The organism is Arthrobacter sp. NPDC057388 (assembly GCF_042668165.1).
GTDB lineage: Bacteria > Actinomycetota > Actinomycetes > Actinomycetales > Micrococcaceae > Arthrobacter.
The window spans coordinates 1-55,367 of sequence record NZ_JBHVBL010000025.1 but is presented as its reverse complement, the minus strand read 5'-3'; the positions used below and the strand labels follow the sequence as shown (position 1 = coordinate 55,367).

Annotated in this window: 55 protein-coding genes (1 of these 55 running past the window's edge); 30 read left to right on the top strand and 25 right to left on the bottom strand. The window is 66.3% G+C overall.

Annotated features, from left to right (window positions below):
* The 8 genes from ACFUTU_RS13330 to ACFUTU_RS13295 all read right to left on the bottom strand — a co-directional run.
* Positions 1-268: the start of a TetR/AcrR family transcriptional regulator gene (locus ACFUTU_RS13330; RefSeq protein ID WP_377964977.1), read on the bottom strand. It extends 278 nt beyond the left edge of the window; only the first 268 of its 546 coding nucleotides appear in the window; its start codon is at positions 266-268; its stop codon lies off the left edge, out of view.
* Positions 265-843, bottom strand: coding sequence for a sugar O-acetyltransferase (locus tag ACFUTU_RS13325; protein ID WP_377964975.1), 579 nt, complete (start codon positions 841-843; stop codon positions 265-267). The genes ACFUTU_RS13330 and ACFUTU_RS13325 overlap by 4 nt, the downstream gene beginning before the upstream one ends.
* Positions 844-939: 96 nt before the next feature.
* Positions 940-2,478, bottom strand: coding sequence for an alpha-N-arabinofuranosidase (locus tag ACFUTU_RS13320; RefSeq protein WP_377964973.1), 1,539 nt, complete (start codon positions 2,476-2,478; stop codon positions 940-942).
* Between the two features lie 55 nt (positions 2,479-2,533).
* Complete coding sequence (locus ACFUTU_RS13315) at positions 2,534-3,430, bottom strand: carbohydrate ABC transporter permease (protein WP_377964971.1); 897 nt, start codon at positions 3,428-3,430, stop codon at positions 2,534-2,536.
* 2 nt (positions 3,431-3,432) lie between these two features.
* Positions 3,433-4,419, bottom strand: coding sequence for a carbohydrate ABC transporter permease (locus tag ACFUTU_RS13310; protein WP_377964968.1), 987 nt, complete (start codon positions 4,417-4,419; stop codon positions 3,433-3,435).
* 18 nt (positions 4,420-4,437) lie between these two features.
* Positions 4,438-5,802: an ABC transporter substrate-binding protein gene (locus ACFUTU_RS13305; RefSeq protein WP_377964966.1), complete on the bottom strand. Its 1,365-nt coding sequence runs from the start codon at positions 5,800-5,802 to the stop codon at positions 4,438-4,440.
* Positions 5,803-6,001: 199 nt separating this feature from the next.
* Positions 6,002-7,006: a LacI family DNA-binding transcriptional regulator gene (locus tag ACFUTU_RS13300; protein ID WP_377964964.1), complete on the bottom strand. Its 1,005-nt coding sequence runs from the start codon at positions 7,004-7,006 to the stop codon at positions 6,002-6,004.
* A 31-nt stretch (positions 7,007-7,037) separates the two neighbouring features.
* Complete coding sequence (locus ACFUTU_RS13295; protein WP_377964963.1) at positions 7,038-8,282, bottom strand: hypothetical protein; 1,245 nt, start codon at positions 8,280-8,282, stop codon at positions 7,038-7,040.
* A gap of 121 nt (positions 8,283-8,403) precedes the next feature.
* Here ACFUTU_RS13295 and ACFUTU_RS13290 point away from each other — a divergent pair, with 121 nt between their 5' ends.
* On the top strand, positions 8,404-8,649 hold the full coding sequence (locus ACFUTU_RS13290) for a hypothetical protein (RefSeq protein WP_377964962.1): 246 nt from the start codon (positions 8,404-8,406) through the stop codon (positions 8,647-8,649).
* Positions 8,650-8,679: 30 nt separating this feature from the next.
* Here the strand turns inward: ACFUTU_RS13290 and ACFUTU_RS13285 are convergent, their stop codons facing one another.
* The 5 genes from ACFUTU_RS13285 to ACFUTU_RS13265 all read right to left on the bottom strand — a co-directional run bounded on the left by ACFUTU_RS13285 (position 8,680) and on the right by ACFUTU_RS13265 (position 12,209).
* On the bottom strand, positions 8,680-9,465 hold the full coding sequence (locus ACFUTU_RS13285; RefSeq protein ID WP_377964960.1) for an alpha/beta fold hydrolase: 786 nt from the start codon (positions 9,463-9,465) through the stop codon (positions 8,680-8,682).
* Between the two features lie 97 nt (positions 9,466-9,562).
* Positions 9,563-10,498, bottom strand: a complete 936-nt coding sequence (ppk2, locus tag ACFUTU_RS13280) for a polyphosphate kinase 2 (protein ID WP_377964958.1) — start codon at positions 10,496-10,498, stop codon at positions 9,563-9,565.
* Positions 10,499-10,517: 19 nt separating this feature from the next.
* Positions 10,518-10,922 (bottom strand): VOC family protein, encoded by a 405-nt coding sequence (locus ACFUTU_RS13275; protein WP_377964956.1) that lies wholly within the window; start codon positions 10,920-10,922, stop codon positions 10,518-10,520.
* A gap of 75 nt (positions 10,923-10,997) precedes the next feature.
* Positions 10,998-11,243 (bottom strand): hypothetical protein, encoded by a 246-nt coding sequence (locus tag ACFUTU_RS13270; protein ID WP_377964954.1) that lies wholly within the window; start codon positions 11,241-11,243, stop codon positions 10,998-11,000.
* Between the two features lie 84 nt (positions 11,244-11,327).
* On the bottom strand, positions 11,328-12,209 hold the full coding sequence (locus ACFUTU_RS13265) for an aminoglycoside phosphotransferase family protein (RefSeq protein ID WP_377964952.1): 882 nt from the start codon (positions 12,207-12,209) through the stop codon (positions 11,328-11,330).
* A 93-nt stretch (positions 12,210-12,302) separates the two neighbouring features.
* On the opposite strand from ACFUTU_RS13265, the gene ACFUTU_RS13260 reads away from it, so the two are divergent.
* From ACFUTU_RS13260 to ACFUTU_RS13250, 3 genes are all read left to right on the top strand, one after another.
* Entirely contained in the window at positions 12,303-13,025 is a 723-nt protein-coding gene (locus ACFUTU_RS13260) for a GntR family transcriptional regulator (protein ID WP_377964950.1), read from the top strand.
* 108 nt (positions 13,026-13,133) lie between these two features.
* A complete protein-coding gene (locus ACFUTU_RS13255) occupies positions 13,134-14,570 on the top strand; it encodes a cation:dicarboxylate symporter family transporter (protein ID WP_377964948.1) in 1,437 nt (478 codons plus the stop codon).
* A gap of 11 nt (positions 14,571-14,581) precedes the next feature.
* A complete protein-coding gene (locus tag ACFUTU_RS13250; RefSeq protein WP_377964946.1) occupies positions 14,582-15,934 on the top strand; it encodes an adenylosuccinate lyase family protein in 1,353 nt (450 codons plus the stop codon).
* 66 nt (positions 15,935-16,000) lie between these two features.
* Here ACFUTU_RS13250 and ACFUTU_RS13245 read toward each other — a convergent pair whose 3' ends face one another.
* Positions 16,001-16,798: an IclR family transcriptional regulator gene (locus tag ACFUTU_RS13245; protein WP_377964944.1), complete on the bottom strand. Its 798-nt coding sequence runs from the start codon at positions 16,796-16,798 to the stop codon at positions 16,001-16,003.
* A gap of 122 nt (positions 16,799-16,920) precedes the next feature.
* Here ACFUTU_RS13245 and ACFUTU_RS13240 point away from each other — a divergent pair, with 122 nt between their 5' ends.
* From ACFUTU_RS13240 to ACFUTU_RS13205, 8 genes are all read left to right on the top strand, one after another.
* On the top strand, positions 16,921-17,424 hold the full coding sequence (locus ACFUTU_RS13240; protein WP_377964942.1) for a tripartite tricarboxylate transporter TctB family protein: 504 nt from the start codon (positions 16,921-16,923) through the stop codon (positions 17,422-17,424).
* A gap of 2 nt (positions 17,425-17,426) precedes the next feature.
* The gene (locus tag ACFUTU_RS13235; protein ID WP_377964940.1) at positions 17,427-18,926 is read left to right on the top strand and encodes a tripartite tricarboxylate transporter permease; all 1,500 of its coding nucleotides are present in this window, start codon (positions 17,427-17,429) and stop codon (positions 18,924-18,926) included.
* Between the two features lie 64 nt (positions 18,927-18,990).
* Positions 18,991-19,992, top strand: a complete 1,002-nt coding sequence (locus ACFUTU_RS13230; protein ID WP_377964938.1) for a tripartite tricarboxylate transporter substrate binding protein — start codon at positions 18,991-18,993, stop codon at positions 19,990-19,992.
* Between the two features lie 56 nt (positions 19,993-20,048).
* On the top strand, positions 20,049-20,678 hold the full coding sequence (locus tag ACFUTU_RS13225; RefSeq protein WP_377964936.1) for an RraA family protein: 630 nt from the start codon (positions 20,049-20,051) through the stop codon (positions 20,676-20,678).
* 14 nt (positions 20,679-20,692) lie between these two features.
* Complete coding sequence (locus tag ACFUTU_RS13220; protein WP_377964934.1) at positions 20,693-21,478, top strand: DUF1932 domain-containing protein; 786 nt, start codon at positions 20,693-20,695, stop codon at positions 21,476-21,478.
* A gap of 79 nt (positions 21,479-21,557) precedes the next feature.
* Positions 21,558-22,904 carry a TRAP transporter large permease subunit gene (locus tag ACFUTU_RS13215; protein ID WP_377964932.1) on the top strand — a complete coding sequence of 449 codons (1,347 nt, stop codon included), beginning with the start codon at positions 21,558-21,560 and terminating at the stop codon, positions 22,902-22,904.
* Between the two features lie 11 nt (positions 22,905-22,915).
* Complete coding sequence (locus ACFUTU_RS13210) at positions 22,916-23,173, top strand: hypothetical protein (RefSeq protein ID WP_377964930.1); 258 nt, start codon at positions 22,916-22,918, stop codon at positions 23,171-23,173.
* Positions 23,170-24,159, top strand: coding sequence for a cyclase family protein (locus ACFUTU_RS13205; RefSeq protein WP_377964928.1), 990 nt, complete (start codon positions 23,170-23,172; stop codon positions 24,157-24,159). Before ACFUTU_RS13210 ends, ACFUTU_RS13205 begins: the two co-directional genes overlap by 4 nt.
* Here ACFUTU_RS13205 and ACFUTU_RS13200 read toward each other — a convergent pair whose 3' ends face one another.
* The gene (locus ACFUTU_RS13200; RefSeq protein ID WP_377964926.1) at positions 24,160-25,050 is read right to left on the bottom strand and encodes a helix-turn-helix transcriptional regulator; all 891 of its coding nucleotides are present in this window, start codon (positions 25,048-25,050) and stop codon (positions 24,160-24,162) included. It abuts the gene before it with no gap.
* Between the two features lie 62 nt (positions 25,051-25,112).
* Here ACFUTU_RS13200 and ACFUTU_RS13195 point away from each other — a divergent pair, with 62 nt between their 5' ends.
* Positions 25,113-25,457, top strand: coding sequence for a hypothetical protein (locus ACFUTU_RS13195; RefSeq protein ID WP_377964924.1), 345 nt, complete (start codon positions 25,113-25,115; stop codon positions 25,455-25,457).
* A 36-nt stretch (positions 25,458-25,493) separates the two neighbouring features.
* On the opposite strand, the gene ACFUTU_RS13190 is transcribed toward ACFUTU_RS13195, so the two are convergent.
* Positions 25,494-27,500 carry a VWA domain-containing protein gene (locus tag ACFUTU_RS13190; RefSeq protein WP_377964922.1) on the bottom strand — a complete coding sequence of 669 codons (2,007 nt, stop codon included), beginning with the start codon at positions 27,498-27,500 and terminating at the stop codon, positions 25,494-25,496.
* Positions 27,501-27,544: 44 nt separating this feature from the next.
* On the bottom strand, positions 27,545-28,933 hold the full coding sequence (locus ACFUTU_RS13185) for a sigma 54-interacting transcriptional regulator (RefSeq protein WP_377964920.1): 1,389 nt from the start codon (positions 28,931-28,933) through the stop codon (positions 27,545-27,547).
* Positions 28,934-28,996: 63 nt separating this feature from the next.
* Here ACFUTU_RS13185 and ACFUTU_RS13180 point away from each other — a divergent pair, with 63 nt between their 5' ends.
* Together ACFUTU_RS13180 and ACFUTU_RS13175 are read left to right on the top strand one after the other, a co-directional pair.
* Entirely contained in the window at positions 28,997-29,662 is a 666-nt protein-coding gene (locus tag ACFUTU_RS13180) for an MSMEG_4193 family putative phosphomutase (RefSeq protein WP_377964918.1), read from the top strand.
* Position 29,663: 1 nt separating this feature from the next.
* Positions 29,664-30,377, top strand: coding sequence for an SCO1664 family protein (locus ACFUTU_RS13175; RefSeq protein ID WP_377964916.1), 714 nt, complete (start codon positions 29,664-29,666; stop codon positions 30,375-30,377).
* Between the two features lie 9 nt (positions 30,378-30,386).
* Here the strand turns inward: ACFUTU_RS13175 and ACFUTU_RS13170 are convergent, their stop codons facing one another.
* Entirely contained in the window at positions 30,387-31,784 is a 1,398-nt protein-coding gene (locus ACFUTU_RS13170) for an amino acid permease (RefSeq protein ID WP_377964914.1), read from the bottom strand.
* A gap of 321 nt (positions 31,785-32,105) precedes the next feature.
* On the opposite strand from ACFUTU_RS13170, the gene hisC reads away from it, so the two are divergent.
* The 3 genes from hisC (at position 32,106) to ACFUTU_RS13155 (ending at position 35,528) form a co-directional block, all read left to right on the top strand.
* Positions 32,106-33,197, top strand: coding sequence for a histidinol-phosphate transaminase (hisC, locus tag ACFUTU_RS13165; RefSeq protein WP_377964912.1), 1,092 nt, complete (start codon positions 32,106-32,108; stop codon positions 33,195-33,197).
* A 37-nt stretch (positions 33,198-33,234) separates the two neighbouring features.
* The gene (locus tag ACFUTU_RS13160) at positions 33,235-34,965 is read left to right on the top strand and encodes a thiamine pyrophosphate-binding protein (protein WP_377964910.1); all 1,731 of its coding nucleotides are present in this window, start codon (positions 33,235-33,237) and stop codon (positions 34,963-34,965) included.
* A gap of 83 nt (positions 34,966-35,048) precedes the next feature.
* Complete coding sequence (locus tag ACFUTU_RS13155; protein WP_377964908.1) at positions 35,049-35,528, top strand: Lrp/AsnC family transcriptional regulator; 480 nt, start codon at positions 35,049-35,051, stop codon at positions 35,526-35,528.
* A gap of 73 nt (positions 35,529-35,601) precedes the next feature.
* Here ACFUTU_RS13155 and ACFUTU_RS13150 read toward each other — a convergent pair whose 3' ends face one another.
* The 3 genes from ACFUTU_RS13150 to ACFUTU_RS13140 form a co-directional block, all read right to left on the bottom strand.
* The gene (locus ACFUTU_RS13150; RefSeq protein WP_377964906.1) at positions 35,602-37,104 is read right to left on the bottom strand and encodes an NAD-dependent succinate-semialdehyde dehydrogenase; all 1,503 of its coding nucleotides are present in this window, start codon (positions 37,102-37,104) and stop codon (positions 35,602-35,604) included.
* A 90-nt stretch (positions 37,105-37,194) separates the two neighbouring features.
* Entirely contained in the window at positions 37,195-38,874 is a 1,680-nt protein-coding gene (locus ACFUTU_RS13145; RefSeq protein WP_377964904.1) for a BCCT family transporter, read from the bottom strand.
* Positions 38,875-38,992: 118 nt separating this feature from the next.
* Positions 38,993-39,943: a flavin reductase gene (locus ACFUTU_RS13140; RefSeq protein ID WP_377964902.1), complete on the bottom strand. Its 951-nt coding sequence runs from the start codon at positions 39,941-39,943 to the stop codon at positions 38,993-38,995.
* A gap of 118 nt (positions 39,944-40,061) precedes the next feature.
* On the opposite strand from ACFUTU_RS13140, the gene ACFUTU_RS13135 reads away from it, so the two are divergent.
* The 8 genes from ACFUTU_RS13135 to ACFUTU_RS13100 all read left to right on the top strand — a co-directional run bounded on the left by ACFUTU_RS13135 (position 40,062) and on the right by ACFUTU_RS13100 (position 47,096).
* Positions 40,062-40,757: a GntR family transcriptional regulator gene (locus tag ACFUTU_RS13135; RefSeq protein ID WP_377964900.1), complete on the top strand. Its 696-nt coding sequence runs from the start codon at positions 40,062-40,064 to the stop codon at positions 40,755-40,757.
* 53 nt (positions 40,758-40,810) lie between these two features.
* Positions 40,811-41,476 carry an amino acid synthesis family protein gene (locus tag ACFUTU_RS13130; RefSeq protein ID WP_377964898.1) on the top strand — a complete coding sequence of 222 codons (666 nt, stop codon included), beginning with the start codon at positions 40,811-40,813 and terminating at the stop codon, positions 41,474-41,476.
* Positions 41,473-42,024 (top strand): amino acid synthesis family protein, encoded by a 552-nt coding sequence (locus ACFUTU_RS13125; protein ID WP_377964896.1) that lies wholly within the window; start codon positions 41,473-41,475, stop codon positions 42,022-42,024. The genes ACFUTU_RS13130 and ACFUTU_RS13125 overlap by 4 nt, the downstream gene beginning before the upstream one ends.
* A 5-nt stretch (positions 42,025-42,029) precedes the next feature.
* Positions 42,030-42,761 (top strand): alpha/beta fold hydrolase, encoded by a 732-nt coding sequence (locus tag ACFUTU_RS13120; protein ID WP_377964894.1) that lies wholly within the window; start codon positions 42,030-42,032, stop codon positions 42,759-42,761.
* On the top strand, positions 42,758-44,239 hold the full coding sequence (locus ACFUTU_RS13115; protein WP_377964892.1) for an aldehyde dehydrogenase: 1,482 nt from the start codon (positions 42,758-42,760) through the stop codon (positions 44,237-44,239). Before ACFUTU_RS13120 ends, ACFUTU_RS13115 begins: the two co-directional genes overlap by 4 nt.
* Before the next feature lie 11 nt (positions 44,240-44,250).
* Positions 44,251-44,451: a 4-oxalocrotonate tautomerase family protein gene (locus tag ACFUTU_RS13110; RefSeq protein ID WP_377964890.1), complete on the top strand. Its 201-nt coding sequence runs from the start codon at positions 44,251-44,253 to the stop codon at positions 44,449-44,451.
* 51 nt (positions 44,452-44,502) lie between these two features.
* Complete coding sequence (locus ACFUTU_RS13105) at positions 44,503-45,570, top strand: LLM class flavin-dependent oxidoreductase (protein WP_377964888.1); 1,068 nt, start codon at positions 44,503-44,505, stop codon at positions 45,568-45,570.
* Positions 45,571-45,668: 98 nt separating this feature from the next.
* The gene (locus ACFUTU_RS13100) at positions 45,669-47,096 is read left to right on the top strand and encodes an MFS transporter (protein ID WP_377964886.1); all 1,428 of its coding nucleotides are present in this window, start codon (positions 45,669-45,671) and stop codon (positions 47,094-47,096) included.
* Between the two features lie 30 nt (positions 47,097-47,126).
* Here the strand turns inward: ACFUTU_RS13100 and ACFUTU_RS13095 are convergent, their stop codons facing one another.
* Positions 47,127-47,489 carry a hypothetical protein gene (locus ACFUTU_RS13095; RefSeq protein ID WP_377964884.1) on the bottom strand — a complete coding sequence of 121 codons (363 nt, stop codon included), beginning with the start codon at positions 47,487-47,489 and terminating at the stop codon, positions 47,127-47,129.
* Between the two features lie 86 nt (positions 47,490-47,575).
* On the bottom strand, positions 47,576-47,974 hold the full coding sequence (locus tag ACFUTU_RS13090; RefSeq protein WP_377964882.1) for a hypothetical protein: 399 nt from the start codon (positions 47,972-47,974) through the stop codon (positions 47,576-47,578).
* A 252-nt stretch (positions 47,975-48,226) separates the two neighbouring features.
* Here ACFUTU_RS13090 and ACFUTU_RS13085 point away from each other — a divergent pair, with 252 nt between their 5' ends.
* Both ACFUTU_RS13085 and ACFUTU_RS13080 read left to right on the top strand, forming a co-directional pair.
* Positions 48,227-49,153, top strand: a complete 927-nt coding sequence (locus ACFUTU_RS13085; protein ID WP_377964880.1) for a LysR family transcriptional regulator — start codon at positions 48,227-48,229, stop codon at positions 49,151-49,153.
* Between the two features lie 86 nt (positions 49,154-49,239).
* Positions 49,240-49,389: a lmo0937 family membrane protein gene (locus ACFUTU_RS13080; RefSeq protein WP_307031180.1), complete on the top strand. Its 150-nt coding sequence runs from the start codon at positions 49,240-49,242 to the stop codon at positions 49,387-49,389.
* A gap of 15 nt (positions 49,390-49,404) precedes the next feature.
* Here the strand turns inward: ACFUTU_RS13080 and ACFUTU_RS13075 are convergent, their stop codons facing one another.
* Both ACFUTU_RS13075 and ACFUTU_RS13070 read right to left on the bottom strand, forming a co-directional pair.
* Positions 49,405-49,791 carry a DUF4333 domain-containing protein gene (locus tag ACFUTU_RS13075; protein ID WP_377964878.1) on the bottom strand — a complete coding sequence of 129 codons (387 nt, stop codon included), beginning with the start codon at positions 49,789-49,791 and terminating at the stop codon, positions 49,405-49,407.
* Between the two features lie 43 nt (positions 49,792-49,834).
* A complete protein-coding gene (locus ACFUTU_RS13070; RefSeq protein WP_377964876.1) occupies positions 49,835-51,424 on the bottom strand; it encodes an amino acid permease in 1,590 nt (529 codons plus the stop codon).
* Positions 51,425-51,684: 260 nt separating this feature from the next.
* Here ACFUTU_RS13070 and ACFUTU_RS13065 point away from each other — a divergent pair, with 260 nt between their 5' ends.
* Both ACFUTU_RS13065 and ACFUTU_RS13060 read left to right on the top strand, forming a co-directional pair.
* The gene (locus tag ACFUTU_RS13065) at positions 51,685-53,088 is read left to right on the top strand and encodes a DUF6421 family protein (protein WP_377964874.1); all 1,404 of its coding nucleotides are present in this window, start codon (positions 51,685-51,687) and stop codon (positions 53,086-53,088) included.
* Positions 53,085-53,840, top strand: a complete 756-nt coding sequence (locus ACFUTU_RS13060; protein ID WP_377964872.1) for an SDR family NAD(P)-dependent oxidoreductase — start codon at positions 53,085-53,087, stop codon at positions 53,838-53,840. Before ACFUTU_RS13065 ends, ACFUTU_RS13060 begins: the two co-directional genes overlap by 4 nt.
* Positions 53,841-55,367: the final 1,527 nt, after the last annotated feature.

The following is a 55,367-nucleotide window of genomic DNA, read 5'->3' as shown; positions in this document are numbered from 1 at the left end:
CCACCGCTTCCCGCGCGGCATCCGCGTTCCCGGCACCGGCCAAGGCTGCCTCGAACCCGTCCGCGGTGTCGTCGGCGAGCTTGGTGAAGGCGGCAGCGAGCAGGTCGTCCAGGCCGGTGAAGTGGTAGGTCAGCGACCCGAGGGGCACATCCGCTGCCTGGGCTACTTTCCGGTGGGTGGTGGCCGCTACGCCGTGCTCGGCGATGACGTCGAGGGCAACCTCGATGATTCGCTGGCGGCGGTTGGGGTCGTGGCGCCGCACGCTCATAGGCTGCGGATGACGCGGGCGGGATTCCCGACGGCGACGACGTTCGCCGGCACGTTCCTGGTCACCACTGACCCGGCGCCGATCACGGAGTTCTCGCCCACGCTCACGCCGGGCAGGATCATCGCACCGCCGCCGATCCAGACGTTGTCGCCGATGGTGATGGGCTGCGCTGCCTCGAGCTTGTCCCGGCGCGGCCCGGGCTCCACTGGGTGGGTGGGGGTCAGCAACTGGACGTTGGGGCCGATCTGGACGTCGTCGCCTATGGTGATGGCGGCGACGTCCAGTGCGGTGAAGTTGAAGTTGATGAAGGTCCGGGCGCCGATCCGGATGTATTTGCCGTAGTCCACGTATAGCGGCGGCCGGATCTCGGTGTCCTCGCCGATCGACCCGAGGAGGTCGGCGAGGATCTGCTTCGCCTCCCCGCGGCCCGCAAGCCATGTCCTGCCGTAGCGGTCGGCGAGTTCCATGCCGCGGATGTTGTCGGCGGCGAGGTTGGGATCGTCGGCAATGTACAGGTCCCCGGCAAGCATCCGCTCCTGCATGGTCCTGGTGTCGCCGGCAAAGTACTGCTCCAAAGATGGTTCCTTCCAGAAAGGCGTTATGTACAAGCGTACACAACTTGCGTACGGATGTACATAACGCCCACTGGTCAGATCAGGCCTGCTCCAGGGTCAGTTCTTAGCCACCTCCACCTCGACGACGGCCCAGGACAGCGCCGGGAGGTTCAGCCGCAGCTCGGAGCCGCTGGCCTTGGCCCCTTGCAGCGGCTTGAGGCCCACGCGGTCCGGGCTGCCCTGGCTGTTGATGGTGAAGCGGTCCCCGCCCTCCGGGATTTCCAGAACCTCGGCCCGCACGACCTGCCGGGCGTCGAAGCCGCGCAGTGCCACCTCGACGTCGGCCGCCTCCTCCAGGCCGCGGTTCGCGAAGAACAGCGCCACCCGGCCGGTTTCCTCGTTCCATGTGGCACTGACGTCCACGAGGTCGGTATCGCCGAACCGCGCGTTGCTGTACTTGTCCGAGTCGACGGACAGGCGCAGGATCTGGCCCTTCGCCAGTTCGGCCATGCGCGCGAAGGGGTGGAAGATGGTCTGGCGCCAGGCCGGGCCGTTTTCCTCGCTGAAGATCGGCGCGATCACGTTGACCAGCTGCGCCTGGTTGGCGATCTTGACCCGGTCGCCGTGGCGGAGCAGCGAGTTGAGCAGGGTTCCGACGACGACGGCGTCGGTCACGTTGTACTTGTCCTCGATGACCCGGGGGTGCTCGCGCCAGCCCGCCTTGGTGACGTTGTGCGGCTGGTCCTCGGTGTCGAGGCCGCGCTGGTACCAGACGTTCCACTCGTCGAAGGACAGGTTGATGTGCTTCTTGTGCTTGCCCTTGGCGCGCACGGCGTCGGCGGTGGCAATGACGGATTCGATGAAGTAGTCGGTGTCCACGGCGCTGGCCAGGAAGCTGCCGGCGTCGCCGTCGTGTTCCTGGTAGTAGGCGTGCAGCGAGACGTAGTCCACCTCCTCATAGGCGTGGGTGAGCACCGTCTGCTCCCAGGCACCGAAGGTGGGCATGCCGGAGTTGGAGCTGCCGCAGGCCACGAGTTCAATGTCCGGGTCCACGAAGCGCATCGCCTTGGCGGCTTCCTGGGCCAGCCGGCCGTATTCCTCGGCCGTCTTGTGGCCGATCTGCCACGGCCCGTCCATCTCGTTGCCGAGGCACCACAGCTTGATGTTGAACGGGTCCTTGTGCCCGTTTTTGGCGCGCAGGTCGGACAGGTAGGTGCCGCCCGGGTGGTTGGCGTACTCAACGATCTCACGGGCGGCGTCCACTCCCCTGGTGCCCAGGTTGATGGCCTCCATGATTTCGGTGCCGGCCTGCCGGGACCAGTCGACGAACTCGTGCAGGCCGAAGGCGTTGGTCTCAAGCGTGTGCCAGGCGCCGTCGAGCCGGCGGGGGCGGTTTTCCCGCGGGCCGATGCCGTCCTCCCAGTTGTAGCCGGAAACGAAGTTGCCGCCCGGGTAGCGGATGACGGTGGCCCCGAGCTCCTTGACGAGCTTGAGTACGTCCTGCCGGAAGCCGTTCTCGTCGGACTCCTGATGGCCGGGCTCGTAGATGCCGGTGTAGACGCAGCGGCCCATGTGCTCAACGAAGGAGCCGAAGAGGCGGCGGGGTACTTCCCCGATGGTGAAGTCGCGGTCGAGGGTGATCCTTGCGCGGGACATGTGGGGTATCTCCTTGGTTGTGGTTCAAAACTGTTGGAAAAGCGGGGGTGCCGGGTCAGGTGCCGGCGAGTCCCGTCGTCGCAACGCCCTTGATGATCTGGCGCTGGAAGAACAGGAAGACGAGGATGAGCGGCAGCGCCGCGAGCAGCGCCGAGGCCATGTTCTGCGCGTACTGGATGCCATAGGCGCTCTTGATGGTCTGCAGCCCCACCGGCAGGGTCAGGATGGAGCCGTCGTTGGTGGAGATGAAGGGCCAGAGGAAGTTGTTCCAGGCGCTGATGAACACGAAGATCGCGACGGCGGCCAGGATGGGGCGTGAAAGCGGCAGGATGATCTGGGTGAAGATCCGCATCCGGCTGGCGCCGTCCATCACCGCGGCTTCCTCGAGTTCACGCGGGATCTGGTCGAAGAACTTCTTGAGCACGAACACCATGGCCGGGTGGATGACCTGCGGCAGGATGATGGCCCACGAGGTGTCGATCATGTGCAGCGCCACCATCTGGTAGAACAGCGGGATGATCAGCACCGGCGGCGGAATGATGATGGAGGCGATGATCACCGTCATCAGCACCTTCTTGCCGCGGAAGTCGATACGGGACAGGGCGTAGGCCACCAGCGCGGAGATGGCCAGCGTGATCACGGTGATGGCGGCGGAGGTGTAGAGCGAGTTCCACGTCCACAGCGGGATGTTGCCGTCCTGGAACACCTTGATGAACGCGTCGGCGGTAAAGCCCGACGGCGGGATCCAGCTGACTTTCGGCGCTGCGGCGTCCGTTTCGCTCTTGAAAGCGGTGACCGTTGCCCAGGCGAAAGGGACAAGCCAGAGGACTGCCAGGATCGCGGCCACCGCCAGGACGGCGGCCCTGCCGGCCGTCATCTTCTTCCGGGGCTGGCGGGGGTTTGCGGCGGCTTGGGTGCGAAGCGCGGGGCGGGTGAGGGTCTGCGTTGCCATGGTTATGCACTCCTGCGGCGAGTGATGAAGAACTGCATGACCGAGACGGCCACGATCAGCCCGAAGAAGATGTAGGAGATGGCTGCGGAGTAGCCCAGCCGGTAGCCGGTGAACCCGGTTTCGAAGATGTACTGCACCACGGGCCGGGTGGAGCCTGCGGGGCCGCCGGCCGTCATCTGGTAGACCTGGTCGAAGATTTTGAGCGAGGCCAGGATCTGCAGGAGCACGATCATCACGGTGGTCGGGGTCAGCTGCGGGAGGGTGATGGAGAAGAACTGGCGCCAGGCTCCGGCGCCGTCCAGGGACGCCGCCTCGTAGTGCTGGGCGGGGATGTTCTGCATGGCGGCCAGGTACAGCAGGAAGTTGAACCCCACGGTCCACCAGAGGGTGGCGATGACGATGGCCCACATGGCCACGTTCGGGTCGTTCAGCCAGGCCACCCTGGGCAGCCCGACCTTCGCGAGCGAATCGTTGATCAGACCCAGCTGCGGGTTGTACATCCAGGAGAAGAAGAGCGAGACCACCGTGGAGGCGAGCAGGTACGGGGCGAAGTAGGACAGCCGCCACAGCCACTGCGCGGGCAGCCCGACGTTAACCAGCGCTGCCATGACAAGGGCCACGAGCACCAGCGGGACCGTGCTGATCACCGTGAAGTAAAGCGTGTTGCCGAGGGAGTGCCACATGTCGGCGTCGGCCAGGGCCTCGGCGTAGTTGGCCAGGCCGATCAGGCTGTCGTTGGCTCCCGTCAGTGACTTGCCGGTGAGGCTCATGTACAGGCCGTACAGCAGGGGCCAGACAAGGAACACCAGGAAAAAGGCCAGGAACGGTGCGGCGAACCCCCAGCCGTTGAGGTTGTCCCGGGTCCGGCGGGGACTGGCCTGGGCAGGGTTGTTCAGGGCCGGGTTTCTGCGGGGCTGGTTTCGACCTGGCCGGCCGGGCAGGGATTGTGCCTCCTGCCCGGCGCCTTGGGTTGTTGCTAAGGAACTCATCGGTGACTCCTTTGTCGCTCAGACCGGGTTGGGCCGGGAAAGAAGGGTGTTGGTGCGCCGTACAAAGGCGTCCCATCCGTCGGCCGCCTTGTCGCGGCCCAGGAGTACGTTCTGCACGTTCTCCGCAAAGTACGTCTGCCAGTCCGAGCCCGAACCGCTGAACCACGCTTCGGGGTCGTAGGTGATGATGTCTGCCGCGTTGGCGTAGTGGATCTGGGGGGTGAGGTCCCGGTATGCCTGTGACTGCACTATGGGCTGGTAAGCCGGAATGTGGCCGGCCTCGGCCCAGGACAGCGATCCTTTGAGGATGTCGCTGACGAACTTGTACACGTCCCGCCGCTTCGCGTCGTCGACGTTCAGCTGCCGCGGCAGGACGAAGGAGTGCGAATCCGCGTACGATGCCGGGGTCCCGTAGAGCGTGGGGATGGTGGCGGCATCGACAGGCAACTCCGCCTTCTTGAACGTGGGGAGTTCCCAGACGCCGCTGAACAGCATCCCCGAACCGCCGCGGGCGAACTCCGCGATGCCGGTGCCGATGTCCCCGCTCTTTGCGGCAACGGTGTCGTCGAACAGCGAGGCCATGAATTCCAGGGACTCGACGGCGGCATCCCGGTCCGCCTTCATCGGCTGGCCGGGAGTCAGCTCCATGTCCGCGCCGTGCTGCTTGTAGAGGGTGTAGAACAAGCGCCACATCTGAGATCCGCTGCCGAGGTAGCCGAAGGACAGACCGTGCGCCTGCGTCACCTTCTGCATCTCGCGGGCCACGGCGAGGAAGTCCTGCGGGGAAGTCACCTCCTGCAACTGGCCGTTGGCGGCGAGTACCCCTGCTTTACCGGCAATATCGGTGTTGTAGAACATGACGAAGGGGTGGGAATCCAGGGCGATGGAGAAGACCTTGCCGTCGTGCTGGCTCTTGTCCCAGATCCTTGGGGCGAAGCTTTCCGCCGTCACGCCGTGCTCCGCCAGCAGGGACATGTCCCACGGGTCGATAAGTCCGCCCGGCGCGTAGCCGGGGACCCGGCTGGCGTGCATGATGGCCAGTTCCGGCGGGCGGCCGCCGGCGGACGCCATGGCCAGCTTCGTATAGTAGGGCGGGCCCCATGCCAGGACGGTCGGATGGACTTTGAAGGCGGGGTTGGCCGCGTTCGCCGCACTGATCATGGCCTGCATCTTGATGCCGTCACCGCCGGACAGCAGATGCCAGAACGCAATGTCCCGCACGGCCGCCGCGGAGGCCGTCCCGCCGCAGCCCGTTAGCCCGGCCGCGGCAAGCAGACTGCCGAAGGCGGCCGTTCCTGCCAGTAACTGCCGCCGGGACACCTGTTTTCCGGACAGCTGCCTGCCGGACAGCTGCCTGTCGGCGAAAAAATCAAACTGCTTCACCCGTCACTCCTTTGGATGGGTCCGCTGAAAGTAGTCCTGAGGGCGCCGTGCCAGCCGTTTCGGTTGTCTGCTTCCCCGGGTCCGTGAAGGCTGGTGTGTGACGCAGACCTCACATTACATCGTTGTAAAAGACGGCACAAGAGAAAATTGTTAGCGCCAACAATGTGATGCGGGGGTCTCGCTTAGCTGGTGGTCCCGGTTAGCTGGAAGTGCTGCTGTCCCGCTCCACAATGCTGTAATCGACCGTGACCACGCGCTGCTCGCCGCCGCGGTCGGCCATCCGTTCGGTGAGGAGGCGCAAGGCCTCCCGGGCCACGAGTCGTTTGTCAAAGGAGACGGTAGTCAGGGACGGAACGGCATATTGCCCGTCGGCGATGTCGTCAAAGCCCGCCACTGCGACGTCGTCGGGAACCCTGATCCCCCGCTTCCACAGCACGCTGAGGGCGCCGATGGCCATGGAATCGGTAAAGCAGAACAGCGCGTCCGGCAGCGGGTGCGAGTCCAGCCAGGAGGCGAGGGCGTCAGCAGCCGTCTGCGGTGTCCATTTCTCGCAGGGGATCAGCAGCGCGTGGTCCTGGTCGATACCGAGCTCATCGAGGGCGGCCAAGTAGCCGCGGGTGCGCAGAACGGCCGCGGCCGAGTGCCGGCCTTCAGCTGTGCCAAGCACCGCGATGCGTCGCCGGCCGGTTCGGGCCAGCGCCAGCGTCATGTCGCGGGCGGCGGCAACGCTGTCCACCCAAACACGGTCTGCCAGCTGTTGGGAGACCTCGCCCAGCAGGACCACCGGGGGCAGGGAGACGCCTACCTTGACGGCGCTTTCATCCAGTACCACGGGGTTGAGAATCAGCCCGTCGATAAGGTTGGAGCGCGCGCGGGACATCAGTTCGTATTCCCGGCGGGGGTCGGAACCGGTTTCCTCAATCTGGACGCTCCAGCCCTGTTCGTGCGCGACCTCCACCACGTTGTGCGCGATCTCGGCGGAGTACGGCGTCGCCAGGTCCGGCAGTGCCAGGGCAATAACGCCGGACCTGCCGTTACGCAGCCCCCGGGCGGAGAGGTTGGGGACATAGTCCAGCTCGAGGATGGCCTGTTCCACCTTGAGCCGCGTGGAACCGCTGACCGGCACCACGCCGTTCATCACGTTCGACACAGTTTTGGGTGAGACGCCGGCACGGCGCGCGACGTCCTTGACCGTTGCGCGCACTGCTCCCCTTTCAAGACGGATGTGAACGATGTTACAGTGCGCTACCCCGCTTGGCGGCGCCAGCCAGCCCGGCCCTCCGGCGCCGACCCTTCACCAGGATCCAGACCGCGAGGGCGACGACGGCGGCCGCCGCCCAGACGGGCACTGCGTACCAAAAGCTGGCGGGCAGGGCGCTGGGGGTACCGGCGCCTGGCTGTGTTCCCGGGTTACTGGCTGCAGCTGCAGAGGGAGGTGCCGCCGTCGAACCTACGGACGCGGCCGGTGTTGCCGCCGTCGAACCCAGCGACGCCGCTGCCAGGGCGGCCGCGAAGTAGCGGACCACGGCTCCGTCGCCCGGCAGTGACGTGGCGGGGCTGATCACGATGGCGGACCCGTCCGGGGCCACCGCCAGGTGGCCTGGACCGCCGTCCGTGGGGATGGAGCCCGCCACGTCTTTGGCGTGCGGACGGATGACCGACAGCTTCCGGGTCAGCAGGCTCGTCACATACAGCGTGCCGTCCGGTGCGGTGGCGACGTCCTGCGGCCCGCCCCCGACAAAGATGCGCTCAGCCACAGTGTCCGCGCCGGGTTTGATGACGGCGATCTCACTGGGCTTGATGGTGGCGACGTACACGGTTCCGTCAGGTCCGGCCGCGATGCCGTGCGGTTCCTGGGACGTACCAGTGTCCGAGACCAGTTCGATGGTCTTCGAGACGGTGTCCGCGCCGGGCGGGATCACCGAGACAGTTCCGGCGGTCTGGCTGGTCACGAACGCAGTCCCGTCCTTCGTTACCGCTATTTCCGCGGGTCCCGCTCCGACTTTGATGGTGCGGTCCACCGCAGTCCCGTTCGGTGCAATCACTGAGACCGTGTCCCCGCCGGGGTTGGCCACGTAAACCGTTCCGTCGGGCCCGGCTGCGAGCGGGTGGAGCCCGGGAGGCACCGAGACGGTCCGTGCCGCGGCTGCGTCTCCGGCCGGGACAACCGCGACGGCGCTCTGGGTCCCGTCAGCCGTGGCCACGTAGAGCGCGCCGTCCGCTCCGAGCGCCAGCCCGGTGGTGCGGTGTCCGCCGGTGCTGATGGTGTGTGACGCCCTGGTTCCGCCAGAGGGAACCACGAAGACTCCGCCGCCCTGGCCGTAATTGCCGAGGTAGGCCGTGCCGTCTGCGGCAATGGCCACCCGGACGGGGGTGCCGTAAATGTAGATTGCTTCATCAGGCGCCGCCACAGCCGGCGCTGCTGCCAGACCCAGGATTGCGCCGACTGTGGCAGTAGCCGAGGCCCAGCGGTACTTCATGAAATTTTCCCCCAACACATTCCCCAAAGGGTGGTGCTCCAGCGTGAAGCAACCAAAAGAAGCCTACTGCTACGGGAGCAGGACCATTGACCGCTGGCCTCGGACTCCGAATAGTGGGGGCATGGCAACAGCGATTCCGACGCAGAGTTCTCATCCGCCGACGGCGTCGCGGAATTCCGGTGCCGCGGCTTCGCTTGGACTGAAGGCGGATCCGTCGTCGGTGCAGCACGTCCAGCTGGCTTTCGACGCCGAAGACCGTCCTGCAGTGATGGAGTTCTGGCGTGCGGCCCTGGGTTATGGCGCCGCCGGGGACGAGGACCTGGTTGAGCCCAACCTCATCGGTCCCCCGGCGTGGTTCCAGGATTAGGAACACGCCCCGCCTCCTGTGCCCGCAAGCTCAGGCATCCAGGAACCGCAGCAACTGCGGAAGGGTGGCGTGCATGGCCCGGAGGTCGCCGTCGCTGGCGGCCAGTTCGCCGAGGTAGTCGCCATGCCCGCCGGGCACGATCAGGAGCCGGGCCTTCGGGATGGCTCGGGACATGCGAACGGCATGCTCGGAGCTCATCACATCCTGGTCCGCGCAGAGCACCAGGGTTGGCGCGGTAATTTTGCCGAGGTCCTCCTCGGTCCAGCCCGGAAAGCCGGAGATGCGCTGCCGGTCCAGCTCGAACAGCCGCTCGAGGTGCCCGGGGTCAGGGTTGAGGCTGCGGTCAGCATCCTGGTAGGCGCCAGGCATGCTGGCCATGGTGGCAGATGTCATGCCGTCCCAGAACTCGTCCGGCACGGCGTCCCGGCTAAAGAACGTGGAGGCGGCAATGAGTCGGCGAACCCGGGCCGGGTGCTGCATGGCCAGGGCGAGCGCGGTGTGGCCGCCGGCGCTGAAGCCGAGCACGTCCACGGAGTGCAGCTGCAGCTGGTCAAGGACCGCCAGGACATCCCCGGCGGAGTTTTCGGCCGTAAGCGGCCGGTCGGTTGCGGCCGTTCGGCCGTGGCCTTCCTCGTCCACTGCGATCACCTGACGTTCGCGGGCCAGGAGCGGGATGATGCTGGCGAAGTTCGTCTGGATGGTGGATCCGCCGCCGGGGATCAGCAACAGTGGCGGCTGATCCCCGGCGGCCTCGCCGTGGATCTCGAAGTACATGCGGAGCTCGCCGTTGGATGCGTATCCGTGGGTGAAAGTCACACCGCATCGTAACGCCCTGTGATTACAGGAGGGTAGGGTCCGGCCCGATCGCTGTGATCCAGCTGGCCGCCGACCGGCCGGGGACCGGCAGGCCGGATCAGTCGCCCACGGCATCGCGGCCGCGCCGCACGATGAGCGGGTCAGGTTCGTAGACCACGGAAGTGTCCTTGCCCTCGTAGTCGAACTGGTTGAGGAAGAAGCGCAGGGCGTTGATGCGCCCGCGTTTCTTGTCGTTGGACTTGATGGTGATCCACGGCGCGTCATCCGTGTCCGTGCGCAGGAACGTCTGCTCCTTCGCCTCGGTGTAGTCATCCCACCTGTCCAGTGACGCGAGATCCATGGGCGAGAGCTTCCAGCGCCGCACCGGGTCGATCTGCCGGATCGCGAAGCGCGTGCGCTGCTCGCGGCGGGTCACCGAGAACCAGAACTTGTTCAGGTGGATTCCGGAGTCCACCAGCATCCGCTCGAACTCCGGGACCTGCCACATGAAGCTGCGGTACTCCTCGTCCGTGCAGAAGCCCATGACCTTTTCCACGTTGGCGCGGTTGTACCAGGAGCGGTCGAACATCACGATCTCGCCCGCCGTCGGAAGGTGCTGGACGTAGCGCTGGAAATACCACTGCCCCTGCTCCCGGTCGGACGGCTTCCCCAGCGCCACGGTCCTGGCCGACCGGGGATCCAGGTGCTCGGTGAAGCGCTTGATCGTCCCTCCCTTGCCGGCCGCGTCCCTGCCCTCGAACACGATGACGTTCTTGAGCCCGTTGTCCTGTCCCCAGTACTGGAATTTCAGCAGCTCGATCTGCAGGAGGTATTTCTCCATCTCGTACTCCGGCCGGGTCATCCGCTTCGCATACGGGTAGTCCTCCCGCCACGTCTCCACTGCTGATCCGCCCGGGTCAATCAGCTCCGGATCATCGCCCTGCCCGCCGCTGACTGTGTACCCCGACTCCACGAGATCGTCGATGGCCTGCCGGAGGTTTTCCCGGACCCACCAGTCTTCGCCCGGCACCATGGGGTTGGAGGACTGCGCCATCCGGATCTCCTTCTTTCGGTTACAAGGCCGGTGTGTCCAGGTGCGCGCTCTTGACCTCCGGAGGCGTGGCGCCCTGGATGACCCAGCGGTTGCCGTCGGGGTCGCTGAGGAAGGCGAACTGCACACCGCCCATGTCCTGAACCTCGCTGATGCCGGCGCCGCGGTCAAGCAGTTCGGCCCGCACAGCGTCGATGTCGGGGACAACGAGCTGGAGCCCTTCGAGGCTCCCGGGCGGCATGCTGGTCATGCCCGTGCCGATGACGATGGAGGCGGCGGAGCCGGGCGGCGTCAGCTGCACCACCCGCATTCCCGGGATGTGCTCCACGTCGTGGTCCAGGACAAAACCCAGCTTTTCCACGTAAAACGACTTCGCCGCATCCACGTCGGCGACCGGCACTTGCACAACCTCGAGGCGCATCTCCATGAGCCCCACCCTACCGCCGCGCGGCCAGCGGAGACGCGAACTTCATCGTCCGTTCCCGCAGGCGCAAGGACACGCTCAGCCCGGCGACGGGCGCGCCGGCGGTTTCGATTCGGACCGGCGCCGCGCGGCTTTGAGCCCGCGCTTCCGGGCCAGAACGGCGCGCTCCGGAACGTGGCTCCGGTGGCTCTCACGCTCCCTCATGCGCAGCGCCTTCCGCTGCTGCCTCCGGACCCGCCGCTCGTCGCGGTTGATCCTCGAAAGCAGGAGGACCGGAACAGTAAGCCAGAGCAGCGCAACCGCGAACACCAAGATGATTGACACCAGCGGTTCCATGAATCGAGTTTAGGGTCGTTCACCTGGAGCGATAAGCAAACTTATCAACTCGTTATATGGCCGGCGCTCGCCTTAGCCTGCCAGGACCTGCCCGATCCCGAACTCCCCCACCGAGAACATCCGCGGATTGTCGTCGGAGTTACTCACCATGGCGGTGGACAGGACGAGGGCCCAGCCGCGGGCGCGGACCCACATGCCCCTGTCCAGCCCGGATCCAAAGGCGCCGATGAAGCGCTGGCGGGTGCCGGCGTCGAACATCAGCCAGCCGACGGCAAGATCCACCGCCGGGTCCCCGGCCCCGACATCACCGAAATCGATTACACCGGCGAGGGTGCCGTCGGCTGCGAGGAGGATGTTGGCCGGATGGAGGTCTCCGTGGAGCATCATCGCCGGACCATCCCAGGCTGCAGCCGCGCAGGCCTCCGCCCACACCGCCGTCAACTCCCTCGCCCTGGGATAGCGTTTCCGGTCCCCGAGCCGTTCCAGCACCACCGCATTCCGATCGATGAGCGGCACCCCGCGGACCGGGTTCACCGGCACATCCGGTTCGGCAGGAACGTGCAGGGACAGCAGAAAGGCGGCCAGGCCATCCACGGCGCGCCCCCGGTCCAGGCCCGCGTCAACCGCAGGAATGCCGTGGACCCACCGGACGATGCTCCACGGCCAGGGAAAGTCCGGCGTCGGGCGGCCGGCGTGGACAGGCTCGGGAACCGGAACCGGGGAGCGGGCGGCGATGCTTGGGAGGTACCTCTGTTCATGCAGGACCAGCGGCACGGCTTCGTCCCGGCGCGGCAGCCGGACCGCCAGATCGCCACCCAGCCGGAAAGTCGCGTTGTCCCAGCCGTTCGCCACCCGCACCAGGGGTCGGCCGGCAAGGTCCGGCCGCTGGTCCCGCAGAAGGGCATGGACGACGGCGGCACTCACCTCCACCGTGGCCGGCGGCATTCCTGCCATTCAGACTCCCTAAGGCGAGGTCCGCGCCTACGGCCTCCAACCTGTCTAGACTTGTGTGCAAGAGTATCGACTTTATCGGGAGGAAGACCAGCGGTGGCTGCCAGGTATATTGCAATCGCCGAGGATCTGCAGGCCCGGATCGCCGGCGGCCAGTGGGAGCTCGGGGCCTTCCTCCCCTCCGAGCCGGAACTGGCATCCAAGTACAGCGTGTCCCGGGAGACGCTCCGTGCAGCATTGCGGCAATTGGAGGAAGCCGGACTGATCGCGCGGCGCAAAGGCCAGGGCACGCGGGTGGTCCGGCTCCAGCCCGCCCACGAGTTCCATACAAAGCTCTCCTCGATCGAGGAGCTTGCCCAGTACGGGCGGACCGCGGTGCGCAGCATCCTTGCAACGGATCTGGTCACGGTCGACGACGGCCTCGCCGACGACCTTGGCGTGCCCGCGGGCACGGTCAGGAGCCGCATCACATCCACGCGGCAAGAGCCGGCCGACGGCGGGCGCCCGCTCTCGTGGGCCCAGGTCTACCTCTCCCCCGAGCATGCAGCCCTTATTCAAGACGAACTCAAGGACAGCGACCGCCTGGTGGCCGACCTGGTGGCCGAATACACAGGCCGGCAGGTAAAGCGCGTGCTGCAGCACATCAAGGCGACAGTGCTCGGCGAGGACGCCGCCAAGGCGCTGGGCGAACTGGCGGGCTCCGTGGCCCTGCAACTGACTCGGCGCTACCTCGATGCCAACGGCGAAATCCTCGCCGTCGCCGTGAGCACACACCCCGGATCCCGTTTCGTTTACGAATCCGTTCTGGAACGCAGCTAACTCAATCACCTTCCACTTCATTCCGCGCGCAGCGCGCCCTTGACAGAACCCGATGACATGCCTCACATTTGTCTAGACAGAAAATGTGTCTAGACAAGTGAGGCGTCAATGAAGTCGCAAGAACAGCTCCTTGAAGCAGCCGCCCCCCGGCCCAAGAAAGCCTGGTATCGGGGCCTGGGCGCCCAGGTCATGATCGCCATGGCCCTCGGCATCGTGGTGGGCTTCGCCTTCCCGGGATTCTCGGCCCAGCTGAAGATCGTCGGGGACCTGTTCCTGGCCCTGATCAAGGCGGGCATCGCCCCGCTGGTCTTCCTGACCGTGGTCCTCGGCATCCTCTCGGCCGGAAACCTCAAGCAGGCCAGCCGGATCGGGTTCACCGCCCTCATCTACTTCGAGGTGGTGTCCACGCTCGCCCTTGGCCTCGGCCTGCTCGCAGCCAACCTGCTGCACGTCGGCGAGGGCGCCGGCGCGCTCACCGCCAACAGCGGCAAGCCTCCGGCCACCGAGGGCGACCACTCCTTCGCCGGCTTCCTCACCGGCATTTTCCCGGACAACTTCTTCGGCGCCTTCACCTCCGGCCAGCTGCTGCAGGTGGTCATTTTGGCCGTGATCTTCGGAGCAGGCCTGCTCACCCTCAAGCCTGCCGTCCTCGGCAGGATCCAGGGCGGCCTGGACACCGTCTCCGAGGCGTTCTTCGGCTTCATCAACGTAATCATGAAGCTCGCCCCGATCGGAGCGTTCGGCGCCATCGCCTACTCGGTCGGCACCAACGGCAGTGCCATGCTGCTGGCCCTGGCGCAGCTCGTGCTCGAATACTGGGCCGTCGTCGCACTGTTCATCACCGTCGTCCTCGGCCTGGTCTGCCTGATCGCCGGGTTCAACGTCTTCCGGATTCTGCGCTTTGTGAAGGTCGAGATGTCCCTGGTGCTCGGCACGGCCTCCTCCGAGTCGGCGCTGCCCGGGTTGCTGAAGAAACTCACTGCCATGGGCTGCTCAAAGCAGAGCGTCGGGCTGGTGGTCCCCACCGGTTACGCCTTCAACCTGGACGGCACGTCGCTGTACATGTCCATTTGCACCATCTTCCTGGCCAACGCGTTCGGCGTTCACATGGGGCTGGGCGAACAGCTGGGTCTGATGGCCATCATGCTGCTGACGTCCAAAGGCGCAGCCACCGTCTCCGGCGGCACCTACGTCGTCTTCGCCTCCACCGTCGCAGCCACCGGCTATCTTCCGCTCGAGGGCGTCGCGATCCTCTTCGGCGTCTACCGCTTCATGTCCATCGCCACCGCCTTCTGCAACACGTTCGGCAACGTTGTGGCCACCATCGTCGTCTCCAAGATGACCAAGGAAATGGACGTCCCCAAGGTCCGCCGCGCGCTGGCTGACCCAGCCCGCTTCCTCGCCGAAATGGAACGCCAGGAAGCCAGGGAAGCATCCCCCGCGTCGGGCGCCGGCGCGGCACCGGGAGCAGGAACTGATGCCCCCGACCCGGCCGCCACCGGCAACCACGAGTCCCCCAGCCTCTCGACCGCCTCCACGAAGTAAAGGATCCACCCATGAGCTCCACCGTTTACGATTCCCTGCTGTTCCGCGACATGTTCGGCACCGCCCGCATGCGGGAAGTGTTCAGCGACGACGCCTACGTCAGCCGCATCATCGACACCGAAACGGCCCTCGCCCGCGCCGAAGCCCGCGTTGGCCTCATCCCCGCCGACGCCGCCGCGCGTATCACCGAAACCGCGAACTTCGCCGGACTCGACCAGGACCGGCTCCGCCGTGAAACCGAAATCGTCGGCTATCCCATCCTGCCGATCGTGCAGCAGCTCGCCGAGCAGTGCGGCGACGACGGCGGCTACATCCACTGGGGCGCAACCACGCAGGACATCATGGACACGGCCACGATGCTCCAGTGCAAGGAAGGCGTAGCCCTCCTCAGCGAACAGCTCAACGGCGTCCGGGCGGCCCTGGCCCGGCTCGCCGAAAACCACATGAACACCCTCGCTGCCGGCCGCACCCACCTGCAGCACGCCCTGCCGGTGACCTTCGGCTACCGGTGCGCCGTCTGGCTTTCCTCCCTTGACCGGCAGGCCGACCGGCTGGCGCAGGCCACCGAGCGCGACCTCATGGTCCAGTTCGGCGGCGCGGCGGGCACGCTCGCCTCGCTGGGCGAGGGACCCGAAGGGCTGGAAACCCGCGCGGCCCTGGCGGCTGAGCTCGGCCTGACGGATCCCGACATCACGTGGCACGTTGCGCGGGACGGCCTGGCCGAACTGGTGTCCCTGCTGGCCAACATCGGCGGCTCCCTCGGCAAGATCGCGGTGGATGTCATGCTGATGTGCTCCTCCGAATACGGCGAAACGGCCGAGCCGTTCGTCATGGGCCGCGGAGCGAGCTCCACCATGCCGCAGAAGCGCAATCCGATCTCCTGCGAACTGATGCTCGCGGCAGCCAAGATGCTCAGAGACAAGTCGTCCACGATGTTCGACGCCATGGTGCAGGACTTCGAACGCGCCACCGGGCCCTGGCACCTGGAATGGGCCACCATCCCGGAATCGTTCCTGCTGCTCTCCAGCTCGCTGGCGCAGGCCGACTTCATGCTCTCCGGCCTCGAGGTCGACGTCGACCGGATGCGTGAAAACACCGCCATCACCGGCGGGCTGATCGTCTCGGAAGCGGTCATGATGGCGGTCGCCCCCGTCCTCGGCCGGCAGGAAGCCCACCACGTCATCTACGGTGCCTGCAAAACCGCCATCGAAAACCGCACCACACTGGAATCCGAACTCCTCAAGCACCCCGAACTGGTCCAGCACCTCGGCGCGGAACGCATCACACAGCTGTGCGACCCGGCCGGCTACCTCGGCAGCGCGGGCGCCATGACCAAGCAGGTGATCTCCGCCCGCACCCGCTAACTGACGCACGAACGGCACGGCCGCCCCTGCTCGCACTGCAGCAGGGGCGGCCGTGCCGGTTTAACTTCAGTAGACGGTCCCCTCAAGCAGCTCGGCCAGCCGGCTTGCGGCGCGGCGCAGCTCGGGCACGCCCGCCTTCAGCCCGTCTTCGGTGGCTGCTTCCACGGGACTGGTCAGCGCTATCGATTCACTGGGCAGCCCGGACCTGTTGATGGCGATCGCGACCGAGAGCACTCCGGTGGCCCGCTCGTCGGCCGAATAGGCGTAATCCGTTCCGGGTTCGGGCAGTCTCGCCTTGAGCTCGGCCAGGCTGAAGGTGGGCTTTTCATGCCCGGCTGCCACCGCCCCCTGCACCACCTCCTGGAGATGGCCGTCCGGCGCGCCCGCCAGCAGGATCTTGCCCGCAGCGCCGACCGTGAGGGGCAGCCGCTTGCCCAGGGGCATGTCATAGCGGAGCGGGGCGTCACCGTCGACGCGGGCCACGAGGATGCGCTCGAAGCCGAGGCGCGTATAAAGGGACGCGGTCATGCCGGTCTGCGCCGCCACCTGCTGAAGCACCGGGCGGGACGCCGTCACCAGGGGATCGTTCTCGATGTAGCTGCGCGCCGCCGGCAGCACCGCGGGCCCGATCCGGTACGTCTTGTCCGTCTGGCTGACCATGCCGAAATCCTGCAGGACCCGCAGGATACGCAGCGTGGTGGGCAGGCTCATGCCGCAGTTCCGCGCCAGATCGCTGAGCCGCTGGGGCCGGTCGGCCCGCTGCAGCTCCGCGAAAACCTCCATCGCCCGCGACAGCGAGCGCATGTTGGAGGGCTTGCCGCCGTCGTCCGCCGCAGTGCCGGGCTGCGCATTAGTGACCGTCATTCTTTCATTCTATGTAACTTCTGCGCCTCACTCCTCCGCTTGACAGCATCTGTGGGCCGTGTCACTATTTCTTCTGACGTAAGAGACTTTCATTCTATGAAAGCAATCGGAAGGCAATTTTGATGACAACGGAGTCGACCATGACCCAGTCCCCCGCCCGGGCGAGGCCAGCGCGCAGCGTGCTGACAGGGATCACCGCCTTCGCGGCACTGGGCGTCTACGTACTTGTGAGCTCGGTGGGCCTGGGCCTATGGACCTCCCTGGGTCCCGGTCCCGGGCTGTTCCCGTTCGCCATGGGCGCGGTGCTCGCGTCGATGTCGGTTCTGTGGCTGCTTCAGGAGCTGAAAAAACCCAGCGCCGCTGGTGAGAAGGCCGACGGCGGCCTGGTGCTCGCCGTCGTCGTCAGCCTTGTGCTGCTGGCAGCACTGCTGGATCTGCTCGGCTTCCAGCTGAGCATGTTCCTGTTCCTGATGTACCACCTGAAGATCCGGGGCAAGAGGGGCTGGCTGTCCGCCCTCCTGACCGCCCTGGCCGGAAGCGTCGGAGCCTTCTACGCCTTCAACTACGGACTGAACGTGGCCCTGCCGGTCTCATCCATTCCCGTCCTGAACCTGATCGGACTCTAGACATGGACACCCTCAACGAACTGCTGAACGGCTTCGCGGCCGCGCTGACCTGGCAGAACCTCATCTTCGCGTTCCTGGGCTGCCTGCTGGGCACCGTGATCGGCGTCCTGCCGGGCATCGGCCCGGTGGCCGGCGTCGCCCTCCTGATCCCGCTGACGCTGAACATGGACCCCACCGGCTCGATCATCATGCTCTGCGCGATCTTCTACGGCACGGCCTACGGGGGAACCATCACCAGCGTGCTGCTGAACACCCCCGGTGAAGCAGCCTCGGCCATCACCACCATCGATGGGCACGCGATGACCAAGATCGGCAAGGCCGGTGCTGCGCTGACCATCGCCGCCATCGGATCCTTCGTCGGCGGCACCATCGCCACGCTGGGCCTGGTAGCTGCCGCCAAGCCGCTGGGCGAACTCGGCCTGCTGGTCGGTCCCCCGGAGTTCTTCGCCCTGATGGTCGTCGGCATCTCGCTGCTCGTTGCGCTGGCCGGGAAGTCCATGGTCAAGGCACTGATCTCCGGCGCCCTGGGCCTGCTGATTTCCATGGTCGGCATCGACCCCGTTGCCGGCGCACCCCGTTTCACGTTCGGCATGGACCGGCTCCTGGACGGCGTGAGCTTCGTGGCTGTCATCGTCGGCGTCTTTGGCCTGTCCGAAATCCTCTCGTACCGCAAGGGCGAGTCCTCCGTGGTGCACGCCCCCGGTCTCCGGTCGCTGCTGCCGACGGGTAAGGAATGGCGCCGCAGCGCGCCGGCCATGGCGCGCGGAACCGGCATCGGCTTCGGGCTTGGCCTGATCCCGGGCATGACCGGATCCGTGGCCTCCCTGCTGTCCTACGGTGCCGAGAAGAAGTTCTCCAAGCACCGGAACGAGCTCGGGCGCGGCGCCGTCGAAGGCGTTGCGGGACCGGAAACGGCCAACAACGCCCACGCCAATGCGGCGCTCATTCCGCTGTTCACCCTCGGGATCCCCGCTTCGCCCACCATCGCCGTCCTCATGGGGGCATTCCTCCAGCAGGGCCTGACCCCGGGGCCCACCCTGTTCACCGAGCACTCCGAGATCGCCTGGGCGATCATTGCCAGCCTCTTCATCGGCAACCTGCTGCTGGTGCTGCTGAACGTCCCGCTGGTGGGCCTGTGGACTTCCATCCTGCGCGTGCCGTCCTCCATCCTCACCGCACTGATCCTGCTGTTCATGGTCATCGGCGCGTACACCATCAACTTCAGCGTCTTCGACGTCTTCGTCATGATCGGCTTCGGCCTGCTGGGACTGGCGCTCCGGCACCTGGAGATCCCGCTGGCCCCCATGGTCCTCACCCTGGTCCTGGGTCCGCTCATGGAACGGTCCCTGCGCGAATCGCTGGAGATCTCCCAGGGTGACTTCAGCATCTTCCTCAACCGCCCCATCTCCCTGGTCCTGATCATCGTCGGCGCCCTGATCATCTGCAGCCCGCTGCTGAAGCTCCGCAAGCCCAAGGCCCTGATGGACGATCCCGAGACCTAAATCCGCTTTTCACTCCCCAATCGACACACCTCCGTCTCCAAACCCTCTTCGAAGGAGAAGACACATGTCACGCAAGAAAGTAACCGAGGCCCTCGCCGCAGCCGCACTGCTCGCCCTCACCGGATGCGGCGCCAACGCCGGCACCACCTCCGCTTCCGGGGACGATTTCCCCAGGAAGGGCAAGACCATCGACCTCATCGTCGCCTTCTCCTCCGGCGGCGCGGTGGACACCGCAGCCCGCCTCGTCCAGCCCGTGCTGGAAAAGGAACTTGGCACCAACGTCGAGGTCATCAACAAGCCGGGCGCCGGAGGCCAGATCGGCTACACCCAGCTGACCAGCGCCAAGCCGGACGGCTACACCATCGGCGCCACCGGTTCCCCGTCCGTCGTCGTGTCCCCGCTGGACCCGGCCCGCGGCGCAAAGTACACGCGAAGCAGCTTCCAGCCGCTGGGACGGCAGGTCATCGACCCGGCCGTCATCGCAGTCCAGCCGGACAGCCCCTACAAGACGCTGAAGGAACTGCTGGACGCTGCCAAGGCAAAGCCCAAGTCCATGACCGCCAGCACCACCGGCCTGCAGACCGGCGAGCACTTCGCGATGGCCCAGATCCAGGAAACCACCGGTGCCGAGTTCGCTCCGGTCCACTTCTCCGAGGGCGCCTCCCAGGCCACCACGGCGTTCCTGGGCAAGCACGTGGACATCCTGGTGGCGAACGTCAGTGACGTGACCGACCTGACCAAGCAGAACAAGGCCCGTGTCCTGGGCGTCATGACCGCCGAACGCTCCCCGGCGCTGCCTGATGTGCCGACATTCAAGGAAAGCGGATACGACGTCGAAGCCGGCACCGCCCGCGGTTACTCCGCCCCCGCCGGCCTCCCGGACGCCGTTGCCAAGAAGCTCGAAGCCGCGTTCCAGAAGGCCATCGAGGACCCGGAGGTCGTCAAGAAGATGAACGACCTCGGCCTGCAGACCAGCTACCTCTCCGGCAAGGACTACGAGACGTTCTGGGCCGGCCAGGAAGCGGACTTCAAGAAGGTCCTGCCGCTGGTTCAAAAGAAGGACTAGCCCAGACCCATCCGCCCGTCCCAGCTCACACCAACACCACCAGGGAAGACACCGCCATGACCACCCCCGCCCTTCAGGACACCTCCTTCACCCGCCCGGACCAGGAACTGGTCGAGCGGCTGGCCAAGCTGCCCGCCGCGAACATCGGTGACGCCATGGACCGGCTGGGCGTCGCCGACTCAGCGATCCAGGCGATCTGGCCCGGGGCGAAAATCGCCGGGCCGGCGTTTACCGTCTGGACCCGCCCCGGCGACAACCAGGGCATCCACGAGGCCCTGAAGCAGGCCAGGCCGGGCGACGTCATCGTGGTCTCCGGCGGTGCGGACGAGTCCCGCGCCCTGCTGGGTGAGCTGATCGGCGAACGTGCCATCAACCTCGGCATCGCCGGCTTCGCCCTTGACGGCGCTGCCCGCGATGCCGAGGCCCTCGGCGAAATCGGCATGCCGGTCTTCGCCCGGGCCGTCACCCCGGCAGGCCCGTACAAGAACGGGCCGCACCGGATCGGCGGTCCGGTCGCCTTCGGTGGCGTCCCGGTCCTGCCGGGCGACATCATCGTCGGCGACTCCGATGGCGTCGTCGTCATCCCCCGTGAGCAGGCCGCGGCCGTGGCGGACGCCGCGGAAGCGGTCTTCGCGGACGAGACCAACCGCCGTGCCTCGATCATCGCCGCCCGCGGCCAGCAGTAAAGGAAAGAAACAGCATGACAAAGTGCACCATCATTGGCCTGGGCGAAGCAGGAGCGGCCTACGCCGAAGCGCTGGCCGGAGCCGGCCACGAGGTCACCGGGTTCGACCCCGTGGCCCCCACCACCCCGCCGGGAATCACGCGTGCGGCCACCGCCGCCGAAGCCTGCCAGGACGCGGAGATCGTTCTGGTGCTCACCGGGGCCGCGGCCGCCCGCAGCGTCGCCCAGGAGTGCCTGCCGGTACTTCCGGCCGGAAGCACCTACGCGGACCTCACTTCCTCCTCCCCCACCGTCATGGAGGAACTCGGCCAACTGCCCAGCCAGGCGCTCTTCGCCGACGTCGCGATCCTGGGTCCCGTCGCCGCCCTCGGTGTCAAGACCCCGCTCATGGTCAGCGGCCCCGGTTCAACCGCGGTAGCGGAGCTGCTGGCCTCGCTGGGTACCGCCGTCGAAATTGCCGACGGCGGGCCGGGGGCGGCCATGTCCCACAAGCTGCTGCGCAGCGTCCTGATGAAGGGACTTGCATCAATCGTTGTCGAAGCCGTCACTGCCGGCCGGGCAGCGGGACTGGAAGACTGGATCCGGGAGCAGATCGCCCGCCAGCTTGCCGGCGACGGCCAGGCCGTCATCGACAGGCTGCTCACGGGAACGGCCAAGCACGCCGTACGCAGGTCCCGGGAAATGCAGGACACCGCGAGCTACCTGGCGGAGCTCGGCGTCCCCGCGGAAATGACCGAAGCCTCGGCGGCAGCCCTGGCCCGGATCGCCGCGGTGCCTGCACAGGAGGCAGCCCTGCGCTGAGCGCGCATGAGGCAGAATCAGTGAACAGGGAGTCAACGATGAACCCGGAGACCAACGAACACGCCGAAGGAGCAGCCCGATGACCGGCATCTGGGCGCTGGGAGCCTATCTGGCCGTCATCCTGCTCTGGACGACGGTTATCAAACGCAGTGTCGGCGAAGCCATGCTCCTCGGGTTCCTCGTTGTTCTTCCGTTCACCGGGGCCGCCGCCCAGGTCGGCTGGAGCTCGTTCTACGACGCGATCACCGACGAGATCGTCTACGCCACCATGGCGTTTGTCTTCATGGGGTACCTGCTGGAGCGGACCGGCGTGCTGGACCGGCTCATCGACCTGCTGAACTCCCTGATCGGCGGCGTCAAAGGGGGCCCGGCCTGGGTCTCCACGGTGGCGTCGGCCGGCCTGGGCGGGGTTGTCCACAACCAGGCCGCCATCGCGGCGACCGTGGGCTCGGTGACCATCCCCTGGATGGAGAAGTCCCGGCTGGACAAACCGTCCGCTGCCACGCTCGTGGCCGGGAACGCCGGAATGGGCATCACCTTCCCGTTCAGCGCCTCCATGTTCGTCCTCGTGGGATCTGCCACCGTCGGGCCGTTGCTGCAGATCAACGATCTTGTGCTTCCCCTGCTGCTGGGCGGCCTGTGGTGCTTCCTGCACCGCCTGGTCGTCACCTGGATTCTCATCCGCAAGAGCGGCATGGCTCCCCTGGATGCCGCCCACCGGACTCCCGTCCGGCAGGCGTTCAGCCAGGGCTGGGCCACCCTGCTCCTGTTCGTGGTGGTGGCCATCCCGCTGATCATCACCTCCGGGGCCATCGCCGCGGCGCTGACGGACTGGGCCGGCTCGGACATTACCAAGTCGGTCAGCGTCATCGTCTGGATTCCGGTGATCCTCATCATCACCGGAACCATCCTGGGACGGAAGCGGCTGCCGCGCAGCGCGAAGGCCTACTGGGACTTCCTGCAGCAGTCCGCCCCGCGCTTCGGGGTCGTCGGCGTCACGGTGGTGTTCGCGTTCGCCGGCGCCAACGCCCTGGCCGCCACCGGCCTGCCCAAGCAGATGACGGCGCTGCTGAACGAGCTCCACCTGCCGCTGTGGCTGCTGGCCATCCTGATCGGGCTGATCGTCATCGCGGTTGCCGCCCCCTTGTCCGCGACGGCGACCATGGCCGCCGTCGGAACCGTGGGCGTGGCCACGCTGGTTGCCGCGGGTGTGCCCGCCACCACCGCTGCCGTCGCGGTGCTGGTCTTCTCCTCCTGCGAGGCCGCGGTCCCGCCGGGCGGCGCGCCGCTGTATGTCGCCTGCGGCATCGCGGACGTTGACCCGATCAAGACCTTTGCCCGACTGTTCGCCCTTTACGCCCTGCCCCTGCTGGCCATCGGCGTGCTGATCGCCGTCGGTGTCCTCCCCATCGGCGTCCCCCTCTAGGAAGCATGGAAATGCAGAAGCTTCGACACACCGTCAGCGCCGTCTTCGTGGCCAGCCTGGCCGTGCTCCTCCTCGCCGGCGTAGTCTTCGTAGCCGGGCAGGCCCTCGCCCTGATCACCGGCCAGGGCGAGTGGCTGGCAGCCCTCAATGAGGGCGTCAAGGTACCGGCCTGCATCGCCGCGTCGGTCTGCGCCATCGCCGGGTTCCTGCTCAGCTACAAGACCCCCGCAAAACAAGACCACCGGCAGCAGGAAGCCCGCACCCCATGACCGCTACGGAATCCGGCACCACCTACCCGTCCTACGAGGCATTGCTCGAGCGGGAAGGGCGCCTCGCAGGAACGTCGTGGGGCCTGTTTCCCGACGCCGGGCGGGGCACCCCGTCCTTCATCGGCCCTGATGCCGTCCGGGAAGCGTCCGCCTGCGTCCGGACCGGCATCGCGTTCGGCCTGGACTACCCCGCCGACGCCTTCGACCCCGGCATGTCCCTGAAGCGGCGGGCTCCCCGGCACACGATCTATTCGGCGCATCCCGCGCACCGCGACGACTACCTGGACGGCTACTACCTCCAGGGCTCCAGCCAGATCGACGGGCTCCGGCACCGCAGGGCGGACGACGTTGGCTTCTACAACGGCACGCCCGACGACGAGATCCGGGAAGGAACCGCCGCCCTCGGCATCCAGACCTGGGCCGAGCAGCCCATCGTCGGCCGGGGTGTCCTGGTGGACGTCGACGGCTATTGCCGGGAACAGGGCACGCCGATCGACCATGCGTCCGGGCAGCCGCTGGGCCTCAGCCTGATCCGGGCCGCCGCCGAGTCCCAGTCCGTTTCCCTCCGGCCTGGCGACATCCTCATGCTGCACACGGGCTGGTGCGAGTGGTTCCTCTCACTCACACCGGAGGACAGGAACAGCCAGCGGGACAGCCGGCGGGCCAGCGGCATCGAGCAGTCGGCTGAGTTCGTGGCCTGGGCCTGGGATAACCGGCTCGCCGTCATCGCCGCGGACAACTTCGCCGTCGAATGCCTGCCGCCCGTCCCCGCAAGCCCGTTCCGGGATACGGCACCCAACGACCACGGCATGATGCACCAGCAGCTCCTGGCCAAGCTTGGCCTGCCGCTGGGCGAACTCTGGCAGCTCGGCCCGCTCAGCCGGCACATGCGGGCGGCCGGAACGTGGAACGCGTTCGTCACCATCAAGCCGCTGAACATCACGGGGGCCACCGGCTCGCCGGCCAACGCGACGGCGGTGACCTGACTAGGCCCCCTTTTCGGCTTCGGCTTGGGACGGGCCGGAGCCAAACTCCTGGGTCGCGGCCCAGCTGGCCAGCAGGATGAGCTTGTCGGCCGATTCCGTGCCCTCATCGGGGGTGTACGTGGAGATGGACAGTCCCGGTTCCCCGGGCATCTCGAACACGTCGTACGTGAGGTCCATGGCGCCCACCTCGGGATGGATGTAGACCTTCCTGCCGGTGCGGTGCTCATGGACATCCTGGTCCGCCCAGTCTTTCCGGAACTGGGGGCTGCGGGTGGCGAGTTCGCCGATGAGTTCCGTGATCTCGGCGTTGAGCGGGTCGCGGCCGGCCTCGTAGCGGAGCATCGCCGCGGTCAGGCTGCACGCCAGCGGCCAGTCGGCGTAGTAGTCCTTCGCGCGGGAGTCCAGGAAGATAAAGCGGGCCATGTTGGGCCGGTCTGAGTCAAAGTGCGGTGAGAACAGTGCCCGCCCCAGCAGGTTCGAGGCGACGAGGTCGTGGCGGGAGTTGTAGACGACGGCGGGCATGGCAAGGCTGTCGAGCACGCGCTGGACGGACGCGCGGACGGCGACGGCCGCCGTCGTTCTCGCCGGCATGCCTGCTGCTGCCGGGGTGCGGGCGAGGTCCAGCAGGTGGTCGCGTTCGACGTCGGTCAGGTGCAGTGCCCGGGCGACCGCGTTGAGCACGCCCTCGGATGCGCCGTGGATGTTGCCGCGTTCCAGCCGGGTGTAGTAGTCCACGCTGACGCCGGCCAGCTGGGCAACCTCCTCGCGCCGGAGCCCGGGGACGCGGCGCTCGTCACCGAAGTCGGGCAGCCCGGCCTGCGCAAGGCTGACGTTCGCCCGGCGGGAGGTCCGGACAGTCCCCCCACCCCACAGACTTGTTACCCAGGTCACATTCGTCTATCGTTGTCGGGGGCCACAGCGTGGTGGCCCTTTCTAAAACGGGGAGAAACTGAATGAACGAGAAGCTTCGGGTGCTGGTCAGCGTTGACCTCGACGGCGCCAAGGCCCAGGTCAAGACCCAGGGGCACGTGACCGTCCAGAGCATCCAAGGCCTGTACGACGTCATGAAGCGCGCCGACTCGCTCGTCCCGGGGCTGTCCCTGGAGCTGGACATGACCCTCGCCGATGTGGAGCCCCAGGCCATGGAGGAGCTCCGCGGCTGCGCCCGCTCCCACCACCTGCCCCTCCAGGTTGATCCGCTCCAGCGCGACTACCGGTTCAGCATCCTTGCACCCAAGACCGCAGCACCGAAGCTTGCAGTTCTTCCGGTGGCCGAATCCGTGCTGGCGGCCGCCTGACCCTCCATCCCGCCTGACCCTCCGGCTTCCTGAAGCCTAGATTCCGGCGGCCCAGTCGTCGTCGTACAGCCCGTCCCGGAAGTGCGTGCGAAGGTACGCTCCGACGACGGCGGCCCCCAGGTCCCCGGTTTCAGGTGCCACCACCTTGCCGTCGATCCGGCGGGCCAGCCGCCGGGTAAACCGTTCAAGGCCGGGGTCGTCACCGAGCCGGAAGAAGGTGGCCTGCGTGCCGGCACGCCCCAGCCGTTCCAGCTCCGCGACCGTCACGCGGATGGTTTCCGGGTCCGGCGGCCAGCAGAACCACGACTCGCCGTCGGCCAGCAGGTGCGCGGTGGGCTCGCCGTCGGTCACCACCAGGAGGACGGGCTGCATCGACGGGTGCTTGCGGAAGAACCGCCCGGCCAGCAGCAGACCGTGGTGCAGGTTGGTCCCCTGCTCCCGCAGGGCCGGCAGCGCTGTCAGCTCGCCGATGTCCATGGACTGGGCGTAGCGGCCGAACGTGATCAGCTGCAGCCGGTCCCCGCGGAACCTGGTTGAGACGAGGTGGTGCAGGGCGAGCGCCGTGCGCTTCATCGGCACCCACCGCCCCTCCGCTGCCATCGAGAATGACACGTCGGCAAGGAGGACGACGGCGGCCTGGGTCCGCGCCTCCGTCTCCGTCACCTCGATGTCGCCCACGGCGAGGTGCAGGCCGCCCGCCGGATCACCGCCATCGGCCATGGTGCGGCGGATGGCGTTGGTCATGGTGCGGGTGACGTCCCACGGCTCGGCGTCACCGAACTCCCATTGCCGGCTGGAGCCCGTCTGCTCTCCGGCCGCCCCGGCGACCCGCGTATCCCGGCGCCCCTGCCGTCCGGACAGTTGCCTGGCAGTGTCCCGCAGCAGCGACTTTCCGAGCCTCCGCATCGCCTGGGGCGACAGCCGGAGGTCGCCGTCGGATCCCCGCCACAGGTAGCCGCCGTCCTGCATCGCCCGCTCGATCCCGGCCAGGGTGCGTGCCGTCACGGCGGCGTTCTGTCCCAGTTGGCGCGCCAGGGCGTCCAGGTCGAGGTCATCGAGGGAGGACCCGCTGTACGACTGGGAGAGCTGCTCGGACAGCTCGTCGAGCTCGGCGATGTCCTGCAGCACGCCGGTGCCGTCACCCAGCCCGAGCCCTTCCTGGCCGCCGAAACGTTCGGAGCCGCCCCAGTCCTCGCCCGGCCGCAGGGCGCGCAGGCTGTCGTCGAGCTGGTTGAGCTGGGCCATCAGCTCGGCTGAACCGAACGCCTGGGCGGACAGCCGCATCAGCTCCTCGCGCTGCTCGGGGGACATGGACTGCAGGAGGCGCTGGGCTGCGGCCGCGCGCTTGGCGAGGGCGTCCACCAGCTCCTCGACTGACTGCGGGTTCTCCGGAAAGAAGTCGCCGTACTTGGCCATAAACTGCCGGAAGTCCGCGTCGGTATCCTCGCCGCGCCGGTGCTTGCCGAGCAGTTCGTTGAGGTCGCGCAGCATCTCGGCCACGGCTTCGCGGTCCTCATCGCTGGCGTTCTCCAGCGCCTGCTTCATCCCGGCAAACCGCTGGTCAAGGACCTCGCGGCCCAGCAGGTCCTTGATCCTCTCGTAGGCTTCCCGGGCACTGCTGGACTGCCAGTCATAGGACGCGAGTTCGTTGACCGCCGCTGCCGTGGACGGGGGCAGATTCTGAAGCTGCATCTCCCGGAACTCGCGGTCGGTGTTGTCCATCATCGCGTCCCGGGCCAGCTGCTTGCGTTCCTCCAGCACCGCCGTGTCCAGCAGCTTCCTGACCTCGTTGAGGGTGCCGTCCAGGCGGTGTTTGCCCAGCAGTTCGCGCCGCCGCTGCTGGACGCGCCGGGCCAGGCTGTCGAGCCCTTCGCGGTTCTGGCCGCCCCGCCGCAGGTACTCCCGCAGGGCGTGCCGCGGCGAGTACCCCGCCATGACGTCCTCGGCAACGGCGTCCAGCGCCTCCGCCAGGTCCACCGGCGGGGCAAGCGGATCCGGACCTCCGGCGTACCGGCCGTACCTGGACCGGTTGTGCAGGGTCATCGTGCCCTCCTGTACTGGCTATCCTGTACCGGCGAAAACTGTGCCTAGCCGTAGACCGTTGCCTCGTCGTCGGACTCCTTGGAGATCCGCCGGGCGAGGTAGAGGCCCTCCAGCGCAAGTTCGACGGCGGCGGCGCGCTGGCCGTCGTTTTCCGCGCCCAGGCGCTCACTGATTTTGTCGTAAAGGTTTGATCCGTTGAGGGACGGAAGGTTTTCCAGGAACTCCCGCGCCGTGACCTGGTCTCCGGTGGTGACGGTCTTGTGTCCGTCCAGCGCTGCCACGAGCGGGCCCATGTCGATGCCCTTGAAGTGCGCTCGGCAAGCCTCGGCGGTGGCCGTGCGCAGGAGGTGGTCCAGGACTCCCTGTTCGCGCCCTTCCTCACCCGACTCAAACTCGATCTTTCCCGTCAGGACTTCCACGGCGGTCTCCAGGTCGATGATCCGTGCCACCGCCTGGTCCTCCCCGCGCACGCTTGCCCGGCGCAGCGCGGCGGCGGCGACGGTTTCGGCGCCGGCAATGGCGAACCGGGCGGAAACCCCGGAGGTCTGGTTGATGGCCGGAGACTGCCGCAGCGCCCTCGTATAGCGGGCCAGGATCTCAAGGAGGACGGGCGGGACGTCGGCCACCAGCTTCCCCTCCTGCCGGATGACGGAGACCTCGTCATCGAGCTCGATCGGGTAGTGGGTGCGGATTTCGGCGCCAAAGCGGTCCTTCAGCGGGGTGATGATCCGGCCGCGGTTGGTGTAGTCCTCCGGGTTGGCGGACGCGACGACGAGCACGTCCAGCGGCAGCCGCAGCACGTAGCCGCGGATCTGGATGTCGCGTTCCTCCATCACGTTCAGCATGGACACCTGGATCCGCTCGGCGAGGTCCGGCAGTTCGTTGATGGCGATAATTCCGCGGTTGGAACGCGGCACGAGCCCGTAGTGGATGGTTTCCGGGTCACCGAGCCGGCGCCCCTCGGCCACACGCATCGGATCGACGTCGCCGATCAGGTCGGCCACGGAGGTATCCGGCGTCGCCAGCTTTTCGACGTATCGCTCCGAGCGGTGGCGCCAGGCCACCCGCATCCGGTCCCCTTCGGTAAGAGCCCGTGCCCGGGACTGCTCGGTGATCGGTTCGTACGGGTGCTCGTTGAGTTCCGATTCCTCGATCACCGGCGACCACTCGTCCAGCAGTCCGGCGAGTGTTCGGAGCAGCCGTGTCTTGCCCTGCCCGCGTTCGCCGAGCAGGACCACGTCATGCCCGGCGATCAGGGCACGCTCGAGTTGGGGAAGGACGGTCCGGCTGAATCCGAACAGCCCGGGCCATGGATCGTGCCCGGCGGCGAGCGCGGCGATCAGGTTGTCGCGGATCTCGTGGCGCAGGTCCTTGTGGACGTGCCCGGAAGCACGCAGTTCGCCAACGGTGAAGATATCGGGACGATCGCTCACCCCTCTACCGTAATCCCGGACGGCGCCGGGAATCGAGGAATTTCAACGCTACGCTTGTTGCTGATGACTGCAGCAACGCCGACGGCGCCGTCACCGCCGCCGAAACCGGAGAGCACGATCCTCCTTCTGGTGCGCCACGGGGAGACGCCCACCACCGGCCAGGTGCTGCCGGGCCGGGCACCGGGACTCCACCTGTCCGAGCGGGGTCGGGCCCAGGCGCAGCGCGTCGCGGAACGGCTTGCCGGCCTTCCGGTGGACGCCGTCTACTCCTCGCCGCTGGAGCGAACCTGCGAAACGGCCGAACCCACCGCAGCCCGCGCGGGACTGGAGGTGCGCGCGGAGGCAGGCCTGATCGAATGCGACTTCGGCGAGTGGACCGGCGCCGCCCTCTCCGAACTGGCAGGGCTGCCGCAGTGGCAGACGGTGCAGCGCAACCCGTCGGCCTTCCGTTTTCCCAACGGCGAGAGTTTCATCCAGATGCAGGCACGGATGGTGGGGGCACTCCAAGTGCTGGGTGCAGCGCACGCCGGCGGCGTCGTCGTCTGTTTCTCCCACGCGGACCCCATCAAGGCCGCCGTCGCCCACGCCCTGGGCACTCACCTGGACCTCTTCCAGAGAATTGTCATCAGTCCCGGGTCCGTCTCGGCCATCTCCTATACGGACGGCCAGGGACCGTCCGTGCTCATGGTGAATACGACGTCGGAACCGCTGAGCGGACTGCGGGCCTGACATGGGAGCAACGGTCTCCGGGCCCGAGCTGGCACTTCTGGCCGGCGGCGAGGTGGAGCTGGTGGGGCGCATCCCGCGCAGCAGCAACGAGACGTTCCTGGTCCGGATCTTCGCCGGGGACGACTCCGCCTTCGCCGTGTACAAGCCGGAGGCCGGAGAACGGCCGCTGTCCGATTTCGAGCCCGGTTTGTACCGGCGGGAACGCGCGGCCTACCTGCTCAGCGAGTCGCTGGGCTGGGGATTCGTGCCCCCGACCGTGATCCGCGAGGAAGCGCCCCTGGGCGTCGGGTCGCTGCAGTGGTTTATCGACTGCGACTTCAGCGAGCACTACTTCACGCTCTATGCCGACGCGCCCGAAACCCACGGCGCCCTCGCACGGATCGCGCTGTTCGATTACGTCGCCAACAACACGGACCGCAAAAGCGGCCACGTGCTGCATGGCGGCGACGGGCGCGTATGGGGCATCGACCACGGGCTGTGCTTCTCCGCGATCTTCAAACTGCGCACCGTGATCTGGGACTTCGCCGGGGAACCCATCCAGGAAGCCCTGCTCGAGGACATCGCCCCGCTCGCGGAGGCCGTACCCGCCGAGGTGGCCGAACTCCTCGACGGGTCCGAGGTCACCGCCCTCCAGCGCCGGGTACGCCGCCTGCTGCACGAACCGGTGCTGCCGGTGGACCGAACCGGCATGCGCTACCCGTGGCCGCTGGTGTAGGCGGGTCCCCTATCTCCGGTTGCGCGCGCGGGCGGTCAGGCGGCAGGCGACGGCGATGGCTGCGGTGAGCGCGAACGTCGAGACCAGCTGGATCCTGGCTCCCGCGTCGAAGAAGCCGAGGATAAAGATGGCGGCAAGGATGGCCATGGCCACATAGGTCAGGTAGGGAAATGCCCACATCCGCAGCGGAAGGGCCCGGCCCTCCCGGTCAGCACGCCGCCGCAGGACGAACTGGGAAAGGAGCACCGATGTCCAGACCACCAGGATGGTCGAGCCGACCAGGCTGAGCAGCAGCGGCAGGACCTTGCCCGGGAAGAAAAGCTCCAGAACTGTGGAGCCGACGCCGAAAGCCACCGAGGCCAGCACGGCCAGGACCGGCGCCTTTGCTTTGTTGAGCCGGGTCAGCGCCCTGGGCGCCTGGCCCCGTTCGGCGAGGGAAAACACCATGCGGGATGCGCCGTAAAGGTTGGCGTTGAGCGCCGAGAGCAGGGCGACGACGGCGACCAGGGTGATGGCTGTCTCAGCGCCGGGAATGCCTGCGACCCGCAACACCGCGGCGAACGGAGAGGCGAGCTGCTCCGAGTCCCAGGGAACAACAGTCACGATGACCAGTAGCGAGCCGATATAGAACACCATGATCCGCCACACCACGGTGCGGATAGCCTTGCCGACGCTGCGGACCGGGTCCTGGGTCTCGGCGGCGGCAACACTGACGATTTCCGTGCCGCCAAAGGCGAAGACCACCACAAGCAACGCGGAGGCCACGCCCGCCAGCCCGGCGGGCGCGAAGCCGCCGTGGCCGAAGAGATTGGAAAGGCCCGGTGCGGACACGGCCGGCAGCCAGCCAAAGATGAGGGCGGCACCGATCAGGATGAAGGCGCCGATGGCCGCCACTTTCAGGATCGCGAACCAGAATTCAAACTCGCCGTAGTTGCGGACGCCGGCCACGTTCACGGCGGTGAAGACCGTGACGAAAACCAGCGACAGGAGCCAGACGGGCAGCGCCGGAAACACCGTGGCAAGCAGTCCGGCCGCCCCGACCGCTTCTGCGGCAATCACCACCACCAGCTGGAACCACCAGAGCCAGCCCAGGGTAGAGCCTGCCGTCTTCCCGAAGGCCTTCTCGGCATACACGGAGAACGCCCCGATGTTGGGGTTGGCGGCAGCCAGTTCCCCCAGCGCCCGCATGACCAGGATGACAAGAGTACCGGCCACCAGATAGGAGATCAGCACGGCCGGGCCGGCTGCCTTGACGCCGACGCCGGAGCCCAGGAACAGCCCCGCCCCGATGGCGCTGCCCAGCCCCATCATGGTCAGCTGCCGGGATTTCAGGGAGCGGCCCAGGGTGGGGCCCTGTGCTGGCGGAGCTGCCGCCGGCGGGTGGACGATGGTGGTTGCCTCGTTCATAGATTGCCTCGTATCAGATGTGACAAGCGGTAGCCCGCCTGGAGGTCATGGACAGCCAAAAGGGCAGGTCATCATTGACCGGCCCAGTGGTCGCGGCTCCGTCGTTGGGGAGTCCGGAAGTGACGCTAGTCACTAACCGCAGCCGTGGCAACCAATTGAGGATCTGCTTGGCAAATTGCCACCCTTCATCGGTGTTACGGGGAGCAGGCTGTGCACTTTGTCCAACCGCCGGTAGCTAACTTGTCTAGCCGCCCCGCGGTTCCCTACCGTGTGCCCCAGACCACAACTTCAGCTGCAGGGCAGCACCATCCGGAGGAACACATGACCATCACCATCGGGCAGCGGGCCGGCCTCGACACGATCCCGCCCTACCGGCAGGGAGCAGCCCCCAAGGCCGTGGACGGGCTTGCACCATTCAAACTGTCCTCCAACGAGAACCCATATCCGCCCCTGCCCTCGGTGGTGACGGCAGTGGCCCGCGCTGCATCAGGCATCCACCTTTATCCCTCCATGTCCGCGGATGCCTTGGCCGCAGCCGTCGCCGACCGGTGGGGGATCACGGCCGGCAACATCGCATTCGGAGCCGGATCTGTGGAGGTTGCCTCGCAGATCATCCACGCGGTGACCAACCCGGGTGACCAGGTGATGTTTGCCTGGCGGTCCTTCGAGGCCTACCCGATCCTGGCCACAGTCGCGGGAGCCGAACCGCAGCCGGTTCCCCTGACCCCGGACGGCGGCCACGACCTGAAGGCGATGGCCGCCGCGGTGACCGCCCGGACACGGGTCATCTTTCTGTGCAACCCCAACAACCCGACCGGCGCGGTCCTGACTGCCGCCGCCGTCGAACATTTCCTCGGCACGGTGCCGCCGGATGTGCTGGTTGTCATCGATGAGGCGTACCTGCACTTCAACGACCATCCGGAAACCGCTGTGGGAGTGGAGCTGTTCCGAAAGCACTCCAACGTGGTTGTCCTGCACACCTTTTCCAAGGCCTACGGCCTGGCGGGCCTGCGCCTCGGCTATGCCATTGGCACGCCCGAATTGGTTGCCGGCCTCCGCAAGGTGGCCATCCCCTTCGCCGTCACTGCCCTGGCGCAGGAGGCAGGGCTGGCCTCCCTGCAGGCGGAGAGGGAACTTCAGGACCGGATCGACGTCCTGATCAACGAGCGCCAGCGCGTCCATTCCGGCCTGCTCGAAGCCGGGCTGCCGGTGAGGCCCTCAGGCGCGAACTTCCTGTGGCTGGACACCGGCGTCCACACGGAGGACCTGGCCGGCCTGTTCGAGGAGAACGCCGTCTCGGTTCGCGTCTTCCCCGGCGAAGGCATCCGCATCTCCGTGGGAACAGCCGAAGCCAATGACCGTGTCCTGGCCATCGCCAGCCAGGCCGCCCGCCTGCTGCCCCGCCACCACTGACCCGCTCCCCCACCTTCTATCTGCGAGGAACACCCTGATGACAAACCGCCAGACCGTATCCGATGTCGTTGCCGATGTCTGCGCCAGCCATGCCGACGTGATCTTTGGGTTGATGGGGAACGGCAACGCCTTCTTCACCAGCAGCCTCACCAGCCGGGGAATGCGCTACATCAGCGCCCGGCACGAGGCCGGAACTGTCGCGATGGCTGACGCCTACCACCGGGCCAGCGGCAAGGTCGCCGTCGCCACAGTCACCTACGGCGCAGGATTCACCAACAGCCTGACCGCCCTCACCGAGGCCGCAAAAGCGCAGGTCCCCATGGTGGTAGTGGTCGGTGACGCGCCGGCGGCAGGACCCCGCCCCTGGGACATCGACCAGGTCATGGTGGCCCGGGGGCTCGGCGTGCAGACCCTCACCGTTGCCGCAGACAATGCCGCGAGGACCGCCGAGGAGGCATGGACGATCGCCCGACAGGAGCGAAGGCCTGTGGTGGTGGCCCTGCCCTACGACATCTCCTCACTCCCCGCCGTCGAGCAGCAGCCCGTCCAAGCCCGGCCGGCAGGGAAGGTCCTGCACCCGGACAGCCTGGACGTGCGGCGGATAGCCGCACTGCTCACGCAAGCGGAGAGGCCGCTGATCATTGCGGGGCGGGGAGCGGTGCTGTCCAACGCCCGGGCTGCCCTTCTCGAACTTGGTGACAGACTCGGCGCCCTGTACGCCACGTCCGTGCGGGCGCGGAACTTCTTTGATTCACCCTGGGACCTGGGCATTGCCGGAGGATTCGCCCGGCCCGAGGCTGTGGACATCATGCGGCAGGCCGACGCCGTGCTTGTGGTGGGCGCCGGTTTGAACCTCTTCCAGACACGGTATGGCTCCCTGTTTGCACCGGGGACCAGTGTGATCCAGATTGACGAGCAGCCGGCGGCGACCTGCGACCAGGTGACGGACTTCGTCCAGGCGGACGCGGCAGCCTTTACCTGGCAGCTGGCCGCGGCCGTTCCTTCGGCAACGGGCGGCGGCTGGCGTGCAGCGCATCCGGAACTCCCGGCAGGACCTGTGGGCAACAACCAGCCGGCACCGGAGTTCGCGCCTGACGGCCGGCTGAACCCGCACGCCGTTGCCCGGCTGCTGGACTCCGTTCTCCCCGCGGAACGCACGATCGTCCAGGACGGCGGTCACTTTTGCGGCTGGATGCCCATGTACTGCCAGGTACCGGACCCCGAGGGCCTGATGATGGTGGGCACCGCATTCCAGACCATCGGGCTGGGACTGCCCGCCGCGGTGGGAGCGGCGGCGGCCCGCCCTGACCGGACAACCGTGCTCATCTCCGGCGATGGCGGTGCACTCATGGCCTTGGCGGATCTTGAAACCGCCGTCCGGGAGATCGCCAGCGGCGTCATGGTGGTCTTCAACGATGCCGCCTACGGTGCCGAGATCCACCAGTATGCGGTGCGCGGACTCGACGATACAGCCATGCAGATCGAGGAAGTGGACTTCAGCGCCGTGGCCAGGGCGATGGGTGCCCGCGGAACGAAGATGCGCTCCCTGGCAGACGTCACCGCGCTGCGGGAATGGCAGGCGGCGGGAGCCCGGGGCCTCTTTGTCCTCGACGTGGCGATTTCGCAGAGTGTGGTGGCGGACTACATGCGGGAAAGCATGGCCCCGATCCTCGCCGCCGACCAGGCACTCGCCGAGCAGGAATCCGCATCCCCGGAACCTGCGACGCCCGAGCCTGCCCTCGCGGGGGTCGCCAGCGCGTCGGCATGAGATCATGGTGCCAAATTGCCTAAGGCATTGGCACATCCGGCTGCAGTTTGTGCTGCCGGATCCGGAGGAAGCGGGAAGACGCGATGAATGTGGATACGCTGGACGCGAAGATTGTCCGGTTCTTCACCGACGCACCGCGGGCCTCCGTGCTGGAGGCCTCGCGGGTGCTCAAGATCGCGCGGGCTACGGTCCAGGCCCGGCTCGACCGCATGACGGACAAGGGCGTGATCGGCTCGTGGGTGCCGCAGCCCGATCCCGCCCGCTTTGGATTCCCAGTGGTGGCCTTTTGCTCCCTGACCATCAACCAGGATCTGGGGCATGACGCCGTGGTGGCGGCACTCACCGCGATCCCCGAGCTGACGGAGATCCACACGGTCTCCGGCAGCTCGGATCTCATGGCACGCATTGCAGCCCGCTCCAATCCGGACCTGCAGCGGGTGCTCGATGCGATGATGTCCACGAAGACGGTGCTGCGCTCCACCACGGTGATCGTGCTGAACACCCACTTCCAGGGCAGGACCCTGCCGCTGCTGGAAGCCGAGGCCGCGCAGAAGGCGGGTTAGCACGAACGTACAGGTGCGGCCCCATTTTGGGGTTCTTTTGGGGCCACAAGTGTCCGTTCGCGCTGGCCTGGCTCTAGGCGTAGGGGTCGGCGATGCCGATGTATTGGGTGGTGGTGTATTCGGCGATGCCTTCAGAGCCGCCTTCGCGGCCGAGACCTGATTGCTTGACGCCGCCGAAGGGTGCGGCGGCGTTGGAGATGACGCCGGCGTTGAAGCCGACCATGCCGAATTCGATCTGCTCGGCCACGCGCAGGAGGCGGTTGAAGTCGCGGCTGTAGAGGTAGGACGCCAGCCCGTACTCGGAGGCGTTGGCCAGGCGGATCGCGTCCTCTTCGGTGGTGAAGGTGGTGACGGGGGCGACGGGGCCGAAGATCTCCTGGCCCAGGATCGCCGCGCCGTGGGGCACGTCTGCCAGGACGGTGGGCTGGTAGAAGAACCCGGCACCCTCAACAGGGGCGCCGCCGGTGACGGTGACTGCTCCGGCGTCGACGGCGGCGGTGACCAGGGCGTGGACGTCGTCGCGGGCGCCGGCGTCGATCAGCGGGCCAACGTTTGTGGCGGGGTCGGTGCCGCGGCCGGTGGTCAGGGCGCCCATGGCGGCGGCGAACTTCGCGGTGAACTCGGCCGCGACGGTTTCGTGGACGAGGAACCGGTTGGCGGCGGTGCAGGCTTCGCCCATGTTCCGCATCTTGGCGGCCATGGCTCCTTCGACAGCCTTGTCGAGGTCGGCGTCCTCGAACACGATGAAGGGTGCGTTGCCGCCGAGTTCCATGGAGGTGCGCAGCACGTTGTGGGCGGCGTCGGCCATCAGGCGCTTGCCGACCGGGGTGGAGCCGGTGAAGCTCACCTTCCGCAGCCGCGGGTCGGCCAGCAGCGGCCCGGAAATCCCCGACGCGGAAGAAGACGCGACGACGTTGAGGACCCCGGCGGGCAGCCCGGCGTCGAGCATGGTCTGCGCGAAGTACTGGGCAGTCAAAGGCGTCAGCTTCGCAGGCTTCAACACCATGGTGCAGCCTGCGGCGACGGCGGGGGCGACCTTGCGGGTGGCCATCGCCAGCGGGAAGTTCCAGGGGGTGATGAGCAGGCAGGGTCCGACGGGTTTGTGCTGGACGAGGATCTTGTTTTTTCCCTCGGGGGTGGTGAGGTAGCGGCCGTAGTCGCGGACGGTTTCCTCGGAGAACCAGCGCAGGAACTCGGCCCCGTAGGTGACTTCGCCGCGGGCCTCGGCCAGTGGTTTGCCCATTTCCAGGGTCATCAGCAGGGCGAAGTCCTCGGCGCGTTCGGTGACCAGGTCGAAGGCGCGGCGCAGGATCTCGGCCCGCACGCGGGGTGCGGTGCGGGCCCAGGAGGCCTGGGCTTTGTCGGCCGCGTCCAGTGCGGCGATCGCGTCGTCGCTGGTGGCGGAGGCGAGGGTGGCGAGCACCTCCCCGGTGGCGGGGTCGTGCACATCGAACGTGCCGCCGTCGGACGCGTCCCGCCACTGCCCGCCGATCAGCAGTCCGGTCGGCACGGACGCGAGGAGGGACGCCTCACGCTCGAGTGAGATGGCAGGGGAAAGGGCAGGGGCAAGAGACATGGTGCTCCTTTGGGAAAGGTCATGAATCGGTGGTTGAGCCTGCCGAATTACTTCGGAGGCTCAACCACCGGCGATGGGGGGAATGAGGGTTTATGGCTGGGGTGTGAGGATCTTGTTGAGGTCGCCTTGGGTGACGGACCGGGTGCGGTCGAAGCGGGGGTCGTTCCGGAGTTCCTTGACCAGGCCCACTCCAAGGAGGGCAACGATCACAGTGAACGGCAGGGCCGAGAGCATCGCCGCCTGCTGCAGGGCGGCAAGGCCGCCGACGATGAGGAGCACCACAGCGCACAGCCCGGTCAGCAGCCCCCAAACAGTCAGGACGGGCTTCGTCGGGTTGAGTGTTCCGCGGGAAGACATCATGCTCAGGACGAACGTGTTGGCATCGGCGCCGGAGACGAAGTACATCACCACGAGGATGATGGCCACGATGGAGGTGAGGCCGGACAGCGGAAGTTCGGCGAGGGTGGCGAAGAAGGCGGAGTTGACGTCGTCGAGGGCGGCGGCGCCGATCTTGCCGCCGTTTTCCATGTCGAACTTGATGGCCGTGCCGCCGAAGACGGTGAACCAGACGAAGAAGACGACGCTGGGCACGATCATGACGCCTGCGATGAATTCGCGGATGGTGCGTCCTTTGGAGATCTTGGCGAGGAAAACACCAACGAAGGCGCCCCAGCTCAGCCACCAGGCCATCATGAAGTAGGTCCACCACTGCATCCATTGGACGTCTTCGGGTGTGCCCGGAGTGAGCAGGCTGACGGCGAAGAAGTCGCTGAGGTATGTGCCGAGGGAGCGGAAGAAGAGGTTGGAGATGAAGTTGGTGGGTCCGGTGAATAGCACATACACCCCGAGTCCGACGGACAGGACCATGGTTCCCTGGCTGAGGTACTTGACGCCGCGGTGGACGCCGGACAGGGCTGAGAGTGTGAAGATCACGGTGATGACGGCGATGATGAGGATCTGTCCCAGCAGGCTGGAGGGGATGCCGAACACACGGTTTATTCCTTCGCCGATCTGCGAGGCGCCGAGTCCCAGGGACGTGGTGGTTCCGAACAGCGTGGCGATGATGGCGAAGACGTCGATCATCTTGCCGAACCAGCCGTCGACCAGTTTGCCGAAAATCGGGCGGAGCATGGGGGAAACCAGGCCGGCGTTGTTGCGGCAGTGCGTGGAGTACGCGATGGCGAGGCCGAAGACCCCAAAGACTGCCCAGGCGTGCGGGCCCCAGTCGAAGTAGGAGAACTGCATGGCGCGGACCGCCGCTTCCATGGTGCCGGCCTGGGCAAGTCCGTGCGGCGGGGAAGCGAAGTGCGAGATCGGTTCGGCCACGCCGTAACTGATAAGTCCGATGCCCATGACAGCAGAGAGGATCATGGCCAGCCATGCCCACGTGCTGAACTCAGGCCTGGCGTCCTGGGAACCGAGACGGAGGCGTCCGAACCGGCTGACGGCGATATAGATGAGCAGCGCGATGCATCCGAGAGTAACCAGCAGGTAGCTCCAGCCGACACTCCGGGCTACCCAGTCCATCGCCGCAGTCATCACGGCATTGAGGCTTGTGGGGGAAAGGGATGCCCAGGCCGTGAAGGCGCCGATGAGTCCGACGGAGGTCCAGAAAACGGCCCCGGGCCTGTTGCGCAGGCGGTCCGCCTCCGCCAGGGGCGTTTCGGCTATTGGTCTGGTGCCATTGGGGGAGGCAAGGATGGTTGGGCTTTCGCCCGTGGCTGGGCTTTTTGTTTCCATCAGGTCCTCGGCATTTTGTGTGTGGGTCATGGTGTACTCCAAATGCAACGCTGCATGGGGGTGAAGTTGGCGATACCCGGGCGGGGGAACCCCGGGTGCCTGACCCGCCGGCTGCCGGCCGGGTCAGGATGCTGATGGCACCTGAGGGTCAGAGTTCCTCGAGCTGCGCACCGTCAAAGAAGTGGCCTGCCTTGTAGATCATGGGGTCCACGTCGGCGACTTCGGCGTGCCGGACCCGGCCGACGAAGATCGTGTGGGTTTTGGCCTGGAAGCGCTCCTTGATTTCCGCCTCCAGCGATGCCGCTGACCCGTCGATGAGCGGTACGCCGTTAGGGCCGGCATGCCATTCCAGATCGGCGAACTTGTCCGGGGCCTTCGAAGCGAAGGTCTTGACCGTTCCAAGCTGGTTGTTGCTGAGGATGTTGATGCCGAAGTGCGAGGACTGGAACAGCGCCGGATAGGTCGACGACGTCTTCTGGACGCACACGAGCACCAGCGGCGGATCCAGGGAGATCGACGCGTAGGAGTTGGCGGCAAGACCCTTGGGGGTGCCTTCTTCGTCAACGGTGGTCACGACAGTGACGCCCGTAATGAACTGCCGGTTGAAACCCTTCATGAGGTCCTGAGGCAGGTTACCGGACAGGTTGTCGACGACGACGTCCGGGGCTTCGTCCTCGAAGGCGGAGCCGAGGGACGGGATGCCCACGTGGGCAAGGAGTTCAGCCGCATCCCACGTAACCCGTTCATAGGCGATCCGGCCATCTCGCAGGGTAATCGCGTTTGAGCCGCGGGTCTCGACGACGCGGCCTGTGGGCGGAACACCGCCCAGCGGACGGGTGAATGTGCCGGTTGTGGTCCAGAAGATCGCCATGTCGTCACCATTGGCGATGACCTTGTCGATGCGGGTGGTGAGGTCCGGGAACGCTGCGCGGACATCAAGGATTTCCTGCTTCAGCTCCTGCAGTCCGGACACCTTTTTCGTGCCGGTGCTCTCACGCTGGTAGTCCGGGGTCACGATGGCGTCGAAGGCGGTGACGTCACCTTCGTCCCAGGCTGCGGTCCAAGCGGCGGTCACGGCGTCATTGAGTGTTTCTTGCATGCCACAAAGGTAGGACCGGAATGTGACCCACGTCAATAGTCTCCACAAAAGTCCTGTGAACGTAAGGAATTTCCCCGACCCCTTGACGCTTTTCTTGTATGCAACGTAGTTTTGATGCATGCAAGAAGTTATCCAGTTGCGGAAAGCCGCACAGACATCCGCCACCCAGGCCAGCCTGTTGGACAAGCTGCGGAAGCTGGTCCTCAGCGGCGAGTACCCCCCGGGAGCACCCCTGCCGGAACTCTTCCTTGCCGAGCAGTTCGAGGTGAGCCGGACACCGGTGCGTGAAGCCTTGAAGCAGCTGGAAAACGAGGGGCTGGTGGAGATCAGGCCCAAGGTAGGGACCTTCGTCCGAATCCCGACGCGGCGCGAAATCGTGGAGCTCTTCCAGCTGAAGGAGAGCCTCGAAGGCCTGGCCGCAAGCCTCCTCGCGCGGCGCGGGCCCGTACCGGAGGTGGACATTCTCAAGCGGAATATCGAGGAATCAGAGCGTGCCGAACGGCGTTCCGACGCGGCGAAGTACGCCGAACTGGTCCACGAATTCCACTGGACGATTGTCAACGGCTCGGACAACTCCAAGCTCGTTGAGCACTACGGGCGCCTCATGAACCAGCTCGCCTACCACCGGATCGTCCTTGAGACAGTTGAGCGTCCGGCCCGGATGCGCGCCTCCATCCGGGAACACCAGTCCGTGGTTGATGCCCTCCTGGAAAAAGATCCCGTGGGCGCCGAGCTCGCCATGCGAGGCCACGTCAACGCCTCCAGCCTGGCCGCAGCTCGGGGCGCAGACACCGGCGCAGAACAAGAAGCTTAGTCACCGAAAGGAACCTCATGACTGCCACCACCCACCCAAAGAAGGGTTGAACCGTGTCCGAGACCATGACCACCGTCGCCGAGGGAACCAACCCGGCGTCCGCCCTTGAAGACCTCGCCCGCGAAGTCGGGGTCCGCAAGATTACCGTACTCACGGAGGAAATCCTCCGCGACGGATCAGGTGCCCTGGCTGCCAGCGTGACACGGGCCGCCGCGGCCGCCGTCATCCGCAACCCCTGGAGCGGCTCAGCCGTCTCCACTGACCTCGCGTCCGAAACCGAACGCATCGCACCCGTGCTCGCCAAAATTCTCACCGACCGCCTCACGGCAGCCCTGGGAGGCGCCGGCGAGATCGAGGCATTCGGCAAATCTGCCGTTGTCGGGCTGAAAGGCGAGGTTGAGCACGCCGCAGCGCTGATCCACACACCCTTCTTCGGGAACCTCGTCCGCGAATTCCTCGAAGGAACGTCAATCCTCTCCTTCTCCGATGACCGGGCAGAACCGGGAACCACCATTGCCGTGCCGATGTGGCACAAGGAAGCCGCCTCGACGCGCAGCCACTACCAAACCCTGACGCTGACCCTGAGCGACGCGCCCCACCCCAACGAGATAGTCGTGGTCGCCGCCGCCTCCACCGGTTCGCGACCGCACCCCCGTATCGGTGACCGAACCACCGACCGCCCCGTAACCGCCCAAATCCTGGAGGGAATCCTGCCGTGAACATCCGCAAAATCGTCACCCTGTCCGAAGAAATCCTGACCGAAGGCGGCCGCCCCGTAGCGCCCGGAGCCCGGGTCGCGATCGCCGTCGCCGTGGTGGAAAACCCGTGGGCCGGCCAAGGGTTCGTCGAAGACCTCAGCGCGGGCATCGATGCCACCGCCTCGGACCTCGGCAAGCTTCTCACTCCCAAGGTGATTGAAGCTCTCGGTGCCCCCGTTGAGGCCTACGGCAAGGCGGCCATCGTCGGCATCGAAGGCGAGATCGAACACGGTTCGGCGCTGATCCACACGCTGAAGTTCGGCGACCACTACCGCAAGGCCACCTCTGCGACCACGCTGCTGCCCGCCGTCGAAAAGCGCGCACCGGCCGGCACCGTCTTCGACATCCCGATGAAGCACATCACGGATGCCACCATCCGCTCGCACCATCAGAGCGTCGAGGTCCGGGTCGCCGACGCACCCCACCCGGGTGAGATCCTCATCGCCCTGGCAGCCTCCGCCCAGGGCCGGCCGCAGGAGCGCCTGGCGCCCCTGTCCACGGAGCAGTGACCTCCGTGCCCGAAACGCCCGTTGCACTCCTGCATGGTGTCGGCCTGGACGCCGGCATGTGGGCCCCGGTCCGGGACGCCCTCAAGCGGAACTCGGTCGCCCTCGACCTGCCCGGCCATGGACGGCAGCCGGCCCTGACCCTGCCGGTTTCGCTCGCAGACCTCGCAGCGGATGTGCTGGACCGTCTCCCCGGGCGCAGCCACCTGGTGGGATTTTCGCTCGGCGCCCTGATTGCTCAGTACATCGCCAGGTACCACCCCGACCGGGTTGCGACCCTGACGTGCGTGAACTCCGTGTGCCGGCGCACGGAGGCAGAATCACAGGCTGTGATGGCAAGGCTGGCCTCCGCGGAGCATAACTTCGCGGCGACCGTGGAGGCATCCATCGACCGCTGGTACACCGGAACGTCCGTGCCCGCTGATGTTGTGGAGGCAACGCGGCGCACCCTGGAAGCGAACGACGTCGGATCCTTTGTACATGCTTACCGTGTGTTCGCTGTGGGGGACGCGGTCATCGGCCCCGAGCTTGGCGGCATCCGGGTTCCCACCCTGGCCGTCACCGGTGAGCTGGACCCCGGATCCACACCGGACATGACGCGGCGCCTGGCAGAAGCGATCCCAAGTGCCAAAAGCCTCGTAGTACCCGGTGCCCGGCACATGCTGCCGCTCCAGGACGCCGACGTCCTGGCCGGGGCCATCAACGACTTCATCCAAGAATCCGAAGGAGAACGGGCATGACGCTCCGCCTCGACCACTTCATCGGGGGTACCTGGTCTGCTCCCGCCGGCGGGGAATACTTCCCCAGCACCAATCCGGCAACGCTCGAACTGCTCTACGAGGCTGCCAGGGGAACCGAGGAAGACGTCCGCCGCGCCGTGGCAGCAGCCAAGGAGGCCTTTGAGTCCCCGCTCTGGCGCGACCTCACCGCCACCAAACGCGGCCACCTGCTCCGCCGCCTCGGTGACCTCATTGGTGAGCATGCCGACGAGCTGGCCGAACTGGAAACCCTGGACAACGGCAAGCTGCTGCGTGAGATGCGCGGCCAGCTCGCCTCCCTGCCCGAGTACCTGTACTACTACGCCGGGCTCGCGGACAAGGTCCAGGGCAGCCAGATCCCCACCAACTCGATCACCATGCTGAACTACACTCAGCGTGAACCGCTCGGCGTGGTTGGTGCCATCACGCCGTGGAATTCGCCGCTGACGCTGACCACCTCCAAGCTCGCGCCCGCCCTCGCCGCCGGCAACACCGTGGTCATCAAGCCCAGCGAATACACCTCCCGGACTATCCTGCGCGTCGCCGAACTGGCCTCCCAGGCCGGGTTCCCGGACGGTGTGGTCAACGTCGTCACCGGCTTCGGCCAGGAGGCCGGAGCCGCGCTGGTCAGCCACCGCGACCTTGCGAAGATTTCCTTCACCGGATCCACCCAGACGGGCGCCCGCATCGCCGCGGAAACGGCGTCGCGCTTCATCGGCTCAACCCTTGAACTCGGCGGCAAGAGCCCCAACATCGTGTTCGAGGACGCAGACGTGTCCAACGCGGCGATGGGCGTCATCGCCGGAATCTTCGCTGCAGCCGGCCAGACCTGCATCGCCGGCAGCCGGGTCTTCGCCCACCGCAGCGTCTACGACGAACTCGTCGAACGCGTCGCAGAACGCGCCGCATCGATCATCATCGGCGACCCCCGGCTGGCCGCCACAGAACTGGGCCCCCTCGCCTTCGGCGCCCAGCTGGACAAGGTGAGCTCCTACGTGGACATCGGTGTCAGCGAAGGCGCCACGGTACGGACCGGCGGCAAACGCCCGGACATCGGACTGCCCGGCTACTTCTTCGCACCCACGGTCCTAACCGGCGTCGACAACTCCATGCGCGTTGTCCGGGAAGAGATCTTCGGCCCCGTCGCGGCGATCATGCCCTTCGACTCCGAGGATGAAGTCGTTGGCCTGGCCAACGACACCGAATACGGGCTCGCCGCCGGCATCTGGACCCAGAACCTCGCACGCGCCCACCGGATGGCCCGCCGGCTGGAAGCGGGCACGGTGTGGGTGAACACCTACCGCGCCATGTCCCCGATGTCCCCACGGCAGGGGTTCAAGAACTCCGGCGTGGGCATCGAGCACGGACTCGAGTCCATGCACGAATACACGCGGCTCAAGAGCGTGTGGATCAACACCGACGAAGGCCCCGTTTCCGATCCCTTCGTCCTGCGCAGCTAAAGGAACCCAGAATGCCCCTCATCGAAGTGTCCATCGCCCGGGGCCGGAGCCCCGAGCAGCTCCGCTCACTCATCAATGAGCTTCACCAGGCAGCGGAAAAGGCGGTCGGCGCCGTACCCGAAAACACCACCGTCATCATCCGGGAGATCGAGCACGAACACTGGTCCCGCGGCAACCAGACGATTGCCGAACGCAACGCCGCAGCCCGTTAGCTGCAGCCACTAACCACGCACCGGCGGACACCGCCAACGAAGGAGTTATCCATGCGCTTTTCCCTCTTCGTCCACATGGAGCGCTGGGACGAGTCCGTCTCACACCAGGAATGCTTCGAGAACCTGACCGAGCTCGCCCTCATCGCCGAGGCCGGCGGCTTCAGCACCGTCTGGATCGGCGAGCACCACTCGATGGAATACACCATCTCCCCCAGCCCGATGCCCCAGCTCGCCTACCTGGCCGCGCGGACCTCCCGCATCCGCTTGGGCGCCGGAACCATCATCGCCCCGTTCTGGAACCCGCTCCGCGTCGCTGGCGAGTGCGCCCTCCTGGACGTCATCAGCAATGGCCGGATGGAAGTGGGACTGGCCCGCGGCGCCTACCAGTTCGAATTCGACCGCCTGATGGGCGGCATGTCAGCGGTCGACGGCGGCAAGCACCTCCGCGAGCTTGTTCCGGCCGTCCGCAAGCTCTGGGAAGGCGACTACGCCCACGACGGGGAGGTGTGGCAGTTCCCCACCTCCACGAGCGTTCCCAAGCCCGTCCAGAAGCCCACGCCGCCGATGTGGATCGCCGCCCGCGACATCTCCTCCCACGAGTTCGCCGTCGCCAACGGCTGCAACGTCATGGTCACACCGCTGATGAAGGGCGACGAAGAGGTCGAGGACCTGGCACGCAAGTTCGACTCGGCCGTTGAAAGCAACCCCGGCGTCCCCCGCCCGGACCTCATGGTCCTCCGCCACACCCACGTCCACTCCGCGGATGATCCCGAAGGCTGGCGGCGCCCGGCCGAGGGCATCAACAAGTTCTACCGGACCTTCGATGCCTGGTTCGGCAACAAGACCACCCCGAAGAACGGCTTCCTCGAACCCAGCCCGGAAGAGAAGTTCGCCGGCCGCCCGGAGTTCACCCCGGAGTCCCTCCACAAGACCGCCATGATCGGCACGCCTGAGGAGGTCATCGAACGGCTCCGCCATTACGAGGCACTCGGCGTCACCGAGTTCAGCCTCTGGTCCGACAACAGCCTCACCCACGAGGAAAAGAAGCGCTCCCTCGAGCTCTTCATCGAGCAGGTCATGCCTGCCTTCCAGGAGCAGCAGGTTTCCGCGGCCCGCTGACATACGGCGCTAACGGATTAAGAACGACGGCGGGACCTCCCGCCGTCGTCCGTTTCACTCTGTATCCGTGCCGGCCAGTTGTCAGTAGACTGGGGCGCATGACCGAGCAGGATCCGGCCCCGGTCGAGGAGGCCGAGGCCCCGGGTCTGGCCGATCCGGACGCCGTCGACACATCCTTGCGCACTCCGGCGCAGCGCTCCCGCACCTTCACCGGAATTCTGGTGAACACCGCCCTTGCCAACGTCACCACCAGCTACCTCTGGTTTGCGCTGACGTTCTGGGTATATCTGGAGACGCGCAACGTGATCGCCACCGGGGTGGTCGGCGGTGCCTACATGCTGCTGATCGCCCTTTCCAGCATCAGCTTCGGCACCTTCGTGGACCGTTACCGGAAGCTCGCGGTGATGCGCTTCGCCGCCGGCTTCACCCTGGTGATGTTCATGCTGTCCGGGGTCATGTTCCTGCTGACGCCCACCGCACTGCTGCTGGACCTCTCACATCCCTGGTTCTGGATCTTCACGCTGATCATCCTGGTCGGTGCGGTGGTGGAGAACATGCGCAACATCGCGCTGTCCACCACGGTCACCATCCTCATCGACCCCGACCGGAGGGCCAACGCCAACGGGCTGGTGGGCATGGTGCAGGGACTGATGTTCATTGTCACTTCCCTGCTTTCCGGACTGTCCGTCGGGCAGCTGGGCATGGGATGGACGATCGTCGTCGCCCTGGTGCTGACGGCTTTGGCGTTCGGGCACCTGCTGACCCTGCGGATGCCCGAGGAGCTGCGCGCCGCCGCCACCGATGCACAGGGCGGATTCGATCTGCGCGGTTCACTGGCCGCCGTCCTTGCCATCGCGGGACTTTTCGCGCTCATCCTGTTTTCCACGTTCAACAACTTCATCGGCGGCGTCTACATGGCGCTGATGGATCCGTACGGGCTGGAAATGTTCTCCGTGGAGATGTGGGGCGCCGTCTTCGCGCTGGGCTCCACCGGGTTCATCATCGGGGGCGCACTGATCGGCAAATTCGGGCTCGGCGCCAACCCGCTGCGCACGCTGCTCATTGCCGTGGCTGTGATGGGACTGCTTGGTGCGGTGTTCACGCTGCGGGAGTGGGCGTGGCTGTACGTGGCGGGCATCTGGCTGTACCTGGTGCTGATACCGTTCGTGGAGGCCGCCGAGCAGACCGTCATCCAGCAGGTGGTGCCCCTGCCGCGGCAGGGCCGCGTGTTCGGGTTCGCCATGGCCTTCGAGTCCGCTGCGGCGCCCGTCACCGCATTCCTGATTGCCCCGATCGCCCAGTTCTGGATCATCCCCTATGCGAGGTCCGCCGAGGGTTCCGCCCAGCTGGCCCCGCTCCTGGGCGAGGGCACCTCCCGCGGCATTGCCCTGGTGTTCCTCGTGGCCGGCGTCATAATGATCGGGGCGGCCTTGGCCGCTTTTCTGACGCCGGTGTACCGGAGGGTCTCGGCCTCGTATGCGCAGGCCGCCGCGGAAGCTTCGGGAGCACCGGCCGCCTCCGGATGAGGCCCGCGCCGAAAATCCAGGCAGCGGGCGTTACGGCGTGCTGCCGCCGATACCGACGCCCTTCTGGTCGGAGGGCGCGGACCGGCTGATGCTGACAATCCGGACAGTCACGCCCGCCAGCACCAGGAGCACGCCCAGCGCGATCAGGAGCCAGGTCGGAACCGCTGCGGCCCCGATACTGCGGTAGCAGGCGGCCGCTGCCCCGGCGCCGCGGTGCAGTGCGTCAAAAACTTCAGCGGGACGGCTTTCCGGCATCAGCGGGCTGCCGCAAAGCGGGCCCGTTCGCTGCAGCCCGAAGATGATCCCGCCGAGCAACACGGCAAAGCCGGCTCCAATCAGCCAGAGCCAGCCCTGCCAGGCGGCGGAATTCCGCGGGACCGTTGTACCTCGCACGTGACTCCCTAGAAAGCGGCGGTACCGAAATCATAAGGGAATTGTCTTTGAAAGCGGACATGCCCGGTTGTCCCGGCGCCGTCCGCTTATGCGCAGCGTGCCTGCGGGGACTCGATGATGGCCAGCTGGCCGGTTTCGGGAACCCCGGAGAATTGCACCTGCGGCATGTCGACGATGGCCAGAGGGCCGGTTTCGGGGACACCGGGGAACTGCACCGCCGGCGCCTCGGCGGCGGGTGCCGGGGACTCCTGCGTGGCTCGCATGCGGACCAGCGCCACCGCGGAAATGAGGAACCAGGCAACGTTGGTGACCACGGACGGCCACGCCTCGTGGAAAGCGCCATTGACGATGAAGGCGCAGGAGCCCAGGAGATTCGCGGTCTGGAACCCCTTGCCCGCCTTCAGCCACCCCATGGACACCGCCAGGTACGCACTGAGAATCGCAACCGCGCCTGCCCAACCGGAGATTTCCCACAGCAGTTCCATGATGTCCTTTCAGGGTTGATGCCCGGCTGCCGGCCGCTGCGCGGAAGGAAGATAACGGGCGATTTGTTTTGTTGGAAGTGGCGCCGTTGCCGCTGGGATCAGGCATCGCTGGAACAGCGTGTGCTGGGGGGACCTCGGTCACTTGACGGCCGGGCCCGTATCCCTTACCTGTACTTTTAACAGCAATTATGAGGAAGACGGAACTTTAGATCAATTGCATTCTTCTGAAGACATGGTTTAGAACTACTTAACATGGATATTGATCCGCGCCGGCTGCGGGTTCTTCTTGCGGTTGCCCGCACGGGCGGGGTGCTCGCGGCGGCAGATGAACTGGGGATCACGCCGTCGGCAGTGTCCCAGCAGCTGAGCAAATTAGAGGAAGAAACCGGGCACGCCCTGGTGGTGCGCACGCCCAAAGGTTCGGTCCTGACGCCTGCCGGCCTGGCCATTGCAGAAGCCGGTGAAGAGATCGAGCGCGCGCTCAGCGTCGCCCGCGCCCGCATTGAGGGCGGGGCCAAAATCGCAGGCGTGGTGCGGGTGGGCGGATTCACCAGCTTTGTCCGCACCGTGGTGATTCCCCGGCTGCCTGAATGGCGGATCCAGTACCCGCAACTGCAGATCCGGATGGTTGAGGACGACTTCCCCGCGCTGATGCGGCTGCTCCGGCAGCGCGCCCTCGACGCCGTCGTGGTGGAGCTCGATTCGACGACGACGGGCCAGCGTTCGCTGTCCGCCGGGATGACCGAGGAACCCCTGCTGGACGAGCCATGGAAGCTGGTGGTTCCTGCGGGTGCCCTGCTCACCACCGAGAACATTGACCTTGGCCGGCTGCCCCTCCCCTGGCTCGGCGTCGAATCCTCAGCCGCCAACGCTTCGGTGCTGGGCCGGCTCCGTGAGTCCACGGGCGCCCAGATGGAGACCGTGCACCAGTACCAGGACACGCTGACCGCACTCGCCCTGGTCGCGGCAGGCGAGGGGGTGGCCATCGTGCCCACCCTGGCGCTGAGCGGCGTCGCCCAGGACGGGGTGGAAATTCTGGACGTCCCCGGCCTGGGCACGCGGCGCATCGTGCTGCGGCGCTTCGACCGGCGGCGCTCGGGCAGCAGCACACCGGTGGACACGGTGGCGCGGCTTCTGCGGGAGTCGGCTGCCGCATTCGATACGCGGGCGACCTCCTAGGCCACAGCTATTTCCGGAAGCCTGCTCCGGGTATAGCGTGATAAAAAATTGGCTTTTCCATCCGGGAACAATAGAAGGAGATTCTCATGTTGCTCTGGATAGCCATCATCATCGCCGTTCTCTGGCTCCTCGGCCTGCTCGGCAACATCGGCGGCGGGCTAATTCACCTGCTACTGGTGATCGCCGTGGTGGTCCTCATCTTCCACTTCCTCCGCGGCAGGTCCTCCCGCGTGTAGCCCGCCTCCGCCTGGCTACCAGGTTTTCTTCTGCGGCTTGACCACATAGTGTCCGTCGCGCTCGGTGAACGTGACGAGGTACCCGCGCTTGGCACCGCTGACTTTGGCCTGGCAGTCGGTGTGCGTGCCGACCTTGATGTCCGGGAAGTTCCTGCACTCCACCCCTGTGACCTTGGCTCCGGCGCTCGTGGTGCGGACCCGCGCCATCAGCCGCGCGGCCAGCAGCTTGCCGCTGCTGGCCGCCGTGAATTTCTGGGCCGCAGGCTGCTTTGCGGGCTGGGCGGCGGGTGCCGGAGCCGCGGCACTGGCTTGCCCGGGAGCGGGATCCGGCGCGGCACAGCCTGCCATCACCAAGGCCCCAATCAGTGCCGCTGAGGACAAAGTGGTTCGCCTGACGTGCATCGCCGCCCCTTTCGATCCGAAGTGAAACCCGTCCCGGCCGATATCAACTGTGGGATGCGTTCCTTGCGGAAAGGTTGCCGCGGGGGGACCCGCCGCCGGCTTCGGCCTCGACGTCCTTGGGTGCCGCGAGATCCATCTCGTGCAGCGGCACCAGTTTGGACTTCGTGACGTAGCGGTGAGCCAGCCAGAGTGCAATGAAGACCGGCAATCCGATGTACGAGGACAGCACCTCCATCACGCGCCCGGCAAGCACAGCCTCGTAGTTCTGTCCTGCAATCACCAGGATCAACAGGGCGAAAGCCAGCAGCGGGCCAATGGGGAACAGGGACGCCTTGTACGGCAAGTCGCTGACCTTGTTCCCCTGGGCCAGGAAGCCCCGCCGGAAACGGTAGTGGGAGACTGCGATGCCCGCCCAAACGATGAAGCCGCACAGGCCTGACATGTTCAGCAGCCAGGAGTAAGCAGCGCCCTGGCCGACGATCGCGGAGAGGAACCCGAAGAGCCCCACGGCCGCAGTCGCCAGCAACGCCGGGATCGGCACGCCGCGTGCGTTGGTTCGGCCGAAGACCTTTGGGGCCATGCCGTCGTGGGCCATCGCGTAGAGCATACGGGTGGAGGCGTACAGTCCGGAGTTTCCAGCGGACAGGATTGCGGTGAGAATGACGGCGTTCATCAGGGCGGCGGCAAAGGCGATCCCGGCGCGCGAGAAGACCAAAGTAAAAGGCGATGCCGCCACATTGGCCTCGCCGGAGGCCAGCAGGCTCGGATCGGTGAACGGAACCAGGCAGCCGATGATGAAGATGGCACCAATGTAGAAGAGCATGATCCGCCAGAAGACGGTGCGGATAGCCTTCGGCACTTCGCGGCGCGGGTTTTTGGCTTCACCTGCGGCCACGCCCACCAGCTCGGTGCCCTGGAAGGAGAACCCGGCAATCATGAAGACCGAGATGATCGAGACCCAGCCGCCGTTGAACACTTCATCCCGGCTTTCCCAGTTACTGAGTCCGGGGGAGTTGCCGCCGAGGACACCGAAGATCATCAGCACTCCGGCGATCAGGAAGAGCACCACTGCGGAGACCTTGATAAGGGAGAGCCAGAACTCTGACTCACCGAAGGATTTCGCCGAGAGCGCGTTGAGCCCGGCCAGCACCAGCAGAAAGATCCCTGCCCACACCCAGCCGGGGACCCCCGGAAACCAGAAGTCCATGATGATTCCGGCCGCGACCAGCTCGGCGGCCACGGTGATGGCCCAGTTGAACCAATAGTTCCAGCCGATCGCAAACCCAAAGGACGGCGAGACAAAACGGGTGGCAAAGGACTGGAAGGAACCGGCGACAGGAATCTTGGCCGACATCTCCCCCAGTGACTGCATCAGCAGGAAGACCATCAGCCCGACGAGCGCGTAAGCGACCAGCGCACCGCCGGGGCCTGCCTGGGAAATAGTGCCGCCCGAGGCCACGAACAGGCCGGTGCCGATCGCACCGCCTATGGCGATCATCTGCAGGTGGCGGCTGGTTAGCCCGCGTTTGAGTTCGTTGGCGGTTTCTTCGGACCCGTGGGCTGGCCCTGCGGCCTGGGCGTGTCCGGGTTGTGCCACTGCATCGTCTTTGATGCGTGTGGAAGTCGTGCTCATTGAGATGCCTCCGGGAAGGTAGCTGCGGTGGATTGAGCTTTCCGGCGGGCCCGGCCGGGAAGGACGGTGATCAAGCTAACACATGGGAGGAGCGGGCCTTCTTCAGAAGCGATTGTTGCCCGGCGAACCTTTGAAGTCTTACGGATAGGTGGAAAGGAGCGGCGTTGAGCACAAGAGATTCTTACTCTTGTCGAAAAAACCCATCATTCATGCTTAGCCATTGCTACGTTCTTCGGGACCGCTCAACAGAAGGAACGAACATGTCTGTCATCACAAGTCCCGAAGTGACAACCACCCGGGCAGACGACCTCAAGGCACTCCCGGCATGGCAGGTGCTGAAGACGGCCGTCATTGGACTGCAGCAGATTCAGGCCCAGGACGGCTCCGTTCCGGAACCCGCTGATCACAGCCAGGCCCGCCGGCACGTCACCACCATCACCGACGCCGTCGACGACCTCCGTCCCCACCTCCCTCATGACACGGACTACCTCGAACTGCTCGTGCAGGACTTCGAACGGTGGGCATCCGGGGACTTCGCCGTACCTGACTTCCTCGACTCACTGATAGCTTTCCACCCCGAGCAGTGGCGCATAGATGGGCTGCCGCATCTGGTGGTGTTCCCCATGTACACGCAGAACGGGAGCACCAGCCGCCACTTCGAGGCCGTCCTCATCGAGGTGATTTGGCCCTCCTTCGTCGCTGAACTGGAGGCAGGAAACTACTCCAACAAGCTGTTCGTCCCCGTCAGCTTCGCCGATTTCACGCCAGGCTATGACACGAACTCCGCGGTGCTCTTCCCCGAGAGCGTTGCCGTCCGGAGCACCCCTTCGTTCACTTGGGGAGGCATTTTCGCGGACCGCGAAGCTGCCCGGTTCCGCCGCGTCCTCAAAGCTGCTGCGGGCATCACCGCACTGGACCTGCCTGCCGACGCCGCGCAATTGCTCGAGGACCAACGCCTCACGGAGAAGACCTTCGTGATGTGGGATCTGATCCATGACCGGACACACATGCGCGGTGACCTGCCCTTCGACCCGTTCATGATCAAGCAGCGGATGCCGTATTTCCTCTACTCCCTCGAGGAGCTTCGCTGTGACCTGACCGCCTTCCGCGAGTCAGTGCGCATCGAGCGGGACGAAACGGCTTCCGACGACGCCCGCAAGCACGCCAGGCTGGTCCAGTACGCCGTGATCTTCGATCGCATTTTCCGCTTCGCGATCACCGGGAACCGGGTCCGCAACTACGACGCCGTGGGCGGCCAGCTGCTGTTCGCCTGGATGCATCAGCACCGGGTCCTGCACTGGACCGACGGAAAGCTGGGCATCGACTGGAAGGACGTCGCCGGCGTCGTCGTCGAGCTGGGTGTCCGCATCGAGGAACTCTACTGGCGTTCGATCGACCGGCCGAAGACCGCACACTGGCTGGCTGCCTATCAGCTCATCTCGGAAACCCTCACCCCCAGCCCGTCCTCCATCTGGGCCAAGGGACCGGACGCCCTTCCGCTCGACGGCCCTCCCCGGGCACTGACGGACCAGGTCCTTGATGACGAATTTCCCCTGTCAATGTTCTACGAGGCACTGGAGAAGAAGATGCGCCCGGTCATCGAATCAACTGCCGGGATTACCGGTAAGAGCCCTGTGAAGACTGAGGGCGAGGCGGGCGCATGAGCCAGTACCTCGCGGGGCGTACGGTCGTTGTCGCCGGGTCAACAAGCGCTGCCGGCGTCGCGGTGGTCCGCACCCTTTCGCAGGCGGGGGCACGCGTAGCCGCCGTGGACATCCTCGCGGACCGGGTGCAGGAGCTCTCGGGCGCACACGAAAACGTCACGGGTTATGTCTGCAACCTCGCGGACCTGCAGGCGGTTGAAGACCTGGCGGCAACTGTCCGGCAGGATCTCGGTTCCGTGGACGGCCTGATCCATCTTGTCGGAGGGTGGCGCGGCGGCGAGGGCATCAAAGGCCAGGCAGACCACGACTGGGACTTCCTGCACACCAGCGTCCTCACCACCCTGAGAAACACCAGCCGCGCGTTTTACGATGACCTGGCTGCTTCCCCGGCTGGACGCCTGGCCATCGTTTCCGCGCAGTCCGCTTCCTCGCCCACGGCGGATGGGGCCGCCTATGCTGCCGTCAAGTCTGCCGCCGAGGCATGGACCCTCGCCGTTGCCAACGGGTTCCGGCAGCTGCAGGGAGGAAACGAAACCCCCTCCGCCCAGCAGTCGGCCGCCCTGGTCTTCGTCGTCAAGGCCCTGGTTGATGACCGTATGCGCGCAGCCCAGCCGGAACGGAAGTTTCCGGGCTTCACCGATGTCAGTGTCCTTGCCGATGCCGTGGAGCGGATCTTCCACCTGGAGGCAGGACAGATCAACGGGCAGCGCCTGTCCCTCACCGCCGGCCACCTTGCAGGCGCACTGAGCTGAGCGCCAGCGTCAGCGTTCAGGCGGGCGTCCCGCACCCGCGCTGGGGCGCTGTCATCTGCGCCCTAGCGCGTACTAATACCTACGAAAACGATGCCCGGAATTGATCAACGCCGGAGCGGGGCTGGGGAGATGAGCATCGCGCACAGTCGCTGGCGTATCGACCACGTTCGTCCGCAGCAGGTCTTCGGGTGCAGCTTGCGGCCGCGCCGTAAAGCTACCAGATGAGCTTCAGCGCCTGAAGAACGTAGTGGCCGTCGCGCTCGACGAACGTGACAAGGTATCCGCACTTGGCGCCGTTGGCGATCCCCGGGCAATCGGTGTGGGGTGCCTACCTTTAGATTTGGGAAGTTCTTGCACTGCACCCCTGCGACCTTGATGCTGGGGCTCGTGCGCTGTGCCCGTGCCATAATCCGCGCAGCCAGGAGCTTGCCGTTGGTCGATGTGTCAAAGTTTCTGGGCTGCTGGTGTGGCTATGGCCTCAGGGGTCGCGGTAACGGTTGGTTTCGAAGAAGAAGCTGACACGGTGCAGCCAGCCACCGCCAAGGCCGCAAGCAGCGCCGCTGCCGACTGTGCAGTGCGCCTATGTTCATCGTCGTCCCTTCGATTCGAAGTTGAAGCCTGGGCTGGCCAATATGAACTCTGCAGCGTACCCCTTGAGGAAGGTTGAAGTGGTGGGACCGCCTGATATAGCGGCATTGAGGTAGTGCCGTGACCACGTGGACGGCGAATCGAACACGGTGGCTGCCGGCCCGGCAGTTACGGGACCACGCCGATTTTGAACCGCCAGAAACGCCTCGGCAACCGGTCCCGCGAATACCCCTGCGGCTGGGGTGGCCGCTGACAAAATTCGCTCCGCCGAGATACGCGGACCAGAAGGGCGTCCTCAACTGCCCGCCCCACCTGGAAGAGGTGGCACCTGTCCCTATCTTCCAGGAACCTTTCATTGCGCCCACGGGTACAGTCGCAGAGAAATCTCAGCTTGGCTTGCACCGCAGCATGGCAAACGTTCACTTCTGAACCGGACGTATGCAGCGCGCTGCCACGGGTGCCCGGCTTCCTTGCCGATCCCGACTGCTCAAGGTAAGGGTTGAAGTCCGCTGCCCTCTCTCGCATAGGAGCGAGGAACCGCTGCAGGCGAATCAAACTGTCGGTATTTGGAAGACGCTCCCTCGAATGGGCGTTGTGCCGACCAACAGAATCCGGGGGAATTGCTACACTGACCCGTCGTCGCGTCGCGACCGAAGCGATCAGCTCCCTCCGGTAAACCCAAACGACGACCCTGCGGTCGCAATCAACCTGTACAAGTCGAACGATTACTTGCCCCAGCCGGCTTTGACGTCATGATGCTCCTATTGTCGTCAAGGGGCTCGGCGCCCCCGATCGTCGTTGAGGTTACCGGGGGCTGCATGCTCTGGCGTCAAGGGGTCTATCGATCGCTGCGCGACGGCCTCCGGCCGCCCTTGACCCCAGGGCATCCCCCCGGTCATGACGGCAGGGGTGGCGGGGGCGCCGATTCCGTCTGCCCGT

Excerpts from the sequence above, each read along its gene's own strand:
- ACFUTU_RS13320 (WP_377964973.1), bottom strand. The coding sequence starts at position 2,478 with ATGTCCCGCGCAAGGATCACCCTCGACCGCGACTTCACCATCGGGGAA.
- ACFUTU_RS13315 (WP_377964971.1), bottom strand. The coding sequence starts at position 3,430 with ATGGCAACGCAGACCCTCACCCGCCCCGCGCTTCGCACCCAAGCCGCC.
- ACFUTU_RS13310 (WP_377964968.1), bottom strand. The coding sequence starts at position 4,419 with ATGAGTTCCTTAGCAACAACCCAAGGCGCCGGGCAGGAGGCACAATCC.
- ACFUTU_RS13295 (WP_377964963.1), bottom strand. The coding sequence starts at position 8,282 with ATGAAGTACCGCTGGGCCTCGGCTACTGCCACAGTCGGCGCAATCCTG.
- ACFUTU_RS13290 (WP_377964962.1), top strand. The coding sequence starts at position 8,404 with ATGGCAACAGCGATTCCGACGCAGAGTTCTCATCCGCCGACGGCGTCG.
- ppk2 (WP_377964958.1), bottom strand. The coding sequence starts at position 10,498 with ATGGCGCAGTCCTCCAACCCCATGGTGCCGGGCGAAGACTGGTGGGTC.
- ACFUTU_RS13275 (WP_377964956.1), bottom strand. The coding sequence starts at position 10,922 with ATGGAGATGCGCCTCGAGGTTGTGCAAGTGCCGGTCGCCGACGTGGAT.
- ACFUTU_RS13265 (WP_377964952.1), bottom strand. The coding sequence starts at position 12,209 with ATGGCAGGAATGCCGCCGGCCACGGTGGAGGTGAGTGCCGCCGTCGTC.
- ACFUTU_RS13255 (WP_377964948.1), top strand. The coding sequence starts at position 13,134 with ATGAAGTCGCAAGAACAGCTCCTTGAAGCAGCCGCCCCCCGGCCCAAG.
- ACFUTU_RS13250 (WP_377964946.1), top strand. The coding sequence starts at position 14,582 with ATGAGCTCCACCGTTTACGATTCCCTGCTGTTCCGCGACATGTTCGGC.
- ACFUTU_RS13245 (WP_377964944.1), bottom strand. The coding sequence starts at position 16,798 with ATGACGGTCACTAATGCGCAGCCCGGCACTGCGGCGGACGACGGCGGC.
- ACFUTU_RS13240 (WP_377964942.1), top strand. The coding sequence starts at position 16,921 with ATGACAACGGAGTCGACCATGACCCAGTCCCCCGCCCGGGCGAGGCCA.
- ACFUTU_RS13235 (WP_377964940.1), top strand. The coding sequence starts at position 17,427 with ATGGACACCCTCAACGAACTGCTGAACGGCTTCGCGGCCGCGCTGACC.
- ACFUTU_RS13230 (WP_377964938.1), top strand. The coding sequence starts at position 18,991 with ATGTCACGCAAGAAAGTAACCGAGGCCCTCGCCGCAGCCGCACTGCTC.
- ACFUTU_RS13225 (WP_377964936.1), top strand. The coding sequence starts at position 20,049 with ATGACCACCCCCGCCCTTCAGGACACCTCCTTCACCCGCCCGGACCAG.
- ACFUTU_RS13220 (WP_377964934.1), top strand. The coding sequence starts at position 20,693 with ATGACAAAGTGCACCATCATTGGCCTGGGCGAAGCAGGAGCGGCCTAC.
- ACFUTU_RS13215 (WP_377964932.1), top strand. The coding sequence starts at position 21,558 with ATGACCGGCATCTGGGCGCTGGGAGCCTATCTGGCCGTCATCCTGCTC.
- ACFUTU_RS13210 (WP_377964930.1), top strand. The coding sequence starts at position 22,916 with ATGCAGAAGCTTCGACACACCGTCAGCGCCGTCTTCGTGGCCAGCCTG.
- ACFUTU_RS13205 (WP_377964928.1), top strand. The coding sequence starts at position 23,170 with ATGACCGCTACGGAATCCGGCACCACCTACCCGTCCTACGAGGCATTG.
- ACFUTU_RS13195 (WP_377964924.1), top strand. The coding sequence starts at position 25,113 with ATGAACGAGAAGCTTCGGGTGCTGGTCAGCGTTGACCTCGACGGCGCC.
- ACFUTU_RS13190 (WP_377964922.1), bottom strand. The coding sequence starts at position 27,500 with ATGACCCTGCACAACCGGTCCAGGTACGGCCGGTACGCCGGAGGTCCG.
- ACFUTU_RS13180 (WP_377964918.1), top strand. The coding sequence starts at position 28,997 with ATGACTGCAGCAACGCCGACGGCGCCGTCACCGCCGCCGAAACCGGAG.
- ACFUTU_RS13175 (WP_377964916.1), top strand. The coding sequence starts at position 29,664 with ATGGGAGCAACGGTCTCCGGGCCCGAGCTGGCACTTCTGGCCGGCGGC.
- ACFUTU_RS13170 (WP_377964914.1), bottom strand. The coding sequence starts at position 31,784 with ATGAACGAGGCAACCACCATCGTCCACCCGCCGGCGGCAGCTCCGCCA.
- hisC (WP_377964912.1), top strand. The coding sequence starts at position 32,106 with ATGACCATCACCATCGGGCAGCGGGCCGGCCTCGACACGATCCCGCCC.
- ACFUTU_RS13160 (WP_377964910.1), top strand. The coding sequence starts at position 33,235 with ATGACAAACCGCCAGACCGTATCCGATGTCGTTGCCGATGTCTGCGCC.
- ACFUTU_RS13155 (WP_377964908.1), top strand. The coding sequence starts at position 35,049 with ATGAATGTGGATACGCTGGACGCGAAGATTGTCCGGTTCTTCACCGAC.
- ACFUTU_RS13150 (WP_377964906.1), bottom strand. The coding sequence starts at position 37,104 with ATGTCTCTTGCCCCTGCCCTTTCCCCTGCCATCTCACTCGAGCGTGAG.
- ACFUTU_RS13145 (WP_377964904.1), bottom strand. The coding sequence starts at position 38,874 with ATGACCCACACACAAAATGCCGAGGACCTGATGGAAACAAAAAGCCCA.
- ACFUTU_RS13140 (WP_377964902.1), bottom strand. The coding sequence starts at position 39,943 with ATGCAAGAAACACTCAATGACGCCGTGACCGCCGCTTGGACCGCAGCC.
- ACFUTU_RS13135 (WP_377964900.1), top strand. The coding sequence starts at position 40,062 with ATGCAAGAAGTTATCCAGTTGCGGAAAGCCGCACAGACATCCGCCACC.
- ACFUTU_RS13115 (WP_377964892.1), top strand. The coding sequence starts at position 42,758 with ATGACGCTCCGCCTCGACCACTTCATCGGGGGTACCTGGTCTGCTCCC.
- ACFUTU_RS13110 (WP_377964890.1), top strand. The coding sequence starts at position 44,251 with ATGCCCCTCATCGAAGTGTCCATCGCCCGGGGCCGGAGCCCCGAGCAG.
- ACFUTU_RS13105 (WP_377964888.1), top strand. The coding sequence starts at position 44,503 with ATGCGCTTTTCCCTCTTCGTCCACATGGAGCGCTGGGACGAGTCCGTC.
- ACFUTU_RS13100 (WP_377964886.1), top strand. The coding sequence starts at position 45,669 with ATGACCGAGCAGGATCCGGCCCCGGTCGAGGAGGCCGAGGCCCCGGGT.
- ACFUTU_RS13090 (WP_377964882.1), bottom strand. The coding sequence starts at position 47,974 with ATGGAACTGCTGTGGGAAATCTCCGGTTGGGCAGGCGCGGTTGCGATT.
- ACFUTU_RS13085 (WP_377964880.1), top strand. The coding sequence starts at position 48,227 with ATGGATATTGATCCGCGCCGGCTGCGGGTTCTTCTTGCGGTTGCCCGC.
- ACFUTU_RS13080 (WP_307031180.1), top strand. The coding sequence starts at position 49,240 with ATGTTGCTCTGGATAGCCATCATCATCGCCGTTCTCTGGCTCCTCGGC.
- ACFUTU_RS13075 (WP_377964878.1), bottom strand. The coding sequence starts at position 49,791 with ATGCACGTCAGGCGAACCACTTTGTCCTCAGCGGCACTGATTGGGGCC.
- ACFUTU_RS13070 (WP_377964876.1), bottom strand. The coding sequence starts at position 51,424 with ATGAGCACGACTTCCACACGCATCAAAGACGATGCAGTGGCACAACCC.
- ACFUTU_RS13065 (WP_377964874.1), top strand. The coding sequence starts at position 51,685 with ATGTCTGTCATCACAAGTCCCGAAGTGACAACCACCCGGGCAGACGAC.
- ACFUTU_RS13060 (WP_377964872.1), top strand. The coding sequence starts at position 53,085 with ATGAGCCAGTACCTCGCGGGGCGTACGGTCGTTGTCGCCGGGTCAACA.